This window comes from Roseateles sp. GW821-FHT09H10 (assembly GCF_059415865.1).
In genome coordinates this window covers 955,341-1,009,836 of record NZ_JBWKOB010000001.1, presented here as the reverse complement: position 1 = coordinate 1,009,836, position 54,496 = coordinate 955,341, and the positions used below count along the sequence as shown (strand labels likewise).

General features: G+C 69.2%; 52 protein-coding genes (2 of these 52 only partly in view). 30 read left to right on the top strand and 22 right to left on the bottom strand.

Features of this window, described 5'->3' with window-relative positions:
- The 8 genes from AC07OY_RS04650 to ubiG form a co-directional block, all read left to right on the top strand.
- Positions 1 to 522, top strand: the 3' portion of a protein-coding gene (locus AC07OY_RS04650; protein ID WP_495041358.1) for a GbsR/MarR family transcriptional regulator. It extends 63 nt beyond the left edge of the window; the window shows 522 of its 585 coding nt (coding positions 64-585); its start codon lies off the left edge, out of view; it ends in the stop codon at positions 520 to 522.
- A gap of 68 nt (positions 523 to 590) precedes the next feature.
- The gene (locus tag AC07OY_RS04645) at positions 591 to 1,031 is read left to right on the top strand and encodes a thiol-disulfide oxidoreductase DCC family protein (protein ID WP_495041357.1); all 441 of its coding nucleotides are present in this window, start codon (positions 591 to 593) and stop codon (positions 1,029 to 1,031) included.
- A gap of 21 nt (positions 1,032 to 1,052) precedes the next feature.
- Positions 1,053 to 1,436: a hypothetical protein gene (locus AC07OY_RS04640; RefSeq protein WP_495041356.1), complete on the top strand. Its 384-nt coding sequence runs from the start codon at positions 1,053 to 1,055 to the stop codon at positions 1,434 to 1,436.
- 4 nt (positions 1,437 to 1,440) lie between these two features.
- Complete coding sequence (locus tag AC07OY_RS04635; protein WP_495041355.1) at positions 1,441 to 2,256, top strand: sugar nucleotide-binding protein; 816 nt, start codon at positions 1,441 to 1,443, stop codon at positions 2,254 to 2,256.
- Positions 2,253 to 2,615 (top strand): DoxX-like family protein, encoded by a 363-nt coding sequence (locus AC07OY_RS04630; protein ID WP_495041354.1) that lies wholly within the window; start codon positions 2,253 to 2,255, stop codon positions 2,613 to 2,615. The genes AC07OY_RS04635 and AC07OY_RS04630 overlap by 4 nt, the downstream gene beginning before the upstream one ends.
- Complete coding sequence (locus AC07OY_RS04625; RefSeq protein WP_495041353.1) at positions 2,612 to 3,091, top strand: DUF2269 family protein; 480 nt, start codon at positions 2,612 to 2,614, stop codon at positions 3,089 to 3,091. Before AC07OY_RS04630 ends, AC07OY_RS04625 begins: the two co-directional genes overlap by 4 nt.
- A 19-nt stretch (positions 3,092 to 3,110) precedes the next feature.
- Positions 3,111 to 3,521 carry a thiol-disulfide oxidoreductase DCC family protein gene (locus tag AC07OY_RS04620; protein WP_495041352.1) on the top strand — a complete coding sequence of 137 codons (411 nt, stop codon included), beginning with the start codon at positions 3,111 to 3,113 and terminating at the stop codon, positions 3,519 to 3,521.
- A 23-nt stretch (positions 3,522 to 3,544) separates the two neighbouring features.
- A complete protein-coding gene (ubiG, locus tag AC07OY_RS04615; RefSeq protein ID WP_495041351.1) occupies positions 3,545 to 4,249 on the top strand; it encodes a bifunctional 2-polyprenyl-6-hydroxyphenol methylase/3-demethylubiquinol 3-O-methyltransferase UbiG in 705 nt (234 codons plus the stop codon).
- 32 nt (positions 4,250 to 4,281) lie between these two features.
- On the opposite strand, the gene AC07OY_RS04610 is transcribed toward ubiG, so the two are convergent.
- The 4 genes from AC07OY_RS04610 to phaC all read right to left on the bottom strand — a co-directional run bounded on the left by AC07OY_RS04610 (position 4,282) and on the right by phaC (position 10,071).
- A complete protein-coding gene (locus AC07OY_RS04610) occupies positions 4,282 to 6,222 on the bottom strand; it encodes a methyl-accepting chemotaxis protein (protein ID WP_495041350.1) in 1,941 nt (646 codons plus the stop codon).
- Between the two features lie 204 nt (positions 6,223 to 6,426).
- Positions 6,427 to 7,164 carry an acetoacetyl-CoA reductase gene (gene phbB, locus AC07OY_RS04605; protein ID WP_495041349.1) on the bottom strand — a complete coding sequence of 246 codons (738 nt, stop codon included), beginning with the start codon at positions 7,162 to 7,164 and terminating at the stop codon, positions 6,427 to 6,429.
- 31 nt (positions 7,165 to 7,195) lie between these two features.
- Positions 7,196 to 8,380, bottom strand: coding sequence for an acetyl-CoA C-acetyltransferase (locus AC07OY_RS04600; protein ID WP_495041348.1), 1,185 nt, complete (start codon positions 8,378 to 8,380; stop codon positions 7,196 to 7,198).
- 14 nt (positions 8,381 to 8,394) lie between these two features.
- Positions 8,395 to 10,071, bottom strand: a complete 1,677-nt coding sequence (gene phaC / locus AC07OY_RS04595) for a class I poly(R)-hydroxyalkanoic acid synthase (RefSeq protein ID WP_495041347.1) — start codon at positions 10,069 to 10,071, stop codon at positions 8,395 to 8,397.
- Between the two features lie 111 nt (positions 10,072 to 10,182).
- Between phaC and AC07OY_RS04590 the strand changes: the two genes are divergently transcribed.
- A complete protein-coding gene (locus AC07OY_RS04590; protein ID WP_495041346.1) occupies positions 10,183 to 10,452 on the top strand; it encodes a hypothetical protein in 270 nt (89 codons plus the stop codon).
- Here AC07OY_RS04590 and pgeF read toward each other — a convergent pair.
- Together pgeF and maiA are read right to left on the bottom strand one after the other, a co-directional pair.
- On the bottom strand, positions 10,369 to 11,103 hold the full coding sequence (gene pgeF, locus AC07OY_RS04585; RefSeq protein WP_495041345.1) for a peptidoglycan editing factor PgeF: 735 nt from the start codon (positions 11,101 to 11,103) through the stop codon (positions 10,369 to 10,371). The genes AC07OY_RS04590 and pgeF overlap by 84 nt on opposite strands.
- On the bottom strand, positions 11,093 to 11,728 hold the full coding sequence (gene maiA / locus AC07OY_RS04580) for a maleylacetoacetate isomerase (protein ID WP_495041344.1): 636 nt from the start codon (positions 11,726 to 11,728) through the stop codon (positions 11,093 to 11,095). Before maiA ends, pgeF begins: the two co-directional genes overlap by 11 nt.
- 32 nt (positions 11,729 to 11,760) lie before the next feature.
- On the opposite strand from maiA, the gene AC07OY_RS04575 reads away from it, so the two are divergent.
- Both AC07OY_RS04575 and AC07OY_RS04570 read left to right on the top strand, forming a co-directional pair.
- The gene (locus AC07OY_RS04575; RefSeq protein WP_495041343.1) at positions 11,761 to 12,315 is read left to right on the top strand and encodes an NUDIX hydrolase; all 555 of its coding nucleotides are present in this window, start codon (positions 11,761 to 11,763) and stop codon (positions 12,313 to 12,315) included.
- A gap of 68 nt (positions 12,316 to 12,383) precedes the next feature.
- The gene (locus AC07OY_RS04570; RefSeq protein WP_495041342.1) at positions 12,384 to 13,154 is read left to right on the top strand and encodes a substrate-binding periplasmic protein; all 771 of its coding nucleotides are present in this window, start codon (positions 12,384 to 12,386) and stop codon (positions 13,152 to 13,154) included.
- Here the strand turns inward: AC07OY_RS04570 and AC07OY_RS04565 are convergent.
- The 3 genes from AC07OY_RS04565 to guaD all read right to left on the bottom strand — a co-directional run bounded on the left by AC07OY_RS04565 (position 13,151) and on the right by guaD (position 16,830).
- The gene (locus AC07OY_RS04565; protein ID WP_495041341.1) at positions 13,151 to 13,342 is read right to left on the bottom strand and encodes a hypothetical protein; all 192 of its coding nucleotides are present in this window, start codon (positions 13,340 to 13,342) and stop codon (positions 13,151 to 13,153) included. The two genes, AC07OY_RS04570 and AC07OY_RS04565, sit on opposite strands and share 4 nt — an antisense overlap.
- A gap of 139 nt (positions 13,343 to 13,481) precedes the next feature.
- Positions 13,482 to 15,422, bottom strand: a complete 1,941-nt coding sequence (locus AC07OY_RS04560; RefSeq protein WP_495041340.1) for a S9 family peptidase — start codon at positions 15,420 to 15,422, stop codon at positions 13,482 to 13,484.
- Positions 15,423 to 15,519: 97 nt separating this feature from the next.
- A complete protein-coding gene (gene guaD / locus AC07OY_RS04555) occupies positions 15,520 to 16,830 on the bottom strand; it encodes a guanine deaminase (RefSeq protein ID WP_495041339.1) in 1,311 nt (436 codons plus the stop codon).
- A 39-nt stretch (positions 16,831 to 16,869) separates the two neighbouring features.
- Here guaD and xdhA point away from each other — a divergent pair, with 39 nt between their 5' ends.
- From xdhA to AC07OY_RS04540, 3 genes are read left to right on the top strand one after another with little or no spacing between them, the layout of a single operon-like run.
- Positions 16,870 to 18,339: a xanthine dehydrogenase small subunit gene (gene xdhA, locus AC07OY_RS04550; protein ID WP_495041338.1), complete on the top strand. Its 1,470-nt coding sequence runs from the start codon at positions 16,870 to 16,872 to the stop codon at positions 18,337 to 18,339.
- Positions 18,336 to 20,654: a xanthine dehydrogenase molybdopterin binding subunit gene (xdhB, locus tag AC07OY_RS04545; protein ID WP_495041337.1), complete on the top strand. Its 2,319-nt coding sequence runs from the start codon at positions 18,336 to 18,338 to the stop codon at positions 20,652 to 20,654. Before xdhA ends, xdhB begins: the two co-directional genes overlap by 4 nt.
- Positions 20,651 to 21,235, top strand: a complete 585-nt coding sequence (locus tag AC07OY_RS04540; RefSeq protein ID WP_495041336.1) for a peptidoglycan recognition protein family protein — start codon at positions 20,651 to 20,653, stop codon at positions 21,233 to 21,235. Before xdhB ends, AC07OY_RS04540 begins: the two co-directional genes overlap by 4 nt.
- On the opposite strand, the gene AC07OY_RS04535 is transcribed toward AC07OY_RS04540, so the two are convergent.
- The 4 genes from AC07OY_RS04535 to polA form a co-directional block, all read right to left on the bottom strand.
- Positions 21,232 to 21,861, bottom strand: a complete 630-nt coding sequence (locus AC07OY_RS04535; protein WP_495041335.1) for a LuxR C-terminal-related transcriptional regulator — start codon at positions 21,859 to 21,861, stop codon at positions 21,232 to 21,234. The two genes, AC07OY_RS04540 and AC07OY_RS04535, sit on opposite strands and share 4 nt — an antisense overlap.
- 36 nt (positions 21,862 to 21,897) lie before the next feature.
- Complete coding sequence (locus tag AC07OY_RS04530; protein WP_495041334.1) at positions 21,898 to 22,518, bottom strand: ATPase; 621 nt, start codon at positions 22,516 to 22,518, stop codon at positions 21,898 to 21,900.
- 3 nt (positions 22,519 to 22,521) lie between these two features.
- The gene (locus tag AC07OY_RS04525) at positions 22,522 to 22,878 is read right to left on the bottom strand and encodes a type II toxin-antitoxin system prevent-host-death family antitoxin (protein WP_495041333.1); all 357 of its coding nucleotides are present in this window, start codon (positions 22,876 to 22,878) and stop codon (positions 22,522 to 22,524) included.
- A 78-nt stretch (positions 22,879 to 22,956) separates the two neighbouring features.
- Complete coding sequence (gene polA, locus AC07OY_RS04520) at positions 22,957 to 25,722, bottom strand: DNA polymerase I (protein ID WP_495041332.1); 2,766 nt, start codon at positions 25,720 to 25,722, stop codon at positions 22,957 to 22,959.
- A gap of 42 nt (positions 25,723 to 25,764) precedes the next feature.
- Here polA and AC07OY_RS04515 point away from each other — a divergent pair, with 42 nt between their 5' ends.
- The 4 genes from AC07OY_RS04515 to AC07OY_RS04500 all read left to right on the top strand — a co-directional run bounded on the left by AC07OY_RS04515 (position 25,765) and on the right by AC07OY_RS04500 (position 30,191).
- On the top strand, positions 25,765 to 26,058 hold the full coding sequence (locus AC07OY_RS04515) for a hypothetical protein (RefSeq protein WP_495041331.1): 294 nt from the start codon (positions 25,765 to 25,767) through the stop codon (positions 26,056 to 26,058).
- 34 nt (positions 26,059 to 26,092) lie between these two features.
- Complete coding sequence (locus AC07OY_RS04510; RefSeq protein WP_495041330.1) at positions 26,093 to 27,097, top strand: homoserine kinase; 1,005 nt, start codon at positions 26,093 to 26,095, stop codon at positions 27,095 to 27,097.
- On the top strand, positions 27,094 to 27,924 hold the full coding sequence (locus tag AC07OY_RS04505; RefSeq protein WP_495041329.1) for a BPSS1780 family membrane protein: 831 nt from the start codon (positions 27,094 to 27,096) through the stop codon (positions 27,922 to 27,924). Before AC07OY_RS04510 ends, AC07OY_RS04505 begins: the two co-directional genes overlap by 4 nt.
- 131 nt (positions 27,925 to 28,055) lie before the next feature.
- On the top strand, positions 28,056 to 30,191 hold the full coding sequence (locus AC07OY_RS04500) for a PhoX family protein (protein WP_495041974.1): 2,136 nt from the start codon (positions 28,056 to 28,058) through the stop codon (positions 30,189 to 30,191).
- A 58-nt stretch (positions 30,192 to 30,249) separates the two neighbouring features.
- Here the strand turns inward: AC07OY_RS04500 and AC07OY_RS04495 are convergent, their stop codons facing one another.
- Both AC07OY_RS04495 and AC07OY_RS04490 read right to left on the bottom strand, forming a co-directional pair.
- Positions 30,250 to 30,654, bottom strand: a complete 405-nt coding sequence (locus AC07OY_RS04495; RefSeq protein WP_495041328.1) for an HPF/RaiA family ribosome-associated protein — start codon at positions 30,652 to 30,654, stop codon at positions 30,250 to 30,252.
- A 69-nt stretch (positions 30,655 to 30,723) separates the two neighbouring features.
- Positions 30,724 to 31,146 carry a PaaI family thioesterase gene (locus AC07OY_RS04490; protein WP_495041327.1) on the bottom strand — a complete coding sequence of 141 codons (423 nt, stop codon included), beginning with the start codon at positions 31,144 to 31,146 and terminating at the stop codon, positions 30,724 to 30,726.
- 155 nt (positions 31,147 to 31,301) lie between these two features.
- On the opposite strand from AC07OY_RS04490, the gene AC07OY_RS04485 reads away from it, so the two are divergent.
- Complete coding sequence (locus AC07OY_RS04485; RefSeq protein WP_495041326.1) at positions 31,302 to 32,048, top strand: class I SAM-dependent methyltransferase; 747 nt, start codon at positions 31,302 to 31,304, stop codon at positions 32,046 to 32,048.
- On the opposite strand, the gene AC07OY_RS04480 is transcribed toward AC07OY_RS04485, so the two are convergent.
- Entirely contained in the window at positions 32,032 to 33,621 is a 1,590-nt protein-coding gene (locus AC07OY_RS04480) for a phytase (RefSeq protein WP_495041325.1), read from the bottom strand. The genes AC07OY_RS04485 and AC07OY_RS04480 overlap by 17 nt on opposite strands.
- A complete protein-coding gene (locus AC07OY_RS04475) occupies positions 33,606 to 36,089 on the bottom strand; it encodes a TonB-dependent receptor (RefSeq protein WP_495041324.1) in 2,484 nt (827 codons plus the stop codon). Before AC07OY_RS04475 ends, AC07OY_RS04480 begins: the two co-directional genes overlap by 16 nt.
- Before the next feature lie 172 nt (positions 36,090 to 36,261).
- Between AC07OY_RS04475 and AC07OY_RS04470 the strand changes: the two genes are divergently transcribed.
- Complete coding sequence (locus AC07OY_RS04470; RefSeq protein ID WP_495041323.1) at positions 36,262 to 37,167, top strand: GGDEF domain-containing protein; 906 nt, start codon at positions 36,262 to 36,264, stop codon at positions 37,165 to 37,167.
- Positions 37,164 to 38,207: an AraC family transcriptional regulator ligand-binding domain-containing protein gene (locus AC07OY_RS04465; protein ID WP_495041322.1), complete on the top strand. Its 1,044-nt coding sequence runs from the start codon at positions 37,164 to 37,166 to the stop codon at positions 38,205 to 38,207. Before AC07OY_RS04470 ends, AC07OY_RS04465 begins: the two co-directional genes overlap by 4 nt.
- Here the strand turns inward: AC07OY_RS04465 and AC07OY_RS04460 are convergent.
- Positions 38,204 to 40,567, bottom strand: a complete 2,364-nt coding sequence (locus AC07OY_RS04460; RefSeq protein WP_495041321.1) for a UvrD-helicase domain-containing protein — start codon at positions 40,565 to 40,567, stop codon at positions 38,204 to 38,206. The genes AC07OY_RS04465 and AC07OY_RS04460 overlap by 4 nt on opposite strands.
- A gap of 107 nt (positions 40,568 to 40,674) precedes the next feature.
- Between AC07OY_RS04460 and AC07OY_RS04455 the strand changes: the two genes are divergently transcribed.
- The gene (locus tag AC07OY_RS04455; RefSeq protein WP_495041320.1) at positions 40,675 to 41,412 is read left to right on the top strand and encodes a DUF481 domain-containing protein; all 738 of its coding nucleotides are present in this window, start codon (positions 40,675 to 40,677) and stop codon (positions 41,410 to 41,412) included.
- Between the two features lies 1 nt (position 41,413).
- On the opposite strand, the gene AC07OY_RS04450 is transcribed toward AC07OY_RS04455, so the two are convergent.
- Positions 41,414 to 41,683, bottom strand: coding sequence for a hypothetical protein (locus AC07OY_RS04450; protein WP_495041319.1), 270 nt, complete (start codon positions 41,681 to 41,683; stop codon positions 41,414 to 41,416).
- Positions 41,684 to 41,697: 14 nt separating this feature from the next.
- Positions 41,698 to 43,458 (bottom strand): DUF885 domain-containing protein, encoded by a 1,761-nt coding sequence (locus tag AC07OY_RS04445; protein WP_495041318.1) that lies wholly within the window; start codon positions 43,456 to 43,458, stop codon positions 41,698 to 41,700.
- 79 nt (positions 43,459 to 43,537) lie between these two features.
- Here AC07OY_RS04445 and AC07OY_RS04440 point away from each other — a divergent pair, with 79 nt between their 5' ends.
- The 6 genes from AC07OY_RS04440 to AC07OY_RS04415 all read left to right on the top strand — a co-directional run bounded on the left by AC07OY_RS04440 (position 43,538) and on the right by AC07OY_RS04415 (position 50,435).
- Complete coding sequence (locus AC07OY_RS04440; RefSeq protein ID WP_495041317.1) at positions 43,538 to 44,473, top strand: bifunctional helix-turn-helix transcriptional regulator/GNAT family N-acetyltransferase; 936 nt, start codon at positions 43,538 to 43,540, stop codon at positions 44,471 to 44,473.
- Between the two features lie 135 nt (positions 44,474 to 44,608).
- Positions 44,609 to 46,882 (top strand): putative bifunctional diguanylate cyclase/phosphodiesterase, encoded by a 2,274-nt coding sequence (locus AC07OY_RS04435; RefSeq protein ID WP_495041316.1) that lies wholly within the window; start codon positions 44,609 to 44,611, stop codon positions 46,880 to 46,882.
- Positions 46,883 to 46,999: 117 nt separating this feature from the next.
- Positions 47,000 to 47,686, top strand: coding sequence for a sensor histidine kinase (locus tag AC07OY_RS04430; protein ID WP_495041315.1), 687 nt, complete (start codon positions 47,000 to 47,002; stop codon positions 47,684 to 47,686).
- Entirely contained in the window at positions 47,683 to 49,317 is a 1,635-nt protein-coding gene (locus tag AC07OY_RS04425) for a response regulator (protein WP_495041314.1), read from the top strand. Before AC07OY_RS04430 ends, AC07OY_RS04425 begins: the two co-directional genes overlap by 4 nt.
- Before the next feature lie 18 nt (positions 49,318 to 49,335).
- Positions 49,336 to 49,743: a YchJ family protein gene (locus AC07OY_RS04420; RefSeq protein WP_495041313.1), complete on the top strand. Its 408-nt coding sequence runs from the start codon at positions 49,336 to 49,338 to the stop codon at positions 49,741 to 49,743.
- Complete coding sequence (locus AC07OY_RS04415) at positions 49,740 to 50,435, top strand: pseudouridine synthase (protein ID WP_495041312.1); 696 nt, start codon at positions 49,740 to 49,742, stop codon at positions 50,433 to 50,435. Before AC07OY_RS04420 ends, AC07OY_RS04415 begins: the two co-directional genes overlap by 4 nt.
- On the opposite strand, the gene AC07OY_RS04410 is transcribed toward AC07OY_RS04415, so the two are convergent.
- Positions 50,419 to 52,365 (bottom strand): hypothetical protein, encoded by a 1,947-nt coding sequence (locus AC07OY_RS04410; protein ID WP_495041311.1) that lies wholly within the window; start codon positions 52,363 to 52,365, stop codon positions 50,419 to 50,421. The two genes, AC07OY_RS04415 and AC07OY_RS04410, sit on opposite strands and share 17 nt — an antisense overlap.
- A gap of 156 nt (positions 52,366 to 52,521) precedes the next feature.
- Here AC07OY_RS04410 and AC07OY_RS04405 point away from each other — a divergent pair, with 156 nt between their 5' ends.
- Both AC07OY_RS04405 and AC07OY_RS04400 read left to right on the top strand, forming a co-directional pair.
- Positions 52,522 to 53,523 carry a zinc-dependent alcohol dehydrogenase family protein gene (locus AC07OY_RS04405; protein WP_495041310.1) on the top strand — a complete coding sequence of 334 codons (1,002 nt, stop codon included), beginning with the start codon at positions 52,522 to 52,524 and terminating at the stop codon, positions 53,521 to 53,523.
- On the top strand, positions 53,516 to 54,307 hold the full coding sequence (locus tag AC07OY_RS04400; RefSeq protein WP_495041309.1) for an SDR family NAD(P)-dependent oxidoreductase: 792 nt from the start codon (positions 53,516 to 53,518) through the stop codon (positions 54,305 to 54,307). The genes AC07OY_RS04405 and AC07OY_RS04400 overlap by 8 nt, the downstream gene beginning before the upstream one ends.
- On the opposite strand, the gene AC07OY_RS04395 is transcribed toward AC07OY_RS04400, so the two are convergent.
- A protein-coding gene (locus AC07OY_RS04395; RefSeq protein WP_495041308.1) for a substrate-binding periplasmic protein crosses the window boundary here: on the bottom strand, positions 54,304 to 54,496 show its 3' end. The gene runs 566 nt beyond the window's last position; 193 of the gene's 759 nt are visible here — the last part of the coding sequence; its start codon lies off the right edge, out of view — the gene reads right to left on this strand; the stop codon is at positions 54,304 to 54,306. The two genes, AC07OY_RS04400 and AC07OY_RS04395, sit on opposite strands and share 4 nt — an antisense overlap.

Genomic DNA, 54,496 nt, shown 5'->3' with positions numbered 1-54,496 from the left:
GGCGTCAACCGCAGCGTCGCCCAGATCCACGCCCTGCTCTTCGTGCACGGCCAGCCCCTGCATGCCGAGGACATCGCCGACACCCTGGTGCTGGCCCGCTCCAACATCAGCAGCAGCCTGAAGGAGCTGCTGAACTGGCGGCTGATCCGCGTGACCCATGTGCTTGGCGACCGGCGCGACTACTACGAGACCTCGGGCGACGTCTGGGAGCTGTTCCGCACCATCGTGCGCGAGCGCAAGGAGCGCGAGTTCGACCCCACCGTCGCGCTGCTGCGCGAGCTGTCGCGTGATCCCGGCCTGGACAAGGAATCGCCGGCCCTGCAGGACCGCCTGCGCTCCACGCTGGACTTCATGCAGACCCTGGGCAGCTGGAGCGACGAGATGCTGCGCCTGTCGCCGGCCACGCTGGAGAAGATCCTGCGTCTGGGCGCCCAGGTGCAGCGCTTCGTCAGGCCAGCAGATGCCGCCGAAGCCACGGCCAGCATCTTCCCCGTCACGCCGCCCATGCCTCCGATGGGATGACAAGTAGCGGCCTCCCGTCGAGGCCTATTTTTTGCCCACAAATTTCACTTTTGACAGAAATAACAGCCATGAATGCCAGCACGCCCCTTGTTCCCACCGTCTACTTCGATGGCGCCTGCCCGCTGTGCCACGGTGAGATGACGCTGCTGATGGCCCGCAACGGCGCCGGCCGGCTGGACTTCATCGACATCAGCCAGCCCGGCTTCGATCCGGCGCCGCTGGGCGCCAGCCTGGACGCGATGCTGGAGCTCATCCATGTGCGCCAACCGGACGGCAGCTGGCTCATCGGCATCCCGGCCTTCGAGCTCATCTACGCGGCGACCGGCTTCGACACCGTCGCCCGCTGGCTGAGCCGGCCCTGGGTGGCCCGCATCGCGGCGCGCGCCTACCCCTGGGTGGTGCGCCACCGCTACCGCCTGCCCCACGCGCTGGTGGATGGCTTCCTGCGCCTGCAGGACCGCTCCCACCCCACCGGCTGCAGCGCCGACGGCGTCTGCCGCACCCACTGAATCAACCCCAAGGAGAGTGTCATGACCGAACTGAATTTTTCCCTGACCCTGCTCATCGCCGTCCTCGGCCCGGTGCTGGCCATCGGCTATCTGCAGCCCATCCTGCTGGTGGTGCTGGACTCGCTGTGCGTCGAGCCCCTGCCCGGCAAGGTCGGCGCGCATTTCTGGGTGCGCAGCGCCTATGTGCTGGCCATCGCCGGCACCCTGGTGCTGGCCCTGACCTTCGGTGACATCCATGGCAGCACGCTGGACGCCGTGCACCGCGCGCTCTGGCTGACGGCGGCGGGCTGCTTCGCCAGCATCGCCATCATCACGCGCCGCGTCTGGGCGCCAGTGCAGCAGAAACTGGCCAAGCCTGCGCCGCTCTTCACCCCTGCCGCAACGGCAGTCAGTGCTTCGAGGTGATGCCATGAAGATCCTCGTCGTCGGCGCGGGTGGCTTCGTCGGCCGCCACCTCGTCTCGGCCCTGGCCGCCGCGGGCCATCAGGCCGTTCGGGCCGACCTCCAGCCCGTCGACTGCTGGGATATGCGCGAAGCCTGGGAAACCCAGCTCAAGGGCGTGGAAGGCGTCGTCTATGCCGCCGGCTCCCTGCGCGACCAGGCCGGCGGCGTGACCGACCTGCTGGACCTGATGCACCACCGCGCCCCCGCCGCCCTGGCCGACGCGTGTGAAGCACTCGGCATCACACGGCTCGTGCATGTGTCGGCCCTGTGCGGTGGCGTCAGCGCCTATGCACGCAGCAAGCAGGCGGGGGAGATCGCGCTCGCCGGTCGCGCCTGCATCGTGCGGCCCAGCCTCATCATCGGGGTGGGCGGCATCAGCAGCCGCCTGCTGGACCGGCTGAGCCGCCTGCCCTGGCTGCCCCTGCCAGTCGCCGTCGCCCGCTGCCGCGTGCAGCCCATCCGCGTCGAAGACCTGGCCGCCGGCATCGTCGCGGCCCTGGCGTCTCCCCAGGCGGCCGCATGGACCGCCGTCGGCCCCGAAGCCGCCACGGTCGCCGAGTGGATTGCACGCCGCCGGGTCGCGCGCGGCCTGAGCCCGGCCCGCCAGGTCGAACTGCCCGACGCGCTGACGCGTGTCTCGGCACGTCTGGGTGACCTCATCCCTCTCGGCCCCTGGTGCAGCACAGCCCTGGACCTGCTGGCCCACGACAGTGCCGAGCCCATCGAAGCCTCGCCGCTGGGTCGGCCGCTGCGCAGCGCGATGGAAGGAGCCTGGGCATGACGCCACCCAGATTCACGCTCGCCCGCGCCAGCCTCTTGCTGCTGTGGTGGGGCACCGTGGCTGCCAGCCTGCATGACGGCGGCGCGGCCGGCGTCGAGCTGCTGCGCAAGGCCGCAGGCATCGACCTCGGCATGGCCCTGGCCGTCGTACTGCTGGGCAGTGCCTGGGACGCCGCCATCGGCCTGCTGATGCTGCTGCGGCCCGGCCCCCTCGCCTATCGACTCGCGACGGCCGGCGTCATCGCCATGACGGGCGTGGCCACCGTGCTGCTGCCCGCCCTCTGGCTCGATCCGCTGGCGCCCTTGCTGAAGAACCTGGCCGTGCTGGCCCTGCTGGACCAGGAGGCAGGCCGCACATGAACAGCTATCTGCTCGTCAAGACCCTGCACATCGTGTCCAGCGTGCTGCTCGTCGGCACCGGATTCGGTACGGCCTTCTACCTCTTCTTCGCCAACCGCAGCGCCAGCCTCGAGGCCCGCGCCGTCGTCGCCCGCCTGGTCGTGCGCGCCGACCTCTGGTTCACCACGCCGGCCGTCGTCGTGCAGCCGCTCAGCGGCATCTGGCTGGCCCACACAGCCGGCTGGCCAGTCCCGACCACACCCTGGCTGCTGGCCTCGGTGCTGCTCTATCTGATGGCCGGGGCCTGCTGGCTGCCGGTGCTGTGGCTGCAGCTGAAGATGGCCCGCGAGGTCGAGGCCGCGCTGTCACAGCGCCGGCCGCTGTCAGCGCAATACCGGCGTTGGCAGCGCGCCTGGGAATGGCTGGGCTGCCCTGCTTTCGCGGCCATGCTGGCGGTGTTCTTTCTGATGGTGAACAAGCCGGCGCTGTGGGTCTAGACCCTTCCTGGGAGCTCTCATGTCCACCACCCCGCTTGACCCCGAACGCCCCGTCACCAACACGGAGCCCCGGCCGCACACCGTCTACTACAACAGCGCCTGTCCCGTCTGCGATGCAGGCGTGTGCGCGATGCGCAAGCGCATTGCCGAGGCTGAAGTCGAATGGGTGGACGTGCACCGCAACCCGGAGCGCCTCGGCGCACTCGGGCTTGACCTGGAAGACGTCCGCGAACAGCTGCATCTCGTCGACCCGCAAGGTCGCCTGCAGATCGGAGCGCCCGCGCTGGTCACGACCTGGTCACTGCAGCCGCGCTGGGGCTGGCTGCTTTGGCCGCTGACATGGCCCGGCCTGCGGACCGTTGCCTCCTGGGCCTATGCCGCATTCGCGCGCCAGCTCTATCGCTGGAACCGTCGCCGGGGCCACTGGTGATCCATTCAAGCAAGGAGGACAGGATGAGCAGGCACAACAACTTTGATGCTGCAGAGCTGGACAAGTTCCAGGCACTGGCTTCGCGCTGGTGGGATCCGGGGTCAGAGTTCTGGCCTTTGCACGCGATCAACCCGCACCGGCTTGAATGGATAGATCGATGGGCAGGACTGGCGGGCAAGCAGGCACTGGACGTCGGCTGCGGTGGCGGCATCCTGGCCGAGGCCATGGCGCATCGCGGCGCCCAAGTGCTTGGCATCGACCTCGCCGACAAGGCACTGAAGGTGGCCACGCTCCATGCGGCCCAGAGCGGGGCTTCGGTAGCCTATCGCCACATTTCGGCGGAAGACCTGGCGGTCGAAGCACCCGGCACGTTCGACGTGGTGACCTGCATGGAGATGCTTGAACACGTACCGGATCCGGCCCAGATCGTGTCAGCCTGCTCGGCCGTCCTGAAACCGGGCGGCTGGGTGTTCTTCTCGACGATCAACCGATCACCCCTCAGCTGGCTGATCGCCATCCTTGGCGCGGAGCACGTCCTGAGGATCCTGCCCCGCGGCACACATGAGTTCTCCAAGTTCATACGGCCTGCAGAGCTGAAGGCCATGGCGACTGCGGCCGGCCTGGTGCTGTGCGATGAGAAGGGCCTTCGCTACCACCCGATCAGCAAGACCTTCAGGCTTGGCAATTGGATGGGCGTGAACTACCTGCTGGCGATGCAGAAGGTCTAGCGCGGCAGAGGCGGGCCGCCAGCCCGGACGGCTCAGGCCGTCGCCACGCGGAACCTCGCCGCCGCATCGCGCAGCTGGCCGGCGCGGTCCTCCAGCATCGTCGCCGATGCCGCCGTCTGCTCGACAAGGGCGGCGTTCTGCTGCGTCGTCGAATCGACCTCGCGGATGGCCGCGGCAAGCTGGCGGATCTGGTCGGCCTGGGAGGAGGACTGGCTGCTGATGTCGCCGACGATGGCGGCGACGCGCTGGATGGCCTGCACGATCTCGCCCATGGAGCCGCCGGCCTGGGCCACATAGGCCTCGCCCTGGTGGACGGTCTCGATGGAGGAGTTGATCAGCGTCTTGATCTCGCGCGCGGCCTCGGCCGAGCGTTGCGCCAGCGACCGCACCTCGCCCGCGACGACCGCGAAGCCGCGGCCCTGCTCGCCGGCACGCGCGGCTTCCACCGCGGCATTCAGCGCCAGGATATTGGTCTGGAAGGCGATGGAGTCGATGACCTGGATGATGTCGCCGATCTTGCGCGAGCTGGCGGTGATCTCCTCCATGGAGCTCACGGCGCGCTGCACGATGGCGCCGCCGCGTCCGGCCAGGTCGGCCGCGCCCTGCACGAGGTCGTGGGCCTCGCGGGCGCTGCTCATGTTGTGGTCGACGGTCTGCTCCAGCATGCCGGTGCTGGCGCTGGTCTGCTCGACGACCGAGGCCATGGCATTGCCGCGGGCCGACAGGTCCTGGTTGGCGCCCGAGATCTGCGTGGCGGAACTGGAGATGTGCTCCGCACCGGCGCGCACCTCGTGCACCAGGCCGCTCAGGCGCCGCATGGCTTCGCGCAGCGCATTCGTGGTCAGCACGACCTCGTCGCGGCCGTCCAGGGCCGGCGTTTCGCTGAGGTCGCCGGCGCCGAGGGCCTCGATGCGGCGGCCCAGGGCCGCGCAGGTGCTGCGCGAGGCCAGGTAATAGCTCACCAGCGCATAGACGGCGATGGTGACGAAGGCGATGGCCAGCACCATGGCCGTCCACAGCTCACGCGTCAGGCGATCGACGCGCAGGGTGACGAGCTCGGCCAGCCTGGCTTCGGCGGCGCGCTCCAGCTTGTCGGTGGCGGCGATCTGCACCGTGCCAAGCGCGAACCACTCGGCGGCATCGACCTTGGGCGCCTCGCCCAGCACAAAGCCCTGGGCGAACTTCTCGCGGAAGTCCTTGCGGACGCGCTCAGGCAACTGCAGGTCCAGGCCCTTGACGGCCTCGGGGTTGGCCAGGGCCACCCGGTTCAGCGCGCCGGTCAGGCGCGTCAGGTATTCCTCGGCCAGCGTGTCGGACTGGTGCAGGCGCTGCAGCACGCCATAGGGCGGCGTGCCGAGCTGAGCCGAGGCGGCACCCAGGGCGCGCATGCGGCCGATGGCGTCGCGCAGGCGCGGCAGCGCATCGGTGACGCTCAGCATCAGGTAGTAGGTGTCGGCATCGGGGTCCAGGGCCAGGTTGGACTCGGACGAGGCCTGCTCGACCAGGGCCTGCACCGAGTCCGTCAGCGCGAAGCTGGCCAGCACGACTGGTTCGGGTTCTGCGGCGCCCAGAGCGACCAGGGCCTGGGCCCTGGCTCGCGTCGTGGCCAGGCCAGCGGCGAGCTTGAGCGGGTCCTGCGCGGCGGCGATGTGCTTCTGCAGCGCGTCGGCCTGGGCATTGAACTTGGCCAGGGCCTCATCGCGCCGGGGCTCGGCGCCGGGCGTCTTGGCACTCAACCCGATGGAGGTGCCGCGCAGCACCATGGCCGCGTTCAGCAGGGCGCTGACCTCACGCACCTGGGCGACGCCGACCAGTTCCTTGGCGGAGAAGTCGCGGGCATCGCGGCGGTCACCCGCCAGCGAGGCCAGCAGATAGACCAGCGGAATCGCGAAGCACAGGCAGACGATGAGGAATTTGTGCGCCATGGGTAGGCGGCGCATCAGCCTCACGGCGGGCAGAAAGACGATATTCATTCGACGCATCCCTGTAGCTAATGCGCCAGTTGGACGGCGCATCGTCAGGAATGTAGTCAGGCCAAGCCCCTGATTCAGGGGACAAATTCACAAGCCCGCCTCGGCTGGCCGCCTTGTGTGGAATTGTTGCCATGACGCCCCAATCCAGTGCGCACAAGAAAAAGCCGGCGCAAGGCCGGCTCTTGTTGGGGCGCGCGTGCGGCCTTAACCCATGTGCATGCCGCCGTTGCACGAGAAGTCCGCACCGGTCGAGAAGCCCGAATCCTCGCTGGCCAGCCAGGCGACGATGGAGCCGATCTCCTCGGGCGTGCCCAGGCGCTTGACGGGAATCGTCGCGACGATCTTCTCCAGCACCTCGGGCTTGATGGCGCGGACCATGTCGGTGCCGATATAGCCGGGGCTGACGGTGTTGACCGTCACGCCCTTGGAGGCCAGTTCCTGCGCCAGCGCCATCGTGAAGCCGTGCATGCCAGCCTTGGCGGCGGAGTAGTTGGTCTGGCCGGCCTGGCCCTTCTCGCCATTGACGGAGCTGATCTGCACGATACGGCCCCAGCCCTTTTCCACCATGCCCGGCACCACCTGCTTGGTGACGTTGAACATGCTGTTGAGGTTGGTGTCGATGACGGCGTGCCAGTCGTCCGGCGTCATCTTCAGGAACATGCGGTCCTTGGTGATGCCGGCGTTGTTGACCAGCACGTCGATGGCGCCATGCTCACCGATGGCCTTCTGGAAAGCCTCGACGGTCGAGTCCCAGTCGGCGACGTTGCCGACCGAGGCGTGGAAGCTGTAGCCCAGCGCCTTCTGCTCGTCGAGCCACTTCTGGTAGTCGCGGCTCGGTCCGCAACCGGCGATGACCTTGAAGCCTTCCTTGTGCAGGCGCTGGCAGATGGCGGTACCGATACCGCCCATGCCACCCGTGACGTAGGCAACTTTTTGGCTCATGGGATGTCTCCTGTTGTGGTGGGTGAGGGTATCAGCGCTCGACGGTCAGGGCGACGCCCATGCCGCCGCCGATGCAAAGGCTGGCGATGCCCTTCTTGGCGTCGCGCTTGACCATTTCATGCAGCAGCGTGACGAGGACGCGGCAGCCGCTGGCGCCGATGGGGTGGCCCAGCGCGATGGCGCCGCCATTGACGTTGACCTTGCTGAGGTCCCAGCCCATCTCGTTGTGCACGGCACAGGCCTGGGCCGCGAAGGCCTCGTTGATCTCGAGCAGGTCCAGGTCGGCGGGCTTCCAGCCGGCGCGCTCCAGGGCCTTCTTGGCGGCGGGCACGGGGCCCATGCCCATATAGGCGGGATCCAGGCCGGCCGACGCGTAGGAGGCGATGCGGGCCAGCGGCGTCAAGCCCAGGGCCGCGGCCTTGGCGGCGGTCATGACGACCACGCCGGCGGCACCGTCGTTCAGGCCCGAGGCGTTGCCGGCGGTCACGCTGCCGGCCTTGTCGAAGGCGGGGCGCAGGCCGGCCAGCACTTCGGCATTGCTCTTGCGGTTGATGAACTCGTCGGCGGCGAACACGATGGGGTCACCCTTCTTCTGCGCGATGCTGAAGGGGACGATCTCGTCCTTGAAACGGCCGGCGTCCTGCGCGGCTGCCGCCTTCTGCTGCGAACCCAGCGCCAGCGCATCCTGCTGCTCGCGGGTGATGCCGTACTTCTTGGCGATGTTCTCGGCCGTGATGCCCATGTGGTACTGGTTGTACACATCCCACAGGCCGTCAACGATCATGGTGTCGACCAGTTTCCAGTCGCCCATGCGCTGGCCGTCGCGCGAACCCGGCAGCACGTGGGGGCTGAGGCTCATGCTCTCCTGGCCGCCGGCGATGACGATGTCGCTGTCGCCGTCGCGGATGGCCTGTGCCGCCAGCATGACTGCCTTGAGGCCCGAGCCGCAGACCTTGTTGATGGTCATGGCCGGCACGGCATGCGGCAGGCCGGACTTGACGACGGACTGGCGGGCCGGGTTTTGGCCCACGCCGGCCGTCAGCACCTGGCCGAGGATGACCTCGTTGATCTGGTCACCGGCGAGACCCGTGCGGCGCAGCAGGTCCTGGATGACGGCCGCGCCCAGCTCGCTGGCGGGCGTCTTGGCGAGCGTGCCGCCGAACTTGCCGATGGCGGTGCGTGCCGCCGCGACGATGACGATGTCTTCCTTGCTCATGGCTTGTCTTCCTTTCAGGCTTTGACCTTGACGTACCGGCCCGGTGCCGGCTCGATGGATTTGTATTTGCGGTTGCCCGGCGTCTTGGACGCGGGCTTCTTGGCGCCGGCATGCGAGGCCAGCCAGATGGACCAGTCCGTCCACCAGCTGCCCGGGTGCTCGGTCGCGCTCTTGAACCAGGTCTCGGAATCGGCCGGCAGCGCATCGCTCTTGGCGATCCAGTGGCTGCGCTTGCCCTTGGCCGGCGGATTGATGACGCCCGCGATATGACCCGAGGCCCCCATCACGAAGCGCTTCTTGCCCTTCAGGATCTGCGTGCTGCGGTAGGCGGCCTGCCAGGGCACGATGTGATCCTCGCGCGAGCCGTAGATGTAGACCGGCGCTTGAATGGCGCCCAGGTCCAGCTTCTCGCCGCAGACCGTCAGCTTGCCCGGCTGCTTCAACTCGTTCTGCAGATAGGTGTGGCGCAGATACCAGCAGTACATCGGGCCCGGCAGATTGGTCGAGTCGCCGTTCCAATACAGCAGGTCGAAGGCCGGCGGGGCCTCGCCCTTCAGGTAGTTGCCGACGACATAGTTCCAGACCAGGTCGTTGGGGCGCAGGAAGCTGAAGGTGGTGGCCAGCTCCTGGCCATGCAGCAACTGCGGGCCCTTGGGCGACTCGGGGCCCAGCGTCGCCTCGCGCAGGCGCACCATGGCTTCGTCGACAAAGATGTCCAGGATGCCGTTGTCGGCGAAGTCCAGCAGCGTGGTCAGCAGCGTGACGCTGGCGGCCGGCTGCTCGCCGCGCGCGGCCAGCACGCCCAGCGCCGTGGCGAGGATGGTGCCGCCGACGCAGAAGCCCAGCGTGTTGATCTTGTCCTGGCCCGAAATCTCCTGCACGACGCGGATGGCCTCAATGGCACCCTGCTCGATGTAGTCGTCCCAGGTCAGCGCCTTGACCGATTCATCCGGGTTGCGCCAGCTGACGACGAAGACGCGGTGGCCTTCGCTCACGGCATAGCGGATCAGCGAGTTGTCCGGCTGCAGGTCCAGGATGTAGAACTTGTTGATGCAGGGCGGCACCAGCAGGAAGGGCCGCGCATGCACCTCGGCCGTCAGCGGCGCGTATTCGAGCAGCTGGAAAAGCTCGTTCTCGAAGACGACGCTGCCGGCCGTCGTGGCGACGTTCTTGCCGACCTCGAAAGCGCTCTCGTCAGTCTGCGACACATGGCCGCGCTGCACATCGCCCCACAGATGCTGCAGGCCACGCGACAGCGTTTCACCCTTGCTGTCCAGCGCCAGCTTCTGTGCTTCAGGATTGAGCGCCAGGAAGTTGCTGGGCGAGACGGCGTCGACAAACTGCTGCACGGCGAAGCGGATGCGCGCCTTGGTCTTGTCATCGGCCTCGACGGCCGAGGCCATCTTGCTCAGCGTCTGCCCATTGAGCAGATAGAGCTGGGTCATGAAGTTGGCGGCCGGATTGGAGCGCCATTCGGGCGCGGCGAAGCGGCGGTCGCCGATGGCCGGAGCCTCGCCCTGGCCCAGCGAGGTGTTCCACAGCGCCGTGGCCTGCTTCAGGTAGTCGGCCTGCAGTTCGGCCAGGGTGGCGGGCGAGATCTGCGGCAGATGCGCCATCTGCTGCATCAGGTCCGCAAACGCGGCCTGCCCCTCCATCGCGGGCGGCGCGTCGTTCTTCTTGCGTGTGGCCATGTCTTCCTCGGAGCTCCCGCCTCAGCGGTGTTGTCTCGATCCGTTGCAATAAGCTTGCCACATCTCGCCAAACCCATTTTTTAACCGCACGCTCTGACGTGCCAATGACACATGTATCTCGTTGCGATTGCCTGGGCCTATGTGGCGCTGATGATGGCTGCGGCCGAAGCGATCAGCCCCCAGGGTACGCTCTTCGGCGCCTTCGTCACGCTGATGCTTTATGGCGTCCTGCCTTTGGGCTTGTTGATGTACATCCTCGGCACGCCGGGCCGCAAGCGTCGGCGGCGTGCGGCCGAACTAGCGGCCACCCAAGGCGATGCAGGCGGCCATGCGGCCGCGGGGCCGGCCGAGGGCTTCGCCCCGGAACGAGAAGAAAAGTGAATCATCGGTCAGCGTGCACCACGAGCCGCCGCTGATTTGGGTGACATTGACCGCCGTCAATCTTTCGCGAGCCAGCAAGGGCAGGTCAGCGCGCCAGCGAGGCTGAGGATTCGGCCGGTACAGGAATCCCGGCTGATCGCGCTCGAGGGGCTCGCGGCCCAAGGCCTGAACCACTTCCGGCCCGACCTCGAAGGCCTCGGGGCCAATGCAGGCGCCCAGCCAGGCCTTCACCTGCTGCGGCTCGCAGCGGGCGGCCCTGCAAAGCTCGGCCACCGTGTTCTCCAGCACGCCGGCCGCCAGGCCCCGCCAGCCCGCATGCGCACCGGCCACGCCGCCGGGCGCCGTGAACAGCACGGGCAGGCAGTCGGCGACAACGATGGCCACCGCCAGCTCGGGATCGGTCGACACGGCGGCGTCCGCCTTGGGCGCGTTGTCGTCATGCCAGTCGCTCTGCAGGCGCACGACATCGGCGCCATGGACCTGGTCCAGAAAGACGGGCCGCGCGCCCAGCAGTTCGGCAACGCGTGCACGGTTGGCCTTGACCTCTTCGGGGTCGCCGGCCTTGCGGCCGAGATTGATGCCGCGCGTCGTCATGAAGGCCGTCACCTCGGGCCAGTCAGGCCGCAGCCAGTTCGAGGGATCAAGCGGCATCGGGACAGGCGCTCGGGTGGGTGCTGGCAAAAGCCGGCAGGGCCAGGCAGGCGGCGTTGATGCGCATCACCGTCGGGTAGTCGTCCAGCGGGCATTCGAAGCGCTGGGCGTTGTAGATCTGGGGCACGAGGACGCAGTCGGCCAGGCCCGGCGTGTCGCCAAAGCAGAACTGGCCGGCGCTCGCCGCCAGCCGCTTCTCGACGATGGCCAGACCGGTCGCCACCCAGTGGCGGTACCAGCGGTCCACGGCGGCCTGTTCCTGGCCGAGGTCGTGCTTCAGATAGCGCAGCACCCGCAGGTTGTTGATGGGGTGGATGTCGCAAGCTATGTCCTGGGCCAGCGCCCTCACCAGCGCCCGCGCGAGAGCGCCCTGGGGCAGCAGCGGCGGCTCGGGGTGGGTCTCGTCCAGGTACTCCAGGATGGCCATGGACTGGCTCAGCCACTGGCCGTCGTCCAGCTCCAGGGCTGGCACGAGGTGGGAAGGCTGCTGCTCGGCGAAGCTGCCGCTGGACTGCTCGTTCTTGACCAGATGGATGGGGGCGTAGTCGTAGTCCAGGCCCTTGAGCGCCAGCGCGATGCGCACCCGCCACGAGGCTGACGAACGAAAGTAGTTGTAGAGCTTCATGCCTGTCATTCTGCTCGTCCTAAACTGGCCGCATGCCCTTCCCCAGTCCGCTCCGCTACTGCCCCAGTTGCGGCACCGCCGTCGAGTACCGCATCCCCGCCGACGACAACCGCGAGCGCGCGGTCTGCCCGGGCTGCGGCGCCATCCACTACCAGAACCCGCTGAACGTGGTCGGCACCCTGCCGGTCTGGGAAGAAGACGGCCGCGTGCTGCTGTGCCGCCGCGCCATCGAGCCCCGCCACGGCCTGTGGACGCTGCCGGCCGGCTTCATGGAGCTGAACGAGACGACGGCCGAGGGCGCCTGGCGCGAGACCCGCGAGGAAGCCGGCGCCGAGATCGAGATGGGGCCGCTGTACACCGTGCTGAATGTCGTGCGCGTCGGCCAGATCCACCTCTTCTACCGCGCCCGCCTGCTGTCGCCCCATTTCGATCCGGGGCCGGAATCACTGGAAGCCCGTCTCTTCAGCGAGGACGAGATTCCCTGGGACGAGATCGCCTTCAAGACCACGCGCGAGACCCTGCGCTGCTTCTTCGAGGACCGCCGCAGCGACGGCGGCTTCGCGCTGCACGAGATCGACATCCCCTGATCCCGGCATCTTGATCCCCAGGCGGGGGACGCGCATCATCGATACCGTCTCCAGCGGAGGGATGAGCCATGTCGACACGACGCGTGTGGTGCAAGGCAGGACTGGGTTGGATGGCGGGCCTGGGGCTGGCGAGCCCGGCCCAGGCGACGCCGCTGCGCGCGGTGGGCTCGCAGTTCGCGCGCATCTTCGAGGGCGCCGAGGGCCAGCCGCCCAAAGGCCTGGCCGTCGAGCTGCTGGCCATGCTGTTCGGCGACAACGTGCGCTGCGAGTGGGTGCCGTGGTCGCGCGCCCAGCTGATGATCGAGCAGGGCGAGGCCGACATCCTCATCGGCCCCTACCGCACGCCGGAGCGCGAGGCCCGCATGCTGTTCAGCGTGCGCTCCTTCTACTCGGACGCCATGGTCTGGTATGCCCGCCGCGGCGAGGAAGGGCGCTGGACGGGCGAGTTCGGCGACCTCGCGCAGACGCCCGTGGCCGCCGTGCGCGGCTGGGCCTATGGCAGCCGCTTCGAGCGCATGAAGACCTCGCTGGCCCAGCTGACCTGGGTGCAGAACGTCGAGTCGGGCCTGCAGATGCTGGGCAAGCGCCGCGTCGAGCTGTTCGCGGCCAATGACCGCAATTGCACGCCGGTGCTGCAGCGGCTGGACCTGGCCAGCGCCATCGCGCGCTGCTCGCCGCCCATGGACGTGCTGCACGGCCATATGGCCTTCGCGCGCAGCGCCAGCGGCGAGAGCCTGTCGCAGCGCTACGACCAGGCTTTCGAGCAATGGCTGCGCACCGGCTCGGCGGCCGAGCTCTACCGGCGCTGGGGCGTGGACCGCCCCGTGACCGCCGCCTAGCGCCCGCCGAGCACGCGCGCCGGCAGCATGACGATGGCGCGCAGCAGCCCGAAGGCGCCATCGACGGCGATGCCCAGCAGCCTGAAGGGCAGCGTGATCAGCCAGACCAGGGGCCACAGCAGCAGGGCCAGCAAAGCCAGCGGCCAGCAGATCACGAACAGGATGCACCAGAGCAGGAAGCCGAACATCGCAGAACTCCGTATATCAATTGCATTGCGGGCCGAGCGCCGGGCCGCTCCCTAGCCGGCCCGCCTAGGGCGATGTGCTTGCCGGTCGATCCGGCAAGCATCGCCGTCCCCTCGGGGGACCGACCAGACTTGCCCGCGTTCAGCGGGGCAGAGGCTGGGCGAGGGGTTTCAAATATTTGTCCAGGAACTCGACCATGCGCCGGCTGGCCTCGATGTTGTTCTTCTTCTTCGAGAAGCCGTGGCCCTCGTCGTCGAAGACCAGGTAGTCCACCGGCACATTGTTCTTCTTGACCGCCGCGACGATGTCGTCGCTCTCGGGCTTGATGACGCGCGGGTCGTTGGCGCCCTGGATGACCATCAGCGGCTTCTTGATTTCCTTGGCATGGAAGAGGGGCGAAGTGGCCATCAGGAAGTCGCGGTCCTTCACCGGGTCGCCGATCTCCTGGTAGAGGGCCAGGCGCTGCGCCTCCCAGTAGGGCGGGATGGATTCCAGCGTGCGGATCCAGTTGGCAACGCCGAAGATGTCGATGCCGACCTTGAAGGCCTCGGGGCGGAAGGCCATGGCCGACAGCACCATATAGCCGCCATAGCTGCCACCGACGATGCCGATGCGCTCATGGTCGATGACGCCGGTGCTGGCCAGGAAGGTGCGGGCCTCGATGCAGTCCCACAGCGGTTCGCGGCCATGCTTGCCGTCGTCGGCCGTGAAGAAGCTCTTGCCATAGCCCGAGCTGCCGCGGTTGTTGATGCCCAGCACCGCATAGCCGTTGTTGACGAAGTACTGCATCAGCGCCGAGTAGCCGCGCTTGGTCTGGCCGCCCGGGCCGCCATGCACCCAGACGATGGCCGGCACCTTGTTCGTCGGCGAGGCGTCCTTGGGCGCCATGAAGACCGAGGGCACGACCATGCCGTCGAAGCTCTTGAAGCGCACGATGGAGGCATCGACCAGTTCGGCCGGGTCGATGTCCTTGGACAGGCTCTGCGTCAGCTGCCTGGGCGCCGCGCTGGAACCCACATCGGCGACGAAGAGGTTGTTGGGCGAGCGGTCGCCGTTGACATAGAAGGCCATGCGCTTGCCGCTGCGCGAGAAAGCCACGCCGCGCGCCTCGCCACCGGGCAGCTTGGGCAGGGCGATGGGCTTGCCATCGCGGTAGATGCGCAGCACGGTGCTGGCGTCGGCGTTGATGCCGGTGACGCGGTAGTGGCCGTCCTTGGAGAAGCGCGTGTAGTCCACGTCCCAGTCGGCCTTCTCGACCTCGCGGGTCGTGCCCTTGGCCAGGTCGTAGGCGATGACGCGCGTGAACTCGCCGCCCTCATTGGTCGTCAGCAGCAGCTCCTTGCCCTCGGGGTCGAACTCCTCGGCGCTGAAGCGGGCCACTCCCGCGTGCTTGGTGATGTGCTTGATCTCGCCGCTCTTCAGGTCGGCCAGGTGCACGTCGGCATCGGCCGTCGTGTTGATCTTGCCCAGGGCCACCCAGCGGCCGTCGCGGCTGATGTCCAGCGAGCCCCAGCCACCCTCGTTCTTGAAGACCAGGGTGCGGGCATAGGTCTTGGCGTCGTAGCGGTAGAGGTCGAAGAACTTCGGGTCGCGCTCGTTGGTGGCGACAAAGAAGGCGGTGTCGTCGCCGCTCCAGTCGACGAAGCGGGCCTTCAACTTGTGGTCAGGCTTCTCGCCCGGCGTCAGATCGCGCTCGCTGCCATCCAGCTCGCGCACATAGAGGTGGTTGAGCTCGTTGCCGGCCTGGTCGCGGGTGTAGAGGAAGCGGTCGTCGCCGGGGAAGTAGCCGACGGCGTAGTGGCTGTCGGTCTTGGAGTGGGTCAGCTGCACCGGCTTGCCGCCGGCCACCGGCATGGCATAGACATTGAAGATGCCGGTCTCGTTGCTGTGGAAGAGGATGCGGCTCTCGTCGGCCGAGAAGCTGGCGCCGCCGATGTTCACGGTGGCCATGAACTGCTCGATGGTGTAGCGCTTGGCGGGCTTGGGCGCGGCGGCCGCAGGCTTGTCGGCGGCCATGGCGGCCTGGGGGGCGCCCGCGAGCAGGGCCAGGGAAGCAACCAGGGTCAGCAGGGGTCGGCTCATGGAGTCTCCGTTGAATTGAACGGGCAGACTCTAGCCAGCGCCGCCGCCCTCCCCCATCAGGCATGTGACGAAGCGGCGAATTTGCGGGACAGTCGGTTCAGATGCGTTGATGGCCTGCAACGTAGCAGGCGGCCAGGTTGCGCTCGTCGGCCAGCGTCATCCAGGCGAAGACACGCTCGTGCAGCTCGCGGGCCACGGCGTCGCGCGCCTCGGCCACCGGGCCCGAGGCCCAGTCCCAGACGCAGATGTCGGCCGCCTGGCCCACCGACAGGCCGCCGACCTCGTCGCCCAGGCGCAGGGCCTGCGCCGCGCCGCGGGTGGCGGCATGCAGGGCGGCCCAAGCCGTCATGCGCTCGCCGCGCAGGGCCTGGACCTTGTAGGCGTCCAGCATGTTGCGCGGCAGGCTCAGCGAGGTGCCGCCGCCGACGTCGCTCGCCAGGCTGATATTGAAGGGGGCGCCCGGCCAGTCGAACAGGCCGCTGCCGAGGAAGAGATTGCTGGATGGGCAATGTGCCACCTGGGCGCCGCGGTCGGCGATGAGGCGCTTGTCGTCGGCATCGAGATAGATGCCATGGGCCAGCACCGCGCGCTCGTGCACCAGGCCGACGCGCTCGTAGACGTCCAGATAGCTGCGCGCGTCCGGGAAGAGCTCGGCCACCCAGGCGACCTCGGCGCGGTTCTCGGCCACATGGGTCTGCATGTACAGGCTGGCGTCGGCCCGGCACAGCGCGCCGGCCATGGCGAGCTGCTCGGGCGTGCTGGTCGGCGCAAAGCGCACGGTGACGGCATAGGCCAGTCGGTCGCGTCCATGGAAGCGGCTGATGAGGTCGATGCAGTCCTTCTCGGCCTGCACTACGTCGTCGCGCAGGCCGTCGGGCGCATGGCGGTCCATCAGCACCTTGCCGGTGATCAGGCGCATGCCGCGCGCCGCGGCGCTGTCGAACAGGGCTTCGGCCGAAACCTTGTGCACGGTGGGGAAGACGACGGCCGAGGTCGTGCCGCTGGCCAGCAGGGCATCCAGGAAAACCTCGGCACCGGCCCGGCTGCGGGCCGGGTCGGCAAAGGCGCATTCGCTGGGGAAGGTGTAACGCTTCAGCCAGTCCAGCAGCTCGGTGCCATAAGAGCCGATCACTTCCAGCTGCGGGCAGTGGACATGGGTGTCGATGAAGCCCGGCAGCACCAGCTGGCCGGCATGGTCCTTGCGCACCCAGGAGTCATCCGGCTCGTCCGCCTGGCGGCCGACGATGCGGCCGTCTTCGATCAGCAGCCAGTGGTCGCGATCGAAGCGCACCGCGGCCGATTCGGTATCGCCCCAGCGCGGTGCGGCGGTGAAATCGAGCAGATCGCCCCGCAACGCCCAGCGGCGCGGGCTGTTTGTGGCGAATTTTTCCTGGTTAGTAAAACTCATATGGCAATTCTGGACCAACGGCCCACAATTCAGGCCAGCATGAATACCCGACCCATCCGTTTTTTCCACCGCGGCGGCGTTGTCGAGGTGGAAAACCTGGCCCCGACGACCACCGTGCTGCAGTACCTGCGCGAGCATGCCGGCTGCACCGGCACCAAGGAAGGCTGCGCCGAGGGCGACTGCGGCGCCTGCACCGTCATCCAGGGCGAACTCGGTGCCGACGGCCGGCTGGAGCTGCGCAACGTCAATGCCTGCACCCAGTTTCTGCCGACCCTGGACGGCCGCGCCCTGCTGAGCGTGGAAGATCTGGGCGGCCCCGAGCAACTCAACCCCGCGCAGCAAGCCCTGGTGGCCTGCCATGGCTCCCAGTGCGGCTTCTGCACGCCAGGCTTCGTCATGAGCCTGACGGCCTGTTATGAAACCCACCAGGCCGCCGGCACGACGCCCAGCCGCCAGCAACTGGCCGACGCCCTGGCCGGCAACCTCTGCCGCTGCACCGGCTACCGGCCCATCCTGGACGCCGGCGAGCAGATGTTCGAGGGGCCTGCCCGATGTCTGGACCGCGCGCCCATCGCCGCGGCCCTGAACGCCCTGGCGGCCGACACCCCGCTGGACTACAGCCACGCCGGTGCCCGCTTCCATGCGCCACAGAGCATTCCCGACCTGGCCCTGCTGCGCGAGACCTACCCCCAGGCGACGCTGCTGGCCGGCTCGACCGACGTGGGCCTGTGGGTCAACAAGCAGTTCCGTGACCTGGGCGATGTCATCTATACGGGCCGCGTCGCCGCGCTGCGCGAAATCCGCCAGCAAGACGGTGCGCTGTGGATTGGCGCTGCCGCCTCGCTGGAAGACAGCTGGGCCGCCCTGACCGCCGCCGTGCCGCGCCTGCGTGAGCTGTGGCTGCGCTTCGCCTCGCCGCCGGTGCGCCACGCCGGGACGCTCGGCGGCAATATCGCCAACGGCTCGCCCATCGGGGATGGCGCTCCGGCGCTGATCGCCCTCGGTGCCGACGTGATCCTGCGCCGCGGCACGCAACAGCGCCGCATCAAGCTGCAGGACTTCTATCTCGACTACATGAAGAAGGACCTGCAGCCCGGCGAGTTCGTCGAGGCCATGCACGTCCCCCTGCCCTCGGCGGACTGGCGCTTCAGCGCCCACAAGATCGCCAAGCGGCATGACAGCGACATCTCGGCCGTCTGCGCCGTGCTGGCCGTCCGTCTGGATGCTGGCGTCGTGGAGGAGGCCCGCTTCGTCTTTGGCGGCATGGCGGCCATCGTCAAGCGCGCCGCCGCGGCCGAGGCCGCCGTCGTCGGCCAGCCCTGGACCGAAGCCGCTGCCAAGGCCGCCGCCGCTGCGCTCGCCCAGGACTTCAAGCCCATGACCGACATGCGCGCCAGCGCCGACTACCGGCTCAAGGTGGCGCAGAACCTGTTCACCAAGCTGTGGCTGGAGACGACCGGCGCGGTGCCGATCGGCATCTGGCCCTCGATGCAGGAGGTGGCGGCATGAACAAGCCCGAAACCCTGCCGACTTTGCACACCGTGGTCGGCACCTCCAAGCCGCACGAGTCGGCCCATCTGCACGTCAGCGGCGCCGCGCCCTATACCGACGACCTGCCCGAGCTCGCCGGCACCCTGCATGCGGCGCTGGGCCTGTCGCCGATCGCCCACGGCAGGCTGGTCTCCGTGGACCTGGACCTGATCCGCCGCCAGCCCGGTGTTGTCGCCGTGCTCAGCGCCGCTGACATCCCGGCCGAGAACAACTGCGGCCCGCTGCTGCATGACGATCCCATCCTGGCCGCGGACGAGTTGCGCTATGTCGGCCAGCCGGTGTTCGCCGTCATCGCGACGAATCGCGAGCTGGCGCGGCGCGCGGCGGGTCTGGCCAAGAAAGTGATCCAGGCCGAGCCGCTGACGCCGGTGCTGACAGCCCTCGACGCCCACGCCAAGGGCCAGTATGTGTTGCCACCCATGCACCTGACGCGCGGCGAGCCGGACCAGCATCTGCCCACCGCCCCGCACCGCCTGCAAGGCAGTTGGAGCCTGGGCGGACAGGAGCAGTTCTATCTGGAAGGCCAGATCAGCCTGGCCCTGCCGCAGGAAGGCGGCGAAGGCTTGCTGGTGCACTGCTCCACCCAGCACCCCAGCGAGATGCAGCAGCTCGTCGCCCATTGCCTGGGCTGGCATGCCCACCGCGTGGCCGTGCAATGCCGGCGCATGGGCGGCGGCTTCGGCGGCAAGGAATCGCAATCGGCCCTGTTCGCCTGCGTCGCGTCCATCGCGGCGCTGAAGCTGAAGAAGCCGGTCAAGCTGCGTGTCGACCGCGATGACGACTTCCTCGTCACCGGCCGCCGCCACGGCTTCGACTACCGCTGGGACGTGGGCTTCGACGCCGACGGCCGCATCCTGGCCGCCGAGATCGACCTGATCTCCAACGCCGGCCACAGCGCCGACCTGTCCGCGCCCGTCATGGCCCGCGCCCTCTGCCATTTCGACAACGCCTACTGGCTGCCGCACATCGCCATGCATGGCTACTGCGCCAAGACCAACACGCAGAGCAACACCGCCTTTCGCGGCTTTGGCGGGCCGCAGGGGGCCATCGCCATCGAGATGATCCTGGACGGCATCGCCCGCCAGCTGGGGCTGGATGCGGCGATCGTGCGCGAACGCAACTTCTACGCCGCGGGCCAGGACATGACGCCCTATGGCCAGCAGGTCGAGGAACTGCATGCCCAGCCTCTGACGGCCCAGCTGCTCGCCAGCAGCCGCTATGACGAGCGCCGCGCCGAGATCGCCGCCTTCAACGCCGCCAGCCCGGTGCTGAAGAAGGGCCTGGCCTTCACGCCGGTCAAGTTCGGCATCTCCTTCAACGTCGCCCACCTGAACCAGGCCGGCGCCCTGGTGCATGTCTATGTCGACGGCTCGGTGCTGGTGAACCATGGCGGCACCGAGATGGGCCAGGGGCTGAACACCAAGGTCGCCCAGGTCGTGGCCCATGAGCTGGGCCTGCCCTTGGATCACGTGCGCTGCTCGGCCACCGACACCAGCAAGGTCGCCAACACCTCCGCGACGGCCGCCTCCACCGGCAGCGACCTCAACGGCAAGGCCGCCCAGGACGCGGCGCGCAAGATCAAGGCGCGCCTGGCCAGCTTCGCCGCCGAGCGCTTCGGCTGCGCGGCCGAGCTGGTGGCCTTCGAGGGCGGCCAGGTCAGCGGTGGCGGCCAGAGCCTCTCGTTCGAGGAACTGGTCGGTGCGGCCTACCTCAAGCGCATCCAGCTCTGGAGCGACGGCTTCTATGCCACCCCCGGCCTGCACTGGGACCGCGCCAAGCTGCAGGGCCACCCCTTCTACTACTACGCCTGGGGCGGCGCCGTCTGCGAGGCCCTGGTGGACACGCTGACCGGCGAGAGCCGCATCACCCATGCCGACATCCTGCACGACGTGGGCCAGAGCCTGAACCCGGCCATCGACATCGGCCAGATCGAGGGCGGCTTCATCCAGGGCATGGGCTGGCTGACGATGGAAGAGCTGGTGTGGCATCCGGTGACCGGCCTGCTGACCACGCATGCGCCCAGCACCTACAAGATCCCGACGGCCAACGACTGCCCGCCGGCGTTTCGCACCGAACTGTTCGGCGTCGCCAACGCCAGCGAGACCATCCACCGCAGCAAGGCCGTCGGCGAGCCGCCGCTGCTGCTGGGCTTTGCGGCCCTGCTGGCCATCAAGGACGCCTGCGCGGCCTGCGGGCCGCAGCGCTGCGACCCGCCGCTGCGCGCGCCGGCCACCGCCGAAGCGGTGCTGAACGCCATCGACGCCATCCGATGAGGCTGGCCGCCGTCCTTGTCGCCCTTCTGCTGGCCCTGGCCGGCTGCGCCAGCCCGCCGCGGGCGCCGAGCGCGCCGCAGATCATCAGCGTGGACGCCTGGGGCGGCAGCCCGCCGACGTCCAGCGACGAGCCGCAGAGCATCAACCGCATCACGATCCACCACCAGGGCGAGATCTGGAAGGACGGCAGCGATCCCGAGGCCTATCTGCGCCGGCTGCAGCAGTGGTCGCGCCTGACCAAGCGCTGGGCCGACATCCCCTACCACTACGTCATCGCACCAGACGGCCGCATCTTCGCGGCACGGCCGCTGAGCCAGGCCGGCGACACCAACACCGAGTACGACCCGCGCGGCCATGCCCTCGTCATGCTGGTGGGCAATTTCGAGGAACAGCAGCCCACGCCGGCCCAGCTGAACGCGGCCGTCGAGCTGACGGCCTGGCTGGCGCGCCAGCATCAGCTCGGGCTGGACGCCATCGCCAGCCACAAGGACTACAGCCGCCAGACGGTCTGCCCGGGCAAGAACCTCTACGCCTATCTCGAGTCCGGCTGGTTCAAGGCCGAGGTGGCCAAGCGGCTCTAGCGCGTCTTCTGGGTTGCGACGACGACGGCCTGGGTGCGCGAGGCCACGCCCAGGGCCTTGAGCACGGCGGCGACATGGTCCTTGACCGTATCCACGCTGACCCCCAGCTCGCGGGCGATCAGCTTGTTGGACAGGCCCTGCGTCAGCAGATGCAGCACATGCTTCTGGCGCGGCGTCAGCGGCAGCTCGGCCCAGTCCGGCCGCGGCGCGGCGCCGGTGGCAGGCGCGGGCGTGTCGTCGACGCGCGGCTTCAGCGGCGGCACATAGGTGCCGCCCGCCAGCACCAGGTGCAGGGCCTGCACCAGCGTGTTCAGATCGCTGCGTTCGGGCACATAGCCCATGGCGCCGGCACCCAGGGCCTGCAGGGCCTCCTCGGTGTCGTCGCTGCCCGAGACGACCACGACCGGCAGCAGCAGGTGTTCGCGGTGGATCTGCTGCAGCAGCTCGAAGCCGCCCTCGATGCGCAGGTCCAGCAACACGAGGCGGGGGATGGCCTGGCCCAGCGCGGCACGCGCGGCAGCGGCGCTGTCGACGCCCTGCACCTGGGCCCCGGCGAAATGCTGCTCGATCAGGCCGGTGAGCGCGGCGCGCACCATTGGAAAAGCATCGACCAGCAAAACCCTCATCGCAACCCAAGCCTGTTCATTGGGCGCCGATGATAGTCAACGCAGGGCCGCGGCCAGCAAAGGTTTTGCCCAGGCCGGCACGCTGCGCAGCGGCGCGTGCGCGATGACGCGTCCGGATTGCATCTGCAGCAGCAGCACCGGCTGCGGCCGTCGCCCGGTGCGCGGATCGGCCTCGAAGCTGTTGTCGTACAGGCGCAGGCTGGCCAGATGCGGCATCAGCTTGACCAGATTGCTGCGGCTGGCATCGAAGCGCTCCCGCACCTTGGACTCGGGGATGTCATGCCCGCCGGCCGCCACGCGGGCCTGGATGCGGCGCAGATGCAGCTCGGGCGTGGCCAGGCCGGCATACCAGACATGCACCTCGGCGCCGGACTTCGCCCCCTCGAGGAGCAGCTTGACGATGCTGTTGCCCCCCAGCGTCGTCTCGAAGGCATAGGTCAGCCCCTCGGCCAGCGCCTTTTCCAGACCCTGGCGGCCCAATGTCCAGGCCAGGCCGTTGGCCTGTTCCGCGGAAAGATGGGGCTGCTGCTCGCGCAGGCGCGCGCTAGCGATGTCAGGGTTGAAGAACTCGGCGCCGCTGGCCTGGAGGGCCGCACCGCCGATGGAACTCTTGCCGGCGCCATTGACGCCGGCCAGCACATAGAGCTTGGCGGGCAAGGCTCAGGCGGCCTTCTTGACGCGGGGGCGATGCGGCTTGGCGGCCTTCACGGCGACCTGGCCCAGGGTTTCCGGCGCCATCGCGAAGGCGTCGGCCAGGGCCTCGCCCTGGTCCTGCATGCGCGCCAGCATGGCGTCGAACTCGCCGCCCAGGGCGCCCAGGTCGGGCTCGGCGGCGCGCTGCAGTTCGCGGTAGCGCTCCACCGACATCAGCACGAAGGCGGGCTGGTCATGCTTGGTGATCAGCACCGCGCCATGGGTGGCCACCGTGCGGCCCACCTTCTGGATACCCGCCACGAGCTGGGTGGCCGACACGCTGGGCAGCTGGTCGGCCAGGGCTTGTTCGAGGACTGCGGACATGATGAGGCTCCCAACTGGCATTTTCCGTATTTTCCCTATTTTGAGAGAAATGGGAAATCCAGGGGATTGACCCTCTCTTCAGTGCGCCTCTTCCCAGTTGCTGCCCACGCCCACCTCGGCCAGCAGCGGCACCTTGAACTCCGCCACGCCGGCCATCAGGCGCGGCACCTCGGCGCGCATCCACGCCAGTTCGGCCTCGGGCACCTCGAAGACGAGTTCGTCGTGCACCTGCATGATGATCTTGGACTGCTTGCCGGCGCGGTCCAGCTCGGCCTGCACGGCCAGCATGGCCAGCTTGATGAGGTCGGCCGCCGTGCCCTGCATGGGCGCGTTGATGGCCTGGCGCTCGGCGCCGGCGCGGCGCGGGCCGTTGCCGCCGCGGATCTCGGGCAGGTAGATGCGCCGACCGAACAGCGTCGACACATAGCCCAGCTCGGCCGCGCTGGCCTTGGTCTCGTCCATGTACTTCTTGACGCCGGCAAAGCGCGTGAAATAGCGCTCGATGTAGTCCTTGGCGGCCTTCTGCTCGATGCCCAGGGCCGAGGCCAGGCCGAAGGCACCCATGCCGTAGATGAGGCCGAAGTTGATGGTCTTGGCGTAGCGGCGCTGCTCGCTGGAGACCTCGTCCAGCGCGACGCCGAACACCTCGCTGGCCGTCGCCTTGTGCACGTCCTGGCCTTCCTGGAAGGCGCGCAGCAGGCCCGGGTCCTCGCTGATGTGGGCCATGATGCGCAGCTCGATCTGCGAGTAGTCGGCGCTGACGATGACATGGCCCGACGGCGCGACAAAGGCCTCGCGCACCTTGCGACCCTCCGCCGTGCGGATGGGGATGTTCTGCAGATTGGGCTCGTTGCTGGACAGCCGCCCCGTCACCGCCACGGCCTGGGCGTAGTTGGTGTGCACGCGGCCGGTGTGGGCGTTGATCTGCAGCGGCAGCTTGTCGGTGTAGGTGCTCTTGAGCTTGGACAGGCTGCGGTACTCGAGGATCTTGGCCGGCAGCGGGAAGTCGGCGGCCAGTTCGGTCAGCACCTCTTCATCGGTCGACGGCGCACCGGTGGCGGTCTTCTTGATGACGGGCAGGCCGAGCTTGGTGAACAGGATGTCGCCGATCTGCTTCGGGCTGCCGATGTTGAAAGGCTGGCCGGCGATGTCGTAGCACTGCTGCTCCAGCAGCACCAGGCGCTGGCCGATCTCGTGGCTCTGCAGCTTGAGGCGTTCGGAGTCGATCAGCACGCCGTTGCGCTCGATGCGGGCCAGCAGGTCGGCCGACGGCATCTCGATGTCGCGGTAGATGCGGGTCAGGCCGGCATCGGCCTCGATCTGCGGCAGCAGCACGCTGTTCAGGTGCAGGCACATCTCGGAGTCTTCGCCCGAGTAGGTGGTGGCCTTGGCCACGTCCACCTGGGCAAACGGGATCTGGTGGGCGCCCTTGCCGCACAGGTCCTCGTAGCTCAGGCCCTTGCGGCCCAGATGGCGCTCGGCCAAGGCCTCGAGGTTGTGGGTCTTGTGGGCTTCCAGCACATAGCTCTGCAGCAGGGTGTCGTGCTGCACGCCGGCCAGCTGGATGCCATGGTTGAGCAGCACATGGCGGTCGTACTTCAGGTTCTGGCCGATCTTCTTGGCCGACTCGTCTTCCAGCCAGGGCTTGAGCCGCGCCAGCACCTCATCGAAGGGCAGCTGTTCGGGCGCATCGGGGCCGCTGTGGTGCAGCGGGATGTAGGCGGCTTCGCCGGGCTTGTCGGCGAAGGAGATGCCGACGATGCGGGCCGCCATCGGGTCCAGGGAATCGGTCTCGGTATCGAGGGCGCACAGGGGTGCGGCGCGCAGGCGGGCGATCCAGGCGTCGAGCTGGTCGAACGTCAGGATGGTGTCGTACTGGCGGGCAACGTCAGCCGCGCCGGCCGGCGGCTCGGGCTCGTCGAACAGGCCCGGGTTGGCGGCGGGCGCCGCCGCCTTGGGCTTGACAGGCACGGCCTCGCCGGTCAGCTCCTCCAGCCAGGCCTTGAAGCCGTTGCGCTTGTAGAACTCGGCCAGCGGCGCCTTGTCGGGCTCGCGGAAGGCCAGTTCGTCCAGCGTGGGCCAGCCGGCCACATGCTCGGCCAGCTCGCAGTCGACCTTGACCGTGACCAGCTTGCGGCCCATGGGCAGCCAGTCCAGGGCGCCGCGCAGGTTCTCGCCCGCTTTGCCCTTGATGTCCGGCGCCGCGGCGATGACGCCGTCCAGCGAGCCGTACTCGGCGATCCATTTCGCCGCCGTCTTGGGGCCGACACCCGGCACGCCCGGCACGTTGTCCACCGTGTCGCCCATCAGCGTCAGGTAGTCGATGATGCGATTGGGCGGCACGCCGAACTTGGCCAGCACGCCGGCCTCGTCCAGGCGCTCGTTGCTCATGGTGTTGATGAGCTCCACGTCCGGGTTGACGAGCTGGGACAGGTCCTTGTCGCCCGTCGACACGATGACGCGGTGGCCCGAATTGGCCGCCACGCAGCACAGGGTGCCGATGACGTCGTCGGCCTCGACGCCCGCCACCGTCAGCGTGGGCCAGCCCAGCAGCTTGACGACCTCATGGATGGGCTCGATCTGGGCGCGCAGCTCCGGCGGCATCGGCGAGCGCTGGGCCTTGTACTCGGGGTACCACTCGTCGCGGAAGGTCGGGCCGGAGGCGTCGAAGACGCAGACGGCATGGGCCGCGCCGATGTCGCTCTGCAGCTTCTTCAGCATGGCCACCATGCCACGCACCGCCCCGGTGGGCTGGCCCTCGGGGCCGCGCAGGTCGGGCATGGCATGGAAGGCGCGATACAGGTAGCTGGAGCCGTCGACCAGCAGCAGGATGGGTTTGCTCATGGCGCAGGATTGTCCTGTAGCCGGCCACCTAGAATCGGCAGCATGCTTCGCCCCACCGCCCTCCTGCTGTTCGCAGCTTTCTGCGCGAGCGCCCTTGCCGATCCACCACCCGAGCCCAAGGTCGAGAAGACCGTGGCCGAGGACGACCAGGTCCGCATCGAGGAGCTCAAGGTGAGGGGCGAGGCCAAGAAGGTCACGGTCAAGAACAAGAACAGCAAGGCACCGGACTACGAAATCGTCGTCAACGACGCAGGCCGCGAATCGGCTGGCGGCACCGGCACGGGCATGCCCAAGAGCGGCTCGGGCACACGGGTCTGGCGAGTTCTCAAATTCTGATCGCAGGCGGCCCCCGGGGCCGCTTTCTGGACCCATGGCCGTTTTCACTGAAGTCAGCCCGCGCCAAGCGCAAGACCTGCTGGACCATCTCGCCCTCGGGCAACTCTCCTCCTTGCGCGGCATCGGCGCGGGCATAGAGAACACCAACTACTTCGTCGACTGCAACCAGGCCGACGGCCATCTGCACCGCTATGTGCTGACGCTGTTCGAGCGCCTGACGGCCGAGCAGCTGCCCTTCTACCTGCGGCTGATGCAGCACCTGGCCCAGCGCGGCGTGCCGGTGCCCGAGCCGCATGCGGACGCCAGCGGCGAGATCCTCTTCGAGGTTGCGGGCAAGCCCGCGGCCATCGTCGACCGCCTGCATGGCGGCCACCAGCTGGCGCCGGACGCCTTCCACTGCGAACAGGTTGGCGCCACCCTGGCCCGCATGCACCTGGCCGGCCAGGACTTCCCCCTCTACCAGCCCAATCTGCGCGGCCTGCCCTGGTGGCGCGAAGTGGCGCCGCGGGTCCTTCCCTTCCTGGACGGCGCCGAAGCCGAACTGCTGCAGAGCGAGCTGGCCTACCAGGAGCAGCTGGCCGCATCGGCCCGCTACGCGGACTTGCCGAAAGGCCCCATCCACGCCGACCTCTTCCGTGACAACGTCATGTTCGAGCCCGGCGAGGGCCCGGGGCGCGAGCGCCTGACCGGCTTCTTCGACTTCTATTTCGCCGGCTGCGACACCTGGCTGTTCGATCTCGCCGTCTGCCTGAACGACTGGTGCATCGACCTCGGCGATGGCCGCCTCATCGAGGAGCGGGCCAGCGTCTTCGTCTCGTCTTATGAGAGCGTGCGGCCGCTGTCCGGCGCCGAGCATCGCCTGCTGCCCGCCCTGCTGCGCGCCGCGGCCCTGCGCTTCTGGCTGTCGCGCCTGTACGACCTGCACCTGCCCCGCGAGGCCAGCCTGCTGAAGGCCCATGACCCGCGCCATTTCGAGCGCGTGCTGCGCGAGCGCATCGCCAAGCCCTGGCATGCCCTGCATGGCGAGGTCAGCGAATGACCATGCAGTTGCACCTGCAGGACGTCCCGGCCCGCAACGGCCGGCTCTGGATACGCCACGGCTTCAAGGTCTTCCAGCGACAGCCGCTAGCCCTGGCCGGCCTGCTCGGCATCTTCCTGTTCGCCGGCTTCGCCATCGTGCTGATCCCCGGGATCGGCCTGGTGGTGACCATGGCCTCGCTGCCGCTGCTGTCGCTGGGCTTCATGCTGGCCACCCACCTCGTGCTGCAGAAGAAGACGCCCACCGTCAGCGTCTTCCTGCAGCCGCTGAAGCTGACACCCGAGCGGCGGCGCAGCCAGCTGGCGCTGTGTTTCGGCTATGCCGGCGCGATGCTCGCCATCGGCCTGATGGCCGACTGGATCGACGGCGGCAGCACGCGGGATCTGCAGAAGCTCATCGCCGAGAGCGCCGACAACGAGGCCATTGCCAACGCTGCCACCGACCCGCGCCTGTTCTGGGGCCTGGCCGCGCGGCTGACGTTGATGGGCCTGCTCTCGGTGCCCTACTGGCATGCGCCGGCACTGGTGCACTGGGGCGGCCAGGGCGTGGCCCAGGCGCTGTTCTCCAGCACGCTGGCCCTGTGGCGCAACAAGGCCGCCTTCCTGCTCAACATGCTGCTGTGGGGTGCCCTGCTGATGGCGGTGGCCAGCACCATCAGCCTCGTTTTCGGCCTGCTCGGCCTGGCGCAGTTCGCACCCGTGGTGCTGATGACCACAGGCCTGCTGCTGTCGACGGTGTTCTACGCTTCGCTGTACTTCAGCTTCGTCGACTGTTTCATGTTCGGCGCACCGCAGGACGTGCTCAGCGAACCCAAGTCATCGCCCTGACACGACAAGTTTGAAGAATTCCCGGCTCCTGTATTGCGGAGCCTTCCTTGAACCTGCCCTGCCCGTCCTGCCCTCCCACCCCCAACGAATACGACGATGACGCCATCGTCAACCCGTCGGCCAATCCCCACATGGACGACGTGCTGGCCGCGCGCCTCAGCCGCCGCCAGACGCTGCGCGGCGGCATCAGCGTCACCGCTGCCGCCCTGCTCGGCGGCGTCGGCCTGACGGCCTGCTCCGACGACGACAGCCCGGCCCCCGCACCCGCACCCGCGCCGGCTCCCACCCCGGCACCTGCGCCGGCGCCGCTCAAGATCGGCTTCACGGCGGTCGCCAAGAACAAGAACGACCTCGTCACCGTGCCCGAGGGCTACCAGGTCAGCATCCTGCACGCGCTGGGCGACCCGCTGCACTGGGGCGACGAGTCCTGGAAGGATGACGGCAGCGAGACGGCCGACTCCTACCAGCGCCGCGTCGGCGATGGTCATGACGGCATGTACTACTTCGGCCTGTCCGATGCCGGCGCCTACCAGGCCGACCGCTCCGACCGCGGCCTGCTGTGCGTCAACCACGAATACGTCGTCGCACCCTATGGCCTGCACCCCACCGGCCGCACCGCCGGTGCCGCGCGCAACGCCGCCGAGGTCGAGAAGGAGATCTACGCCCACGGCGTCAGCGTCGCCGAAGTGAAGCGCGAGACCAACGGCGCCAGCATGGTGCGCGGTTCGCGCTTCAACCGCCGCATCACCTCGGCCACGACGATGGACTTCACCGGCCCCGCGCGCGGCGCGGCGGTGCTGGCGACCAGGTTCTCCACCGGCGGCACGCAGACGCGCGGCACCAACAACAACTGCGCCAACGGCTACACGCCCTGGGGCACCTACCTGACCTGCGAGGAGAACTTCCTCAACGTCATCTCGCGCGCCGCCGGCGACGATGCCAAGCGCAGCGCCAAGGAAGTGGTTGGCCTGAACCGCTACGGCCTGCCGCAGAACCGCAAGAGCCCCTATCTGTGGGAGACCGCCGGCACGGCGGACCTGTTCGCGCGCTGGGACTCCTCGGTCAGCGGCGCCACCGCGGCCGACGACTACCGCAACACCATCAACACCTTCGGCTGGGTCGTCGAGATCGACCCTTTCGCGCCCGACTCGGTGCCCGCCAAGCGCACGGCCCTGGGCCGCTTCAACCATGAGGGCGCCTGGCCCGCGCCGGCAACGGCCGGCAAGCCCGTCGTCCTGTACCAGGGCGACGATGCGCGCAACGAGTACATCTACAAGTTCGTCTCCAAGGCCAACTGGGACGCCGCCGACGTGGGCAAGGGCCTGGTCGCCGGCGCCAAGTACCTGGACGAAGGCACGCTGTATGTGGCCAAGTTCAACGCCGACGGCACTGGCGACTGGCTGGAGCTGAGCTACGGCAAGAACGGCCTGGACGCGACGAACGCGGCCTACGCCTTCGCCGACCAGGCCGACGTCGTCACCCACGCCCGCCTGGCCGCCGACAAGCTCGGCGCCACCAAGATGGACCGCCCGGAGTGGGGTGCGGTGAACCCGCTGAACGGCGAGGTCTACATGACCCTGACCAACAACAGCAACCGTGTCGCCAACACCGCCACGCCCACCGGCAGCCAGCTCAAGCCCGACGCGGCCAACCCGCGCTACTACGAAGACATGAAGGGCACGACGGCCCAGCGCGGCAACCCCAACGGCCACATCATCCGCTGGCGCGAAGACGCGGCCAACGTCGCCAAGTTCGCCTGGGACGTCTACCTCTTCGGCGCCCAGGCCGACGCTGCGGCCGACGTCAACCTGTCCGGCCTGACCGCCGTCAACGACTTCTCCAGCCCCGACGGCCTCTACTTCGACAAGCGCGGCATGCTGTGGGTGCAGACCGACGACGGTGCCTACACCTACATCACCAACTGCATGATGCTGGCCGCCGTGCCGGGCAAGGTCGGTGACGGCGGCGCGGCCAACGCGGCCGGCGGCACCAGCACCATCAAGGGCGCCAACGCGACGGCGGACACGCTGCGCCGCTTCCTCGTCGGCCCCAAGGAGTGCGAGATCACCGGCATCGCGATGACGCCGGACAGCAAGACGCTGTTCTTCAACGTCCAGCACCCGGGCGAGGAAGGCACGCCGGACTGGGCCGGCAAGAGCTTCGGCAGCTACTGGCCGGCCAGCCAGTCCGACGCCACCGCCAAGAAGCGGCCGCGCTCGGCCACCGTCGTCGTCACCCGCAAGGACGGCGGCGAGATCGGCATCTGACGGCCCAACACGCGGCGCTTCATTCAAGGGCTGCGCGAGCAGCCCTTTTCTCATGGCATCACCGGGGCTCGGTAGCAGGAGACACGACCTCGTCGACCTCGCGCGCCGCGTCGGCACTCAGCTCACCGATCCCCGCATGGCGCCGCTGGCGGTCCTGTTGCTTGCCCAGCACCGAGTCGAGCGCCCGCGTCAATTTGTCGGCCGCGCCCTCGATGGCCTGGTGCAGGCTTTCAGCCTGGTGTTTGACCGCGATGTTCTTCAAGCCCGCCACGCGCACCTCCAGCAGGCAGCGCTTGTCGTCGGGGCCCGATTTGTCCCCGCCGTTCATGTCGCCCAGGTGAGCCTCCACATGCGTCACCTGCTCCTTGTAGTGATCGACAGCATCGCGGATCACGCCTTCGACGTGTTCGATCAGCTTCTCCCGGCCCTCGACATGGTTGTCGGTCTCGATCTGCACCTGCATTGCATTCCTTTCATCACGCGAACTCGCGCGCGTAAAAGGAAGGGGCAAGCGGCATGCCGTGCATGAAGGTCAGCGCTCCCGCGGAATCGCGTACGTGCCCGTCGCATGCGCCACCGGCTCTTCCTCGCCCTCCGAGAAGATCCACACCTCGCCCACCGCAAGCGTCTTGCCCAGCTTCATCAGCCGGCAGCGCGCGATGACGCGCCTGTCGGCGCGCGGCTTGCGCAGGAAGTTGATGGAGAGATTCGTCGTCACGGCCAGCGGCACGATGCCGATGCGCGCCAAGATGGCGAGATAGAGGGCCACATCGGCCAGCGTCATCATGACCGGGCCCGACACCGTGCCGCCCGGCCGCAGCTCGCGCTCGCCGACCGGAAGGGCGACGACGACGCTGCCGTCCTCGTCGATCTCCTCCAGCGTGCAGCTGTTTTGCGGGAACTCGGCCTTCAGGAAAGCGTTCAGCTCGGCATGTGAGGGGCGGTGTTCAGTCATGACGGGTTGCAAGCAATTGCGAGGCAGGCGGTCACGAGCCTAGCACCGCCTCCAGAATGGCCCGCAGGGAGAGCCTGCCGGAGTGCGCCCATGAACCTCGCCGAACGCGGATTCACCAAGTCCATCCCCCAGCTCCACGAGCACTATCTCGCCCCATGCTCTTCGAGCCCTTCGCCGAAGACCTGGCGGCGCGCGCCGCGGCACTGCGGCCCGGCCGGCTGCTGGAAGTGGCCGCAGGCACCGGCGTGCTGACCCGACATCTCGTCGGCGAACTGCCTGATCGCACGGACATCGTCGCCAGCGAGATCAACGCCACCATGCTGGACATGGCGGCCACGCGCGGCACCGGGAGGCCCGTCGAATGGCGGCTGGCCGACGCGACCCAGCTGCCCTTTGCCGACCAGAGTTTCGACCTCGTCGCCTGCCAGTTCGGCGTGAGCTTCTTCAGCGACCGGCCGCGCGCCTTCGCCGAGATCCGACGGGTGCTCAGGCCCGAGGGTGTCTTCCTGTTCAATGTCTGGGACCACCTCGACAGCAATGAACTGGCCGAGACCGTCACCCACGCGCTCGCCGATGCCTTTCCCGAGGACCCGCCGCGCTTCCTGGCGCGCACGCCGCACGGCTGCCACGACATCGACACGCTGCGCGATGAACTGGCCGCCGCCGGCTTCGAGCACGAAGCCGACATCGTCACGCTGTCGCTGCGCGCCCGCGCCGAGTCACCCTCCCACCCCGCCTTGGGCTTCTGCCAGGGCACGGCGCTGCGCGCCGAGATCGAGCAGCGCGCGCCGGGCCGGCTGCCGGAGCTGACCGCTCACGCGGCCCGCGCCATCGGCGACCGCTTCGGCGTCGGCGCCATCGACTCGCGCATGCAGGCTCACGTCGTCATCGTCGGCCACTGACGCCGATCGCGGCCTCCACGGCCGCCCACGGCACCAGCTTGAAGTTCTGGCGCCCCTGCGGCAGCCGCTTGTGCCCGTCCTGCACGACCAGCACGCCGCCGGCATAGGGGCCGCCCAGATTCGCGCCCGTGAGATCCAGGCCGTCGGTCTCCGACACCGCATCAATGCCCAGGGCCACGTTGTTGCCGATGGCAAAGGTGCCGCGCAGCGCGAACGGCGGCTTCAGCTCATAGACGGCATAGGAGTCGCTGCCCTGCGACGACACCACCAGCCAGCCACGCCCGGCATGGATGGCCATGCCTTCCACGTCGGGCGTCAAGGGCGGGCCGGCAGGAATGACCAGCTGGGGTGCGCTGCCGGCGGCCGCGAGGTCCTGCCGCCAGATGCCGCGCTTCTCCTCGCCGACGAAGAGGGCCTGGTTGACCTCGTCCACGACGCAGCCCTCGGGCTGGCTCTCCAGGCGAAACTGGCCGACGGGATCGGCCCGCCAGGTCTTGTTGTCGCCCGCCAGCCGCAGCCGCAGCTGCAGCACGCGCCCGTTCTTGTCATTGGGGAAGGCATCCAGCCCACCCTCGGCATTGCGGCCCACGCAGATGCCGTAGATGTCGTCCAGGTCGGTCTTCAGACGCGCCAGCTCGCTGATGCGCCCGTTCGGCGCGATGCCGAACAGCACCAGGCTGCCCTCGTCGCGCTGCGTGGCCACGGCCAGGTCGAGCTTGCGGCCTGCATAGGCCAGGCCCTGGCGCAGGTCCACGTTGTTGATGCGGCCCACCGGCAGGAACTGGCGCTCGCGGCCGTCCAGGCCGTAGACGGCCAGGCCGCGCTTCTTGTCGGTGCCCAGGACGAGGCTTTGCGCACCACGCCGCGGGTGCACCCAGATGGCGGGATCGTCCGCGGCGTCGCCGGCCTCGCGCATGGGCTCGGTCTGGCCGGTGGGCAGCACGACGGGCGGGCGAGACGCTGCCGGCGCGGCGGGATGCTCGGCCAGCCAGGCGTCCAGCTTCGCGTTCAGCGCCTTCCCGCTGGACTGCGCGTCGGTCAGCAGCAGCCGGCGGCCGGCGCGCTCGGCATTGGCCGAGACCGCCCACAGGCCCACGCCGGGTTCGGCCACATAGAGCATGGCCTCGGCATCGCGCACGCGGCAGGCGCTGGGGTCCATGGGCGTGGCCAGGCGCTGCACCGGCAGCGCACGCTCGCCATCGATCAGCCATTGCTCGGACAGGCCGTCCTTGCCGAGCAGGAAGAGCTGCAGCAGGCCCTGCGCGTCGCGGTACAGGCAGAGCTGCTCCAGCTCCACCGCCGGCGGCGCCCAGGAGGCGGCGCGCTGCAGCCTGGCGCCGCTGGCTCGCCACAGCGTGATGCGGCCGCTGTCGGCGTCCTGCACGACCGCGCCGACGTCGGCGCGCTGGTCCATGTGCTTGGCGCGCATGGCCTGGCTGTCCAGCATGCGGCCGGTGTCGTCCTGCAGTTCCAGGGCCGTCTTGGCCAGCACAAAACGATCGGCGTGGGCGCCGACGGCGCAGGCCGCCAGCGCCAGGGTCAGGAGGGCGCGCCGCATCAGTTCAGGCTCCATTTCACGCCCAGCTTGAAGCTGCGGCCGTAGCGCTCGTACTGCGCGTTCTGCGAGCGCAGCGACTGGTAGACGTAGTAGGGGCTGTTGGTCAGGTTGCTCGCCTCGAAGCTGAACTCCAGGCTGCGGCTGGGGGCGTATTTGAGCGAGAAGTCGACCTGCTTCTGGCCGTCCACGCGCAGGTCGTGGGCGGCGTCGAACACGTCGCCGACCTCGATCAGATAGGACGATTGGCGATTCATCGCCAGCCGCGTGCTGAAGCCCTGGCCTTCCCAGCCCAGGCTGAGGTTGAAGCCGCGGTCCGACTGGCTGGGCAGGCTGATGTCGCGGCCTTTGAACACGCCGCCGTCATAGCCGCCCACACGGGCCTTGGAGCGGACCAGGGTCGCATTGGCGCCGACGATGAGGCCGTTGAAGGGTGCCGGCAGGCTGCGCAGCGCCTGCGCATAGGCCAGCTCCGCGCCGCTCAGCTTCGCGCTGTCGCCGTTGGCGAAGGTGTTGACCTGGGAGAAGCCCTGCCAGCCAGGGCTGCCGGCCAGATCGGTCTGGAAGGCGAAGTCGCGGATGCGCTTGTGAAAGACATAGGCCGACAGCGTGCCGTCGCGGCCCAGGCCCTGCTCCATGCCCAGGTCGAGGTTGCGCGAGCGCAGCGGCTTGAGGCCGGGATTGCCCAGCTCGGCCTCGTCGCCGTCGATGATCATGCCGGGCGAAAGCTGCTCGAAGCTGGGCCGCACCAGCGAGTTCGTGAAGGCGGCGCGCAGCAGCAACTGGCCGCCCAGGTCCTGGCGCAGCAGCAGCGACGGCAGCCAGTGGGCTTCGCGCGAGTCCATGGCCACGGGCCGGGTCGCGCTGCCCACCAGGGCCGTGCCCCGCGCCTTGAAGGTGATGCGCTCCATGCGCAGGCCGCCCAGCAGCTGCAGGCCGCCGCGCTCCCACAGCGCCTGGCCATAGGCGGCATCCACATCCTCCTTCATGTCGAAGTCGCCGGTCACCGAGTCGGCGACGTCGCGCGAGCTGGTGAGGTTCACACCCTCCCACAACTTGCGGGCCTTGGCGCCGTCGGCCGCCAGGCCGAAGCTGCCCCAGGGATAGTCCACCGGGTCGCTGGAGGCGATGGCCGCGAAGGCAGGCGTGCCAATGGCCTTGCCCTTGAGCTTCCAGGTCTCCTGCTGGTTGTCCTTGTGGCGGCGCGTGGCCTTGGCGCCGACCTTGAACTCCAGGCTGTCGCCGCCGGCCAGTTCGAAGCTGCGCTTGAGATCCAGCTTCAGGTGGTCGACGCGATCGCGCGCGTCGCTGTCGCCGATCTTCAGGTTGTTGAGCTTGTACAGGCTGGCGTCGGCCAGGTTGGCGGGCGCCTTCAGCACGGGCCGCTCACCGTTGTCAAAGCCCAGACCGCCGGCGAACTTGGCATCGAAGGCCGACGAGGACAAGGCGTTGGGCGTGCTTTCCTCGGCGCGGCCGGCGCCCGCCTCGGCGCGCGCTTCCCAGGCCTGCACGGTGAGCTTGCCGCCCAGGGTCAGGGAGCTGGTCTTGGCCACCTCGCGGCGCAGCTTCAGCCCGCGCGACGCGAGGCCCGCGCCCTGCGCGCCCGGCGCCTGGGCAGCGTCCAGCGTGACCTTGAGGGACTGGCGCTCCTCCTCGTCGGTGAAGCGGCTGCTGAAGCCGCGCAGATAGAGCTCCTGGCCGGCAGCCGGGCGCCAGTCCAGGCTCATCGCCGCCCCGACGCGCGAGCGCAGGATGCTGTAGCGGCGCAGCTCGAACGCTTCCAGCTTGCCCTCGTCCCAGGCGCCACCGGTCTCGACGTTGTCGCTGGCAAAGCGCCGCTCGTCGCCCGACACGGCAAGGGCCAGGCCCAGCTTGCCGTCGGCAAAGCGGTCGGCATAGGTCAGCGACGCGCGCGGCCGCGTGCGGCCCACATTGGCATCGTGGTTGGCGCCGACCTCCAGCGCCAGCAGGCGCCCGGCCACGTCGAAGGCCGTCAGCGTGTTGACGCTGATGGAGCCGCCGATGCTGTTGGCATCCACCTCCGGGCTCAGCGTCTTGTTGACTTCCAGCGAGCGGATCAGGCCCGCGGGCACGACGTCCAGGCCCGGCGCGCGGCGGCCCTTCTCGGAGGCCGGCACGGTGGCGCCGTTGATGCTGACGTTGTTGTAGTCGGAGCCCATGCCGCGCACGCGCACGAAGCGGCCCTCGCCCTGGTCGCGCTCCAGCGTGACACCGGGCAGGCGGGCGAGGGCCTCGGCGGCATTCGCGTCGGGCAGCTGGCCGATGCCGTCGGCATGCACGACGCTGACGACGCCCTGGGCCTGGCGCTGCTTGTCCAGCGCCGACAGCAGGCTGGCGCGCTGGCCGGTCACGACGACGGCATCGAGCTGCTGCGGGACGGCATTCTGCGCATGCGCCGGGAAGGCGAGCACGAGCGCCAGGCCCAGCAGATTCAGGCTTGGAAGGGTGGGTTTGATGTTGTTCATGACAAGGGCGGGAAAGGCGGAAACGGCCGCGATGCTCGCGGCCGCCCAAGACGCCCGTTTGACGACGCCGTCACGAAAGCCGGGCGGCGCAAGCCAGCGGCTTGCGTGAGCCGATCCGACTCCCCCGCTGTCGCATCGCGGCGCTGTCATATGCCTTGAATACGATGAAAAGATGACGCGCCTGACCCTGCCCCCGCCGCGCCTGGCCGCCCCGCTTGCGCTGCCGGCGTGGGAGCTCTTCTATCCCTTGATCGCGTTGCTGCTGGCGGTTCTGACGCTGGCATTCGCCTACGTCGGCGACTTCAAGCCGCCGGCGCAATGGCATTGGATGGACATCCTGGGCGAAGGCGGCATGGCGGTGATGGTCGGCGTGTGGCTCGTCTATGTGCGCAGCAGCCGGCCGGCCGGCCGCGTCACCAGCTGGCTGACACTGGGACTGGCCTTCATGCTGGTGGGCGAATGGGTGGACGCGCTGGACGAGTTCTGGCGCCTGCCCAAGGCCATGGTCTGGGACAACTGGGTGGAGTCGGGCCTGACGCCGCTGGGCATGGTGATGCTGACCATCGGCCTGCACCACTGGCGCCAGGAGCAACGCGTGCTGAGCCGCCAGCTCGCCCAGCGCGAGCGCTTCTTTCGCGACCACCGCGCCGTGGACCGCGTCACCCAACTGGCCGACGCCGGCTACATGGCCCAGCAGATCCTGCTGGAGCGCGGCCTCGACCGCCCCGGCTGTGTGCTGATGCTGGGCTTCGAGGGCTTCTCGAGCTTTGCCCGCGAGCAGGGCCTCGCCGCGGCCGACCATGCGCTGGAGGCGGCCAGCATGACGCTGCTGCTGAACCTGCGCGCCGACGACCTGCTGTGCCGCTACGCAGGCGACCGCTTCGTCGTGCTGCTGCCCGGCTGCACCGAGGCCGAGGGCCAGGCGCTCGCCGACGAACTGTGCGCGGCTCTGGCCCATCTGACCCTGACCCTGCGTGACGGCAGCCGCCTGCGCCTGCCTGCGCGAGCCGCGCTGCACGGCACCGAGGGCAGCGAGCCGCCCGAGCAGATGCTGCTGGACCTGCTCAAGCGCCTATGAATCTGCAGGCGCAGATCGACGCACTGCTGCCGCTGGGCCTGGCCGGCGGCGCGGGCGCGCTGCCGCCCTACGACATCGACACGCCCTGTCTGCCCGCGGCCGATCATGCCGCACTGCTGGCCGAGTTCGCCCACCACCGCGGCGTGCCGCTGCCCTGGCCCGAGGCTGCACTGATCTCGCCGCGCGACCTGCTCGCGCTGCTGGCGCCGCTGCGCGATGCCGGTGCCGACAGCGCCTTCGTGCTGGGCCAGCTGCTGCTGCCCGGCCACTATGGCCTGGCCAGCCAGGCGCTGCTGCAGGCCACCAGCCTGCTGGAAGCCCTGCGGCTGCTGTGCCGCCACTCGGGCCGGCTCACACCGCTGCTGACGCCGCGACTGGTGCTGGACGACCGCGAACTCATCCTCGTGTGGACCGACGCCTGCGGACTGCCGGCCGGACTGCGCGGCTTCGTCGTCGACCTGCACATGAGCGCCGTCGTCGGCCTGTGTGCCTGGCGCGGCGGCCGCCCCCTGCCCTGGCGCTTCAGCTTCAACCGCACGGCACCGCGCGACCCGTCGCAGCACGCCGTGCATCTGGGGCCGGAGCTGCACTTCGGCTGCCAGGTCGACGCGATGCGGCTGCCGCGGGCACGGGCCGACGCCGCCTGGCCGGCCGCAGCCGGCCTGGCCACGACCGCGCTGGCCCGTGGCGCCGATCCGCAGTCGCTGCGCCGCGGCCTGCTGGCCGACCTGGGCGACCGGCTGCTCGGGCATATCGCCGAGCCGCCCGGCCTGGACGCCCTGGCCAGCGCCAGCGGCACCAGCCCGGCCACCCTCAAGCGCCGGCTGGCTCGCCACGGCACGCACTACCAGGCCGAGGTGGATCGCATGCGGGCCCATGTGGCCCTTTACCTGCTGGGGCCGGGCGGCCACGGCCGCGATGCCGTGGCGCGGGCCCTGGGCTATTTCGACGGCGCCAACTTCCGGCGCTCCTTCAAGCGCTGGACCGGCATCGCACCGGGGCACTGGGCAGCGCCGGCCGGCTGCGCCGCCCAGGCCTAGTCGATCGGCGTCAGCTTGGCCACCGACAAGGCCAGCCACTTCGTCCCGTGGCGGCCGAAGTTGACCTGGGCGCGTGCATCCGTGCCCGTGCCTTCCAGCGTCAGCAGCACGCCCTCGCCGAACTTGGTGTGGAAGACACCCTTGCCGACGCGCAGGCCGCCATGCTCCTCGGAGACCTTCTGCTTCATGCTGGCGGGGACGGGCGGCTCCACCCAGGCCGCCTTCTGAACATTGCCGGCGCCCACCATGCCCTTGAGGCCCGTGCCGCGCTGCCAGGCGTTCTGGTACTCCCGCGCAAAGCCAGAGCCGAAGCCCTGGTTGCGCGGCGTCAGCCACTTCAGCGCTTCCTCGGGCAGCTCGTCGAAGAAGCGGCTCTTGATGTGATAACGCGTCTGTCCGTGCAGCATGCGCGTCTGGCAGAAGCTGAGTGACAGCTTCTTGCGCGCCCGCGTGATGGCCACATACATGAGGCGGCGTTCCTCCTCCAACCCGTCGTGGTCGGACATGGAGTTCTCGTGCGGGAACAGGCCTTCCTCCAGGCCGGTGATGAAGACGGCGTCGAACTCCAGGCCCTTGGCGGAGTGCACGGTCATCAGCTGCACGGCGTCCTGGCCGGCCTGGGCCTGGTTGTCGCCGGCCTCCAGCGAGGCATGCGTCAGGAAGGCCACCAGCGGCGACATGATCTCGCCGGTCTCGGCGTCGGGCACCGCACCCGGCGTGCCGGCTTCAGCAACTTCGTCCACCGGCAGGCCGACGGCGTTCTTGCCGAAGCCCTCCTGCATGACGAAGGCCTCGGCCGCGTTGATCAGTTCGTCCAGGTTCTCCAGCCGCTCGGCGCCGTCCTTGTCGGTGCGGTAGAAGTCCAGCAGGCCCGAGGTCTCCAGCACCTGCTCGATGATCTCGCGCAGCGTCATGCCCTGGGTCAGGTTGCGCGTCGAGTCGATCAGCTGCGTGAAGGCGACCAGGTTGGCGCCGCCCTTGCCGGGAATGGCGCCCACGCTCTGATAGAGGCTGCGACCCGAGGCCTTGGCCGCGTCCTGCAGGTTCTCCAATGTCTTGGCGCCGATGCCGCGCGTCGGGAAGTTGACGACGCGCAGGAAGCTGGTGTCGTCGTTGGCGTTCTCCAGCAGGCGCAGATAGGCCAGCGCATGCTTCACTTCAGCCCGCTCGAAGAAGCGCAGTCCGCCGTAGACGCGGTAAGGGATGCCCGAGTTGAACAGCGCCGACTCGATGACCCGCGACTGCGCATTGCTGCGGTAGAGGATGGCGATCTCCTGCCGGTCCAGACCGCCGCGGTGCAGGCTCTGGATCTCCTCGATGACCCACTGCGCCTCGGCGAAGTCGCTGGGTGCCTCCTGCACGCGGATGGGCTCGCCCTGGCCGGCATCGGTGCGCAGCGTCTTGCCCAGGCGCTGGGTGTTGCGGCTGATCAGCTCGTTGGCGGCGTCCAGGATGTGGCCGAAGCTGCGGTAGTTCTGCTCCAGCTTGATGACCTTCTTCACGCGGTACTCGCGCTCGAAGTCGGCCATGTTGCCGACGCGCGCGCCACGGAAGGCGTAGATGCTCTGGTCGTCGTCGCCGACGGCCAGCACGCTCTGGCCGTCATCGCGCCCCGGCGGCGCGAACATCTTCAGCCAGGCGTATTGCAGCTTGTTGGTGTCCTGAAACTCGTCCACCAGGATGTGACGGAAGCGCCGCTGGTAATGCTCGCGCACGGCCGCGTTGTCGCGCAGCAGTTCGTAGGAGCGCAGCATCAGCTCGGCGAAGTCGACGACACCCTCGCGCTGGCATTGGTCCTCGTAGTTCGCATAGATCTCGACGAGCTTCTTGGTCTGTTCGTCGCGCTGCTCCACGTCGCCGGGGCGCAGGCCGTCTTCCTTGCAGCCGGCGATGAACCAGCCGACCTGCTTGGGCACGAAGCGCTCTTCGTCCAGCTTCATGGCCTTGATGACGCGCTTGACAGCCGAGGTCGTGTCGCTGGCGTCCAGGATCTGGAAGGCCTGGGGCAGGTTGGCCAGCTTCCAGTGGGCGCGCAGAAAGCGGTTGCACAGGCCGTGGAAGGTGCCTATCCACATGCCGCGCACATTGAAGGGCAGCATGGTGGACAGGCGCGCCAGCATCTCCTTGGCGGCCTTGTTCGTGAAGGTCACGGCCATCACGCCGCCGGGGCTCACCTGGCCGGTGTTTAGCAGCCAGGCGATGCGGGTGGTCAGCACACGGGTCTTGCCGGAGCCGGCGCCGGCCAGGATCAGGGCCGGTTCCGGTGCCGCGGTCACGGCGGCCAGTTGCTCGGGGTTGAGATTGCGCAGCAGGGGGCTGGAGGCGGCGTCGACCGCAGCGTCGACAGGGAAGGAAGTCATCGCCGCATTTTAGGGAACCCCCTCTTACAGACTTGGCAGGTGGCCGCCGCCGTTCGATGAGCTCGTTGGAGATACTTCTGGTTTTCCCGTAATACCCGACTTCAAGAATGCCACGTTTCACTGTCGCCCTCGGCACTCTCGCCCTCGCTCTCACCACGCAATCCACCCAGGCCCAGGACACCCCCGATGGCAAATGGCACGGCGGCCTCAGCGTCTCCGGCGCCCTGGCCAGCGGCAACAGCAGCAGCAAGACCCTGGCCGCCAACGCCGACGCCAGCGTCGCGACGGCCGAAGACAAGCTCAGCCTCTATGGCCTGGCCAACTACGGGCGCAACAAGATCAACGGCATCGACACCACCACGGCCAATCTGCTGCGCCTGGGCGGCCGCTACGACTTCAACCTCGGCCCGCAGTGGTTCTCCTTCGGCGGCGCGGAAGGCGAGACCAACAAGGCCGGCGGCGTGAGCGATCGCTACAGCCTCAACGGCGGTCTCGGCTACCACCTGATCAAGGACGATGCCAACAGCTGGGATGTCTTCACCGGTCTGGGCTACACCGCCACCCGCCTCACCGACGGCAGCAAGGCCAACGGCGTGCAGGTGCTGCTCGGCGAAGAGTCCAGCCACAAGCTCAGCGAGACCACGTCGCTGAAGCAGCGCCTCGTCTACTACCCCGGCGGCGGCGACCTCGGCAACCGTGCCACCTTCGACGCCGGCCTGGCCACGCAGATCATGGGCGGCTGGACGCTGAACGCCGGCCTGTCCAGCCGCTATGCCAGCCGCGTGCCCGTGGGCACGAAGAAAACCGACAACCTCTTCACCGTCGGCTTCGGCTACAAGTTCTGATTCAGCGGCCTTTGCGCACCTTGCCGGCCCGGCCGGCCTTGGACCATTCATAGGCCTCGCCATCGGGCGTCCTGCCGCCCTCCACGGCCGACACGCCGGGCTTGCCCACGCTCTCGTCCAGCTCGGTCGAGATGCTGACGTGGCGGTGTCCGGCCCGACGCCTCTCCTCGGCGCAGGCCAGGGCCTGCGTCAATTCCTTGCTGCTGAAGAACTGGCAGGCGGGCGCGACATCCTCACCCTCGCCTTCCAGCCAATACACGACGATGCCCAAGCCGATCTCCGGTTTCAGTGTCGGGCCGCAAGCCTAGCCGCTATCCAGCGCCCGATCTCGCGCTCGAGCACATCCAGCGGCATGGGGCCGCCGCGCAGCACCGCATCGTGGAAGTCACGCAGGTCAAAGCGCGCGCCCAGTTCCCGCTCGGCCTTCTCGCGCAGCGCGCGGATGCGCAGCTCGCCCAGCTTGTAGCCCAGAGCCTGGGCTGGCCAGCCGATGTAGCGGTCCACCTCGGTGTCGATGAAGCCCGCCCCGAGCGCCGTGTGCTCGCGCAGATAGGCCACGGCCTGCTCGCGCGTCCAGCCCTTGGCATGCAGGCCGGTGTCCACGACCAGGCGGCAGGCGCGCCAGATCTCGAAGGACAGGCGCCCGAAGTGCTCATAGGCATCGCGGTAGAGGCCCATCTCCACGCCCAGGTGCTCGGCATACAGGGCCCAGCCCTCGACATAGGCATTCAGGTCGTCCAGGCGGCGGAAGGCCGGCAGGTCGCCCCTCTCCTGCGCCAGCGCGATCTGCAGGTGATGGCCCGGCACGCCCTCGTGCAGGGTCCAGGCCGTCAGGCTGTAGAGCGGGCTGTGCTCCACCGCATCGAAGTTGACCAGCACCGTGCCGGCCACACCCTGCTTCAGGCTGCCCGGGTTGTAGCCGGAAGAGGAGTCCTTCATTTCCGGCGCCACCACGCGCACCCCATAGCTCAGCTGAGGCAGGCGCCGGAACCAGGCCGGCAGCAGCGCATCGGCGCGCTTGGCGATGTCACGGGTGCGGGTCACGTAGTCGTCCAGGCTGGCGGCCCGGAATCGCGGGTCCGCGCGCAGCTGATCGGAGAAGGCCGACAGGCTGCCGCTGAAGCCGGCGCTGGCCATCACCTGCCGCATCTCCGCCTCGATACGCGCCACCTCCTTCAGCCCCAGCGCGTGGATGTCCTCGGGCGACATGCGCGTGGAGGCCTGGCGGCGGATCAGATAGGCGTAGTAGGCGGGGCCGTCGGGCACGGCCGAGATGCCCAGCGAATCAGTCGCCGCCGGCACCACCATGCGCTCGAACAGCTCGGCCATCTCGCGCTCGGCCGGCTTCACGGCCTGCTGCACCAGCGCCAAGCCCTCGGCCCACAGCCGGGCACGCAGGGGCTTTGGCAATCCGTCCAGCGGCTTCAGCAGCGCATGGTCCTGCGCCGGCTGCCCGGCCCGCGCCCGCAGGGTCGCCGCGGCACGCGCGGCGATCAGCTTGGGCCGCACAAAGCCGCTGGCCGCGCCGCGCTTCAGGTTCTCGGCCTGTGCCCGGTAGTAGGCCGGGAAGGCGGCGATCTTGGCCAGCCAGGCGCGCGCCTGCACCTCATCGCGCAGCACGACGCTGTCGGCCGCGTAGTTGGGCACGGTGTAGAACCCGTCGCCCCCGATATAGGGCAGGCGGGCCTCGTCGAACGACAGGCCCTGCAGGTCCAGTTCGACCCGCTCGGCCAGCAAGTCGCGGCTCAAGGCGTCCTCTGGCGCCAACCTGGCCTTGGCGAGAGCGGCGAGGCGGGCGTGCAGTTGCTGCAGGCGCTGGCGGCGCGCGGCCAGGGCGGCGGCGCTGTCGTCGGGCCATTGCGCCAGCGCGGCGGCGTCGCCCAGCAGGGCGGCACGCAGGGGGTCGGTGGCGCGCAGATGCTGGTCGTAGTCGGCCAGCACGGCCCGCCAGGAAGAAGTGCCGCCTGACGGCGCGGCAACAGCCAGCGGCAGGCCGGCCAGCAGGGGCAGCAGAGGCAACAGGGCGAGGCGGACGGCTCGAAGCATGCGGGCTCCCGGATTGGCGCCGGCATGATGGCATGCCCAACTACTTGCCAAAAGCAACCATATTGGCCATGATGCCGCCATGAGCACCCCGAACCAGGCCCTCGACGTCCGCGCCTTCAACCGCTTCTACACGCGCCGCATCGGCGTGCTGTCGCCCAAGCTGGACAGCGACTTCACCCTGCCCGAGGCGCGGCTGATGTGGGAGCTGGCCCACCACGCGCCGATCAGCGCGTCGACGCTGAGCAAGAGCCTGCAGCTGGACGCCGGCTATATGAGCCGGCTGCTGCGCGGCCTGAAGAACCGCGGCCTGCTGGCCGAACAAGCCCACCCCAGCGACGGCCGCCAGACCCTGCTCAAGCTCAGTGCCGCCGGCAAGCGCGCCTTCGTGCCGCTGGACCGCGAGGGCACGGCCAAGGCCCAGGCCATGCTGGAGCCGCTGTCCGATGTGCAACGCCAGGCCGTGCTGAGCTCCATGGCCCGCATCCAGGCCACGCTGGAGCCCGATGCGACCGCACCGGTGGAACTGCGCGCCCCCCAGCCCGGCGACCTGGGCTGGATCGTCGAGCGGCATGGCGCCTTCTATGCCCCCGCCTACGGCCTGGACCAGCGCTTCGAGGCCCTGGTGGCGCGCATCTGCGCCGACTTCGTCGACCGCTTCCAGCCCGAGCGCGAGGCCTGCTGGATCGCCGCGCGCGGCACCGAGCGGCTGGGCAGCGTCATGCTCGTGCAGGCCCGCAACGACAGCAACGGCCGGTTGCGTCCCGGTGTGGCCCAGCTGCGCCTGCTGCTGCTGGAGCCGCATGCGCGCGGCCTGGGCCTGGGCAAGCGCCTGGTGCGCCAGTGCAGCGACTTCGCCCGCGCCGCCGGCTACCAGCGCATCACGCTGTGGACACAGAGCGCGCTGACCTCCGCCCGCGCCATCTACGCGGCCGAGGGCTACCAGCTCGTCAGCAGCGAGCCCATGGACAGCTTTGGCCAGCAGGTGGTCAGCGAGCGCTGGGAGTTGACGCTCTAGCCCCGGCCGCACCAGCGGCGTGCGGGGCGCTGCACGCTGATGGGGCCAGGAGCGCGCAGCGGCCCTCCCGGGCGTGAGCCAATGCGCAATCTGCGGGCATGACGCGTTGGCATGCGAATTGCGCCGTCCCCGCGCATGACAAGCAATCGGGGCCTCAGCATGCCGGCCGCGTCCATCCAGTTCGGACCGCCGCGCCATCTCCCGACGCCGGCCGCCGCCTGCCCCCAGCATCTCGAACAGGCCGCCGGCTTCGGCCAATGGTGGTACGACCCGCAGACCGGCGTCACCCATCTGTCGCCCACGGCGGCCGAGTACCTCGAGACGCCCAGCCGCTCGGCCAGCGGCCTGGACAGCTGCTTTGCCCATGTCGCCGAGGACGACCTGCCCGGCCTGACGCGCCTGTGGACCGGCGCCCCGGCCCAGCAGCCGCTGGAGGTCCGCGTCGCCGGCCTGGCCCGCGGCCTGCGCTGGCTGCGCGTGACACCGCTGCCGCCCGACCCGGCCCGGCCGCGCTGGCGCCATGGCCTGCTGCAGGACGTCACCGACCTGACCCACGCCGCCGTGCGTGAGCGCCTGGGCTATGCGCTGACCGAATACCTGGTCGGCACCCACACGCTGGAAGACGCCATCAGCAACGTCATCCAGCTGATCTGCCGCAACCTCGGCTGGGAATGGGGGGCCTACTGGAGCATGGAGGCCGGCGATGGCCGCCTGCATTGCCGCCACTTCTGGCATCAGCCCGATGCCCGGCTGGAGCAGTTCAGCAGCGTCAGCGCCTCGCTGACCATGGCGCCCAGCGAAGGCCTGGTCGGCCGCGTCTGGGCCACCGGCGCCGCCGAGTGGGTGGAGGACATGAGCACCGACCCGCGCTTCCTGCGCCGCGGCAGCGCGCAGATGTGCGGCCTGTGGTCGGGCTATGTCTTCCCGGTCATCTATGCCTCGGACGACGGCGAGCGCCACCGCCCCGGCGTGCTCGAGTTCTACAGCAGCCTGGCGCGCCAGCCCGAGGCCCAGTTGCCCAAGGTCTCGGCCACCATCGGCGCGCTGATCGCCCAGACCGCCCAGCGCCTGGAGACCGAGGCCGTCATCCACCGCATGGCCCAGGTGGACGAGATGACGGAGCTGGACAACCGCGCCCATTTCTACGCCCAGCTGAACCGCCATTGCGCCATCAGCCACCACCAGGGCCGGCGCTTCGCGCTGATGTTCATCGACCTGGACCGCTTCAAGCCCATCAACGACGCCTTCGGCCACGAGGCCGGCAATGCGGTGCTGCAGGAGTTCGCGCGCCGCTTGCGCGGGCTGGCACCGCCGCCCGCCCGCGTCGGCCGCCTGGGCGGCGACGAGTTCGCCGTGCTGGTGCCGGACAGCGGCGACGAGCAGGCGCTGGCGGCACTGGTCGACGCGGTGCTCGCCGCCGCCAGCCGGCCCTTCGGCTACGAGGGCGTGGCCCTGACCGTGTCGGCCAGCATCGGCGTCAGCCGCTATCCCGAGAACGGGCAGAGCGGCCCCGAGCTGCTGCGCAGCGCCGATGCGGCCATGTACCGCGTCAAGCAGAACGGCCGCAACGGCAGCAATGTGTTCTCCACCAGCAGCCCCGACACCCTGGCCCAGCAGCGCGCCAAGCTGGCCCAGCGCCTGGCCATCGAGACCGAGCTGCACGAGGCCCTGCAGACGGAGCAGCTGCACCTGGTCTACCAGCCCATCGTCGACATCGCCTCGGGCGCCCTGCACGGCGTCGAGGCGCTGCTGCGCTGGCACAAGCCCGATGGCAGCGTGGTGCCGCCCGACGTCTTCATCCCCATCGCCGAGCAGAGCGACCTCATCGTCGACATCGGCCGCTGGGTGCTGGGCCAGACCCTGCGCGACATCGCCTCGCTGAAGGGCGGCGCGCTGGAGAAGCTCAAGGTGCACGTCAACATGGCGGCCTCGGAATTCACCAGCAGCACCCTGCCCGAGATGCTCGGCGCCATGTCGGCCGGCCTCGAGGTGCCGGCCTCGCAGGTCGTGCTGGAGCTGACCGAAGGCATGCTGATGCGCCAGCCCGAGCAGGTGAAGCGCGTCATGCACCAGCTGCGCGACATCGGCTTCGAGATCTCCCTGGACGACTTCGGCATGGGCCATTCCTCGCTGGCCATGCTGAAGAGCCTGCCCATCAGCTCGCTGAAGATCGACCGCAGCTTCGTGCGCGACCTGCCCAGCGGCGAGCGTGACCGCGCCATCGCCCAGACCATCGTCGACCTGGGCCGGCATCTGCAGCTGGAGGTCATCGCCGAGGGCATCGAAAGCGCCGAGCAGCTGGCCGTGCTGGGCGAGTGCGGCTGCGGCTTCGGCCAGGGCTGGCTGCTGGGACGGCCGCTGCCGCTGAACGCCTTGATACATGCCTTTCCGCAAGGCCGGGCGCGCTGATTGCTCCGCCTGCACCGGCGCCTGTAGAGTCGGATGACAGCAGCGTCGGAGCCTGCCGGCTGGCGGGCCGCCGCCGTCGCCTGGAGACAGGCGCGCCCGGGAGCGGAAAGGCATGCGATGAATATGTCGACCTTCGTGGCGGCCGCGGCCCACGACATGAAGAACTCGGTCAGTGTCATCGCGGCCTATCTCGAGGACGCGCTGCACGAACTGGCCAAGATGGGCGCCGATCCACCCTCTGCCGCCACGCTGTCCACCTGCCAGGCGCTCTACGAGACCCAGCGCGTCAACGGCAATCTGGTGCAGCTGATGGCCATCTACAAGCTCGAGGAAGGCATGTACCCCTTCGAGCCCGCCCACATCCAGCTGGACGAGTTTGCTGAGGAACTGCTGGGGCGCGTGCGCCCGCTGGCCCGGCTCAAGGGGCTGGACCTGCAATGCGAGATCGCCGCGGATGAGCAGGACTGGATCTTCGACCATGACCTGATCGGCAGCGTGCTCATCCAGGCCCTGTTCGGTGCGGTGCGCTATGCGCGGCGGACGGTCCGGCTGAGCCTGAGCGTGCAGGAGGGCCGGCTGGAGATGGAAGTGGCCGACGACGGCCAGGGCTTCCCCGAGTTCATGCTGGCCCAGGGTTTCCCGTCCCGCCAGGGCATCGACGTGCACACCGGCAGCACCGGCCTGGGCCTGTTCTTCGCGCGCCTGGCGGCGGGCCTGCACAAGCGCGGCGAAGTGGCCGGCAGCACCCGCCTGTACAACGGCGGCGAGCTCGGTGGCGGCTGCTTCACCCTGGTGCTGCCATGATCAACAACTGGGTCACGGCATCCGACCCGCTGCGCGGCAGCGAAGTCCTGCTGGTGGAGGATTTCGAGGCCATGCGCAGCGTGCTCAAGGGCCTGCTGCTGCGCTGCGGCACCCAGCACGTCGACACCGCCCGCGACGGCCGCGAGGCCACGGCCCTGCTGAGCGCCAAGAGCTATGACATCGTCATGTGCGACTACAACCTCGGCGAAGGCAAGAACGGCCAGCAGCTGCTGGAGGAAGCCCGGCTCAGGAACTGGATAGGCCCGGCCACCGTGTGGCTGATGATCACCGCCGAGAAGACCAGCATCATGGTCTCGGCCGCCGCCGAGGAGGCGCCCGACGACTACCTGCTCAAGCCCATCACCGAGAGCATGCTGCAGAGCCGCCTGCTCAAGCTGGTGGAGCGCAAGGCGGCCCTGGCCGGTATCGCCGTCGCGATGAAGGCCCAGGACTGGCGCAAGGCGCTGAAGCTCTGCGAGGAGCAGATCGCCGCCGGCAGCAAGAGCCTGGCCGAACTGCTGCGCCTGCAGGCCCAGTTGCACCAGAAGCTGGACGAATGGCCCAAGGCCCAGGCCGTCTACGAGGGCGTGCTGCAACGCGGCCCCATTCCGTGGGCCAAGCTCGGCCTGGCCCAGGTGCTGCTGCATGCCAAGGACGTGGAGCGCGCCCAGACCCTGCTGCAGGACACGGTGCGCGAGCATCCCCAATACCTCGACGCCTATGACGAGCTGGCCGGCCTGCTGTCCGCCCAGGGCCAGGGCGAACAGCAGGTGGCCCTGCTGGAGCGCGCCGTCAACCTGTCGCCCAACTCGGCGCACCGCCAGTCGGCGCTGGGCGTGGCGGCCCTCGCGCGGGACCAGCGCGACATCGCCGCCCGCGCCTTCTCGCGCGCCATCAAGCTGACCGAGCACAGCGCCATCGAAAGCCTCGAACCCTTTCTCGGCATGGCCCGCATGCACACCGAGGCCGGCAACCCGGGCGAGGCGCAGAAGCTGGTGGCCACCATGGCCCAGCGCTACAGCAGCCATGACGCCCAGCTGCTGGCCAAGGCCGAGCGCGTGCGTGCCCTGCAGGCCCAGGGCGACAAGGCCGCGGCCGCCCAGCTCGCCGCCGAACTGGTGGCCCTGAGCGCGGACGAAACCTCGCCCGGCGCCGCCGACACCGCCGCCCGCATCGCCGAGACCCTGATCGAGGCCCAGCAGGCCGAGGCCGCCACCCGGCTGCTCGAGCATGTGACGCGCAACAACTACGACAACGAGCGCCTGCTGCAGCGCACCCAGCGCGCCTTCGAGCGCCTGGGCCTGGGCAGCGCCGGCGGCGAACTGGTGGCGGCGGCCCGTCGCGAGGCCACCAATGCGATGAAGGACAGCATGCGGCTGATGGCCGAGGGCGACCCGCAAGCCGCGCTGGAGGGCCTGCGCAGCGCCAAGATCTCCATGCCGCGCAACGCCCGCGTGCTGCTGAACTTCGCCGCCGTCGCGATGACGGTACTGCAGCGCCATGGCCGCTCGGCGACGCTGGAAGGCGAGATGCGCCAGAGCATCGCCACGGCTCAGGCACTCAAGCCCGACGATGCGCGGGCGGCCGATCTGCTGCAGCAGCTGGAGCGCTGGACCGCTGATCCGGCCTGATGAGTCCGGCATCATGCGATGCCTATGAACCCGTCCCTCCCCTGCCCCTGCGGCAGTTCCGTCGCCTACGCGGCCTGCTGCGGCCGCCTGCACGCCGAGCACGCTGCCAGCGGCAAGCTGACCGCCCCCGCGCCCGAAGCCCTGATGCGCTCGCGCTACTCGGCCTTCGTGCTGGACCTGCGCGACTATCTGCTCGCCAGCTGGCACGCCAGCACCCGCCCCGCTGAACTGGAGGCGCCCGAGCCGGGCCTGAAATGGCTGGGCCTCGACGTGAAGCGCAGCACCATGCAGGACGCCGACCACGGCATGGTCGAGTTCGTCGCCCGCAGCAAGCTCGGCGGGCGGGCGCATCGCCTGCAGGAGAGCAGCCGCTTCGTGCGCGAGAACGGCGAATGGTTCTATGTGGATGGTGATTTGAAAAATTGACTCTGACCCTGCTTTATCGGGACGAGCACCTCGTCGCCATCGACAAGCCGCCCGGCCTGCTGGTGCACCGCACCCAGCTCGCGGCCGGCGAGGACGAGGCCGCGCTGCAGCTGCTGCGCGACCAGCTCGGCCAGACCGTCTGGCCGGTGCACCGCCTGGACCGCGGCACCTCGGGCGTGCTGCTGTTTGCGCTGTCGGCCGAGGTCGCATCGCTGCTCGGCGCGATGTTCGAGCAGGGCCGGATGGACAAGCGCTATCTGGCCCTGGTGCGCGGCTGGCCGGCCGCCGATGAAGGCCTGGTCGATCACCCACTGGCCCGCGATCCCGAGCTGCCGTCGGCGGGTCAGACCATGCTGGAGGCTCAGACCCGCTGGCAAGTGGTCGAGCGTATGGCGTGGCCGATCTCCACCGACCCGCGCTTCGCAACCACCCGCGTCGCCCTGCTCGAAGCCGAGCCGCTGCAGGGGCGCCGCCACCAGATCCGCCGCCACCTCAAGCACATCGCCCACCCCATCCTGGGCGACGCGACCCATGGCAAGGGCCCGCTGAACCGGACCGTGGCGGCTCACCTCGGCCGGCAGCGGCTGTGGCTGCATGCGCGCGAGCTCAGCCTGCTTCACCCGGTCACGGGCGCGGCGCTCACGCTCGCCGCCGCGCCGGACGCCAGCTGGCCGCCTAGCGGTGCCAGATGACGACGGGAATCATCAGATCGTCGGTGGTCGTCAGGATGAGCGTGTGCTTGTCGAAAACGATGGGCGTCGCCATCACGCGCAGATCGGGGATGCGAAAGCGCGCAGTGGCCTTCATGTCGGAGACGGGTGCGCCGCTCCCGACCTTCATCAGGCGCACGTCCAGGTGGTAGCGCTGAACGTACTCGTCAAGGTAGACCCTGGCGTGCATCGGCTCCGCATGAACCCAGGTACCGTTGCTTCCGCCCAGATCCCGCCTACCGATCGAGCCACTGTGGTCCATCAAGCCTGGCAGGGCAGTGTGGTCGAGAGCGGTGTCGTCATAGCCTGTCCCGAGCAGGGCACCAGCCGCGTCCAGCCTGACGGCGTGCGTGACATTGCAGGAGCAGGCGCGCGTGTAGCCAAACCAGAAGGCCAGCGGCCCCGACCCATCGTCGAACAGCGCAAAGCCATTCATGAAGCTGCTGGCGTTCACGACCGGCGCACGGGTCACTGTGCCGTCGTCCGCGATGCGCGCGACATGCTGGTTCACGCCGTCCCGCCAGCTCAGCAGCAGCCCACCGGGCTGGGCCAGCGCCTCCAGCGTGTCTGAATAGCCCCGGCTGCCGAGCGGAATCCAGATCTCGCCGCCGACCAGGTCGCGGCCGTCGTGGCGGCGCAGCACGGCGACACGCTGCGGGTCCCCGTTGCCATGCACGTCACGATAGGTGAACCAGTAGGCCCACAAGATGCCGCTGCCCGCTGCCCAGGCGAAACGGGGCACCTGCTTTTCCGTGGTGCGCGGCGCGAGCTGCAGGGGATCGAAGCTGCCGTAGGGCGCCGCTTCGGGCTTGCCGTCCGCGGCCAGGCGATACAGCTCGTAGCGCACGCCGTCGGTGACCAGGCTGACCCGGCGCATGGCCCAGGTCGTGCCGCCCGTCTGGCCCAGCAGGCTCACATCGGGGAAGGCATGGAAGGCCTTGGGGTTGCCGAAAGAGTCCACCAGGCGCAGCCCTCCCGGCTCCGCCAGCAGCAGGCCGGTGGGCAGCTTCAGCGTGGCCGCGAAATCCGCGCTGGGCACCGGCCAGCCGTCCGGGAACATCAGCGTGTAGCCGATGCCGGCGTCGCCATGGGCATAGCCCACCAGCGTGCGGTCGTTGTCCAGCGCGTAGTAGCTGCCCGTGCCGGCCATCGCTTCGCGGACGATGCCGACGTTCGGCGCATACCAGGTGCTGACCTTGGTCGTGGTCGTCTGAGCCGCGCCGCCGGCGCTGGGCTGCCAGCGCACCTGCGTGGTCGTGTCCACGCGCACCGCCGTCATGGGCTCGGCGAGCCAGGTCAGCGTGACGGACTCGCTGCCCACCACCGTGCGCCAGATGGCCACGTCGGCCGGATCGATCTTGCCGTCGCCATCGACATCGCGGCCGCTCTGCTCGATGCGCTGATCCAGCACGACGGTCTGCTCGTTCACCCGCACCGGCGAGCGCAGCTCGAAGCTGTCGTAGCTGACGGGTGCGGCGGCAGGCGTCAGCCGGTAGCTGCCGCTGAAGCGGACATGGCCCTGGGCATCGACGCTCACGGTGGCGATCGTTGGCCGCGTGGGCAGATCCTGCGACATCGTCTCGAACAGCACGCCGTCGCTGCTCTTGCCCTGCCCCACCTCCATCAGCTCCAGGCCCTTGCCGACGAAGGCCCGGTAGCGGTAGTGCCAGCGGGCGCCGTTCTCCATGGGCCGCAGCACGGCGGCCTGCTCCTGCAGCACGGCGCCGAGGGCGCCCGGCGCCGGCACCAGGCCCGTCGGTGGGGGCGGCGGCGGCGCGGGCACCGGGGCGGGAGCTGGCGCCGGAGCCGGCCCAGGTTCCGCCCCGCCGCCACCACCGCCACCACAGGCCGTCAGCCATGCCGTCATCACGGCCACGGCAATGCCTGCGGCCTTCCTTTGCTGGAAGGTCATACCCCTCTCCCTGCCCTGTTGTCTTGTTCGAGGCGCGCAGCATAAGGGGGCGCCCCACCCGGGCCACCCGCCGACCCACGGGGTTGCATGCGCGACAGCGTGGCAGCGCGGATGGGATCAGAATCGCCCGATCCAGAACAGCAACAGGAGACGGCCATGGCCATCCAGGGCATCAAGTCGCTTTACGAACAACGCGGCCCGGTCCCGCAGGACGTCATCGGCGCCGTGCCGTTCGACGTGCCCGCGCCGGGCGCGGGCCAGGCGGTCGTGGCCGTGCTGGCCGCGCCCATCAATCCGTCGGACGTGCTGATGCTGACCGGCGGCTACGGCATCCTGCCGCCGCTGCCGGCCGTGGGCGGCAGCGAAGGCGTGGGCCGCATCGTGGCCGTCGGCGAAGGTGTGAGTCATCTGAAGGAGGGCCAGACCGTGCTGCTGCCGGCCGGCAGCGGCACCTGGGCCAGCCATCTGGTCGCCGATGCCAAACGCCTCGTGCCCTTGCCGCCGGGCGCCGACGCGCAGCAGCTGTCCATGCTGACCGTCAACCCGGCCACGGCCTCGCTGATGCTGACGGAGTTCGTCGACCTGCAGCCGGGCGACTGGGTCATCCAGAACGTCGCCAACTCGGGCGTGGGCGGCTACCTGACCCAGCTGGCCAAGCTGCGCGGCCTGCGCACCGTCAACATCGTGCGCCGCGAGGGTGCGGCGGCCGTCGTCAAGGCCGATGGCGGCGACGTGGTGCTGGTGGATGGCGACGACCTGAGCAAGCGCGTCAAGGACGCCGTCTCGGGCGCCCCCATCCGTCTGGGCATCGACGCCGTCGGCGGCAAGGCCACCAACCGCCTGGCCATGTGCATCGCCGAGGGCGGCACCGTCGTCAACTACGGGCTGATGAGCGGCGAGCCCTGCGTGGTGTCGCCGCAGTCCTTTGTCTTCAACGACATCACCTTGCGCGGCTTCTGGCTGGCCAAGTGGTTCAAGGTGGCCTCGCGCGAGGCGCAGATGGCGCTCTACGGCGAGCTGACCAAGCTGATCGCCACCGGCCAGCTGAAGGCGCGCATCCATGCCACCTACCCGGTGGAGCAGATCAAGGAGGCCATCGCGGCGGCCGCGACCGGCGAGCGCGACGGCAAGATCCTGGTCGTCCCCCAGCATGGCTGAGATCGCCCTCATCACCGGCGCGTCCTCGGGCATCGGCGAGGCCCTGGCCCATCGCTTCGCGCGCGGCGGCTTCGACCTCGTGCTGGTGGCGCGCAGCGAGGACAAGCTCAAGGCACTGGCCAAGGCCTTGGCCGGCGAGCACGGCATCAAGGCCTGGGCCGTACCGGCCGACCTCAGCCAGCCGGGCGCCGCCGAACGCCTGGCCACGTCCATGAAGCGCTCGCGCCGGCGCATCGACGTCCTCGTCAACAACGCCGGCGTGCTGGAACACGGCGAGTTCACGGCCATGCGCGCGACGCGCCACCGCGAACTCATCGACCTGAACGTGACGAGTCTGAGCGAGATGCTGGCCCATTTCCTGCCGCCCATGCAGGCGCGCGGCGCGGGCCGGGTGCTGAACGTCGCGTCCATCGCGGCCTTCCAGCCGATTCCCATGCTGGCCACCTATGCCGCGACCAAGGCCTTCGTGCTGTCGCTGACCGAGTCGCTCTCCGAGGAGCTCAAAGGCACGGGCGTGACCATCACGGCCCTGTGCCCCGGCATCACGGCCACCTCCATGCTGGACCAGGCCCAGGCCGGCAGCAGCGGGCTGGAAGCCTTGCCCGGCTTCGTCATCGGCACGGCCGAGTCGGTGGCCAACGAGGGCTTCGAGGCCTGCATGGCCGGCGAGGTCATCCGCGTGCCCGGCAAGCTCAACCTGGCCGCGACGCTGGCCGGCCGCAACACGCCGCGCTGGCTGCTGCGCCGCGTGACGGGCGCGATGGCGCGCCGTCTGAAGGCCTAGCGTTTCGTCGCCGGCGCCGCACCCAGCCAGCGGCCGCGGATGCGCTGCAGCTCGCCGCGCGCCTCCAGGCGCTGGATGGCCTGGTTGAAGGCGCGCAGGTCGGCCTCCGCCAGCGACTTGCGGCTGAGCTTGTAGGTCACCGGCTCGCGCGGCATCGCGATGGCCAGCTCGACCAGGGGGATGTCGGCC

Excerpts from the sequence above, each read along its gene's own strand:
- AC07OY_RS04645 (WP_495041357.1), top strand. The coding sequence starts at position 591 with ATGAATGCCAGCACGCCCCTTGTTCCCACCGTCTACTTCGATGGCGCC.
- AC07OY_RS04640 (WP_495041356.1), top strand. The coding sequence starts at position 1,053 with ATGACCGAACTGAATTTTTCCCTGACCCTGCTCATCGCCGTCCTCGGC.
- AC07OY_RS04635 (WP_495041355.1), top strand. The coding sequence starts at position 1,441 with ATGAAGATCCTCGTCGTCGGCGCGGGTGGCTTCGTCGGCCGCCACCTC.
- AC07OY_RS04630 (WP_495041354.1), top strand. The coding sequence starts at position 2,253 with ATGACGCCACCCAGATTCACGCTCGCCCGCGCCAGCCTCTTGCTGCTG.
- AC07OY_RS04625 (WP_495041353.1), top strand. The coding sequence starts at position 2,612 with ATGAACAGCTATCTGCTCGTCAAGACCCTGCACATCGTGTCCAGCGTG.
- AC07OY_RS04620 (WP_495041352.1), top strand. The coding sequence starts at position 3,111 with ATGTCCACCACCCCGCTTGACCCCGAACGCCCCGTCACCAACACGGAG.
- ubiG (WP_495041351.1), top strand. The coding sequence starts at position 3,545 with ATGAGCAGGCACAACAACTTTGATGCTGCAGAGCTGGACAAGTTCCAG.
- AC07OY_RS04610 (WP_495041350.1), bottom strand. The coding sequence starts at position 6,222 with ATGAATATCGTCTTTCTGCCCGCCGTGAGGCTGATGCGCCGCCTACCC.
- phbB (WP_495041349.1), bottom strand. The coding sequence starts at position 7,164 with ATGAGCCAAAAAGTTGCCTACGTCACGGGTGGCATGGGCGGTATCGGT.
- AC07OY_RS04600 (WP_495041348.1), bottom strand. The coding sequence starts at position 8,380 with ATGAGCAAGGAAGACATCGTCATCGTCGCGGCGGCACGCACCGCCATC.
- phaC (WP_495041347.1), bottom strand. The coding sequence starts at position 10,071 with ATGGCCACACGCAAGAAGAACGACGCGCCGCCCGCGATGGAGGGGCAG.
- AC07OY_RS04590 (WP_495041346.1), top strand. The coding sequence starts at position 10,183 with ATGTATCTCGTTGCGATTGCCTGGGCCTATGTGGCGCTGATGATGGCT.
- pgeF (WP_495041345.1), bottom strand. The coding sequence starts at position 11,103 with ATGCCGCTTGATCCCTCGAACTGGCTGCGGCCTGACTGGCCCGAGGTG.
- maiA (WP_495041344.1), bottom strand. The coding sequence starts at position 11,728 with ATGAAGCTCTACAACTACTTTCGTTCGTCAGCCTCGTGGCGGGTGCGC.
- AC07OY_RS04575 (WP_495041343.1), top strand. The coding sequence starts at position 11,761 with ATGCCCTTCCCCAGTCCGCTCCGCTACTGCCCCAGTTGCGGCACCGCC.
- AC07OY_RS04570 (WP_495041342.1), top strand. The coding sequence starts at position 12,384 with ATGTCGACACGACGCGTGTGGTGCAAGGCAGGACTGGGTTGGATGGCG.
- AC07OY_RS04565 (WP_495041341.1), bottom strand. The coding sequence starts at position 13,342 with ATGTTCGGCTTCCTGCTCTGGTGCATCCTGTTCGTGATCTGCTGGCCG.
- AC07OY_RS04560 (WP_495041340.1), bottom strand. The coding sequence starts at position 15,422 with ATGAGCCGACCCCTGCTGACCCTGGTTGCTTCCCTGGCCCTGCTCGCG.
- guaD (WP_495041339.1), bottom strand. The coding sequence starts at position 16,830 with ATGAGTTTTACTAACCAGGAAAAATTCGCCACAAACAGCCCGCGCCGC.
- xdhA (WP_495041338.1), top strand. The coding sequence starts at position 16,870 with ATGAATACCCGACCCATCCGTTTTTTCCACCGCGGCGGCGTTGTCGAG.
- xdhB (WP_495041337.1), top strand. The coding sequence starts at position 18,336 with ATGAACAAGCCCGAAACCCTGCCGACTTTGCACACCGTGGTCGGCACC.
- AC07OY_RS04540 (WP_495041336.1), top strand. The coding sequence starts at position 20,651 with ATGAGGCTGGCCGCCGTCCTTGTCGCCCTTCTGCTGGCCCTGGCCGGC.
- AC07OY_RS04535 (WP_495041335.1), bottom strand. The coding sequence starts at position 21,861 with ATGAGGGTTTTGCTGGTCGATGCTTTTCCAATGGTGCGCGCCGCGCTC.
- AC07OY_RS04525 (WP_495041333.1), bottom strand. The coding sequence starts at position 22,878 with ATGTCCGCAGTCCTCGAACAAGCCCTGGCCGACCAGCTGCCCAGCGTG.
- polA (WP_495041332.1), bottom strand. The coding sequence starts at position 25,722 with ATGAGCAAACCCATCCTGCTGCTGGTCGACGGCTCCAGCTACCTGTAT.
- AC07OY_RS04515 (WP_495041331.1), top strand. The coding sequence starts at position 25,765 with ATGCTTCGCCCCACCGCCCTCCTGCTGTTCGCAGCTTTCTGCGCGAGC.
- AC07OY_RS04510 (WP_495041330.1), top strand. The coding sequence starts at position 26,093 with ATGGCCGTTTTCACTGAAGTCAGCCCGCGCCAAGCGCAAGACCTGCTG.
- AC07OY_RS04505 (WP_495041329.1), top strand. The coding sequence starts at position 27,094 with ATGACCATGCAGTTGCACCTGCAGGACGTCCCGGCCCGCAACGGCCGG.
- AC07OY_RS04500 (WP_495041974.1), top strand. The coding sequence starts at position 28,056 with ATGGACGACGTGCTGGCCGCGCGCCTCAGCCGCCGCCAGACGCTGCGC.
- AC07OY_RS04495 (WP_495041328.1), bottom strand. The coding sequence starts at position 30,654 with ATGCAGGTGCAGATCGAGACCGACAACCATGTCGAGGGCCGGGAGAAG.
- AC07OY_RS04490 (WP_495041327.1), bottom strand. The coding sequence starts at position 31,146 with ATGACTGAACACCGCCCCTCACATGCCGAGCTGAACGCTTTCCTGAAG.
- AC07OY_RS04485 (WP_495041326.1), top strand. The coding sequence starts at position 31,302 with ATGCTCTTCGAGCCCTTCGCCGAAGACCTGGCGGCGCGCGCCGCGGCA.
- AC07OY_RS04480 (WP_495041325.1), bottom strand. The coding sequence starts at position 33,621 with ATGGAGCCTGAACTGATGCGGCGCGCCCTCCTGACCCTGGCGCTGGCG.
- AC07OY_RS04475 (WP_495041324.1), bottom strand. The coding sequence starts at position 36,089 with ATGAACAACATCAAACCCACCCTTCCAAGCCTGAATCTGCTGGGCCTG.
- AC07OY_RS04470 (WP_495041323.1), top strand. The coding sequence starts at position 36,262 with ATGACGCGCCTGACCCTGCCCCCGCCGCGCCTGGCCGCCCCGCTTGCG.
- AC07OY_RS04465 (WP_495041322.1), top strand. The coding sequence starts at position 37,164 with ATGAATCTGCAGGCGCAGATCGACGCACTGCTGCCGCTGGGCCTGGCC.
- AC07OY_RS04460 (WP_495041321.1), bottom strand. The coding sequence starts at position 40,567 with ATGACTTCCTTCCCTGTCGACGCTGCGGTCGACGCCGCCTCCAGCCCC.
- AC07OY_RS04455 (WP_495041320.1), top strand. The coding sequence starts at position 40,675 with ATGCCACGTTTCACTGTCGCCCTCGGCACTCTCGCCCTCGCTCTCACC.
- AC07OY_RS04445 (WP_495041318.1), bottom strand. The coding sequence starts at position 43,458 with ATGCTTCGAGCCGTCCGCCTCGCCCTGTTGCCTCTGCTGCCCCTGCTG.
- AC07OY_RS04440 (WP_495041317.1), top strand. The coding sequence starts at position 43,538 with ATGAGCACCCCGAACCAGGCCCTCGACGTCCGCGCCTTCAACCGCTTC.
- AC07OY_RS04435 (WP_495041316.1), top strand. The coding sequence starts at position 44,609 with ATGACAAGCAATCGGGGCCTCAGCATGCCGGCCGCGTCCATCCAGTTC.
- AC07OY_RS04430 (WP_495041315.1), top strand. The coding sequence starts at position 47,000 with ATGAATATGTCGACCTTCGTGGCGGCCGCGGCCCACGACATGAAGAAC.
- AC07OY_RS04425 (WP_495041314.1), top strand. The coding sequence starts at position 47,683 with ATGATCAACAACTGGGTCACGGCATCCGACCCGCTGCGCGGCAGCGAA.
- AC07OY_RS04420 (WP_495041313.1), top strand. The coding sequence starts at position 49,336 with ATGCCTATGAACCCGTCCCTCCCCTGCCCCTGCGGCAGTTCCGTCGCC.
- AC07OY_RS04410 (WP_495041311.1), bottom strand. The coding sequence starts at position 52,365 with ATGACCTTCCAGCAAAGGAAGGCCGCAGGCATTGCCGTGGCCGTGATG.
- AC07OY_RS04405 (WP_495041310.1), top strand. The coding sequence starts at position 52,522 with ATGGCCATCCAGGGCATCAAGTCGCTTTACGAACAACGCGGCCCGGTC.
- AC07OY_RS04400 (WP_495041309.1), top strand. The coding sequence starts at position 53,516 with ATGGCTGAGATCGCCCTCATCACCGGCGCGTCCTCGGGCATCGGCGAG.